Annotated in this window: 46 protein-coding genes, 1 tRNA gene and 1 riboswitch (1 of these 48 running past the window's edge); of the genes, 30 read left to right on the forward strand and 17 right to left on the reverse strand. The window is 43.6% G+C overall.

The features are described from left to right. Positions 1-472 precede the first annotated feature (472 nt). Genes AB5443_RS14055 through AB5443_RS14080 form a run of 6 tightly spaced genes read left to right on the forward strand, consistent with a single transcriptional unit; the run spans position 473 to position 7534 of the window. Positions 473-553, forward strand: coding sequence for a potassium-transporting ATPase subunit F (locus tag AB5443_RS14055; RefSeq protein ID WP_073343870.1), 81 nt, complete (start codon positions 473-475; stop codon positions 551-553). A 28-nt stretch (positions 554-581) separates the two neighbouring features. Beyond that, positions 582-2288: a potassium-transporting ATPase subunit KdpA gene (kdpA, locus tag AB5443_RS14060; RefSeq protein WP_022139934.1), complete on the forward strand. Its 1707-nt coding sequence runs from the start codon at positions 582-584 to the stop codon at positions 2286-2288. Positions 2289-2306: 18 nt separating this feature from the next. Beyond that, a complete protein-coding gene (gene kdpB, locus AB5443_RS14065) occupies positions 2307-4340 on the forward strand; it encodes a potassium-transporting ATPase subunit KdpB (protein WP_073343876.1) in 2034 nt (677 codons plus the stop codon). A gap of 16 nt (positions 4341-4356) precedes the next feature. Beyond that, on the forward strand, positions 4357-4929 hold the full coding sequence (locus AB5443_RS14070) for a K(+)-transporting ATPase subunit C (protein ID WP_022139936.1): 573 nt from the start codon (positions 4357-4359) through the stop codon (positions 4927-4929). 15 nt (positions 4930-4944) lie between these two features. After that, positions 4945-6075 carry a sensor protein KdpD gene (locus tag AB5443_RS14075; RefSeq protein ID WP_368113370.1) on the forward strand — a complete coding sequence of 377 codons (1131 nt, stop codon included), beginning with the start codon at positions 4945-4947 and terminating at the stop codon, positions 6073-6075. A gap of 19 nt (positions 6076-6094) precedes the next feature. Continuing rightward, entirely contained in the window at positions 6095-7534 is a 1440-nt protein-coding gene (locus AB5443_RS14080) for a PAS domain-containing sensor histidine kinase (RefSeq protein ID WP_368113369.1), read from the forward strand. 23 nt (positions 7535-7557) lie between these two features. On the opposite strand, the gene AB5443_RS14085 is transcribed toward AB5443_RS14080, so the two are convergent. Next, the gene (locus tag AB5443_RS14085) at positions 7558-8100 is read right to left on the reverse strand and encodes an RNA polymerase sigma factor (RefSeq protein WP_195407982.1); all 543 of its coding nucleotides are present in this window, start codon (positions 8098-8100) and stop codon (positions 7558-7560) included. A gap of 200 nt (positions 8101-8300) precedes the next feature. Here AB5443_RS14085 and AB5443_RS14090 point away from each other — a divergent pair, with 200 nt between their 5' ends. The 10 genes from AB5443_RS14090 (at position 8301) to guaA (ending at position 22953) form a co-directional block, all read left to right on the forward strand. Beyond that, a complete protein-coding gene (locus tag AB5443_RS14090) occupies positions 8301-9482 on the forward strand; it encodes a FecR domain-containing protein (protein ID WP_195407983.1) in 1182 nt (393 codons plus the stop codon). Positions 9483-9683: 201 nt separating this feature from the next. Continuing rightward, on the forward strand, positions 9684-13268 hold the full coding sequence (locus AB5443_RS14095; RefSeq protein ID WP_277134685.1) for a SusC/RagA family TonB-linked outer membrane protein: 3585 nt from the start codon (positions 9684-9686) through the stop codon (positions 13266-13268). An 11-nt stretch (positions 13269-13279) separates the two neighbouring features. Further along, on the forward strand, positions 13280-14776 hold the full coding sequence (locus AB5443_RS14100) for a RagB/SusD family nutrient uptake outer membrane protein (RefSeq protein WP_277134686.1): 1497 nt from the start codon (positions 13280-13282) through the stop codon (positions 14774-14776). Between the two features lie 7 nt (positions 14777-14783). Then, positions 14784-15725 (forward strand): substrate import-associated zinc metallohydrolase lipoprotein, encoded by a 942-nt coding sequence (locus tag AB5443_RS14105; RefSeq protein WP_277134687.1) that lies wholly within the window; start codon positions 14784-14786, stop codon positions 15723-15725. 13 nt (positions 15726-15738) lie between these two features. Beyond that, the gene (locus AB5443_RS14110) at positions 15739-17205 is read left to right on the forward strand and encodes a DUF4302 domain-containing protein (RefSeq protein WP_277134688.1); all 1467 of its coding nucleotides are present in this window, start codon (positions 15739-15741) and stop codon (positions 17203-17205) included. A 28-nt stretch (positions 17206-17233) separates the two neighbouring features. Next, positions 17234-18103, forward strand: coding sequence for a Calx-beta domain-containing protein (locus tag AB5443_RS14115; RefSeq protein WP_073343894.1), 870 nt, complete (start codon positions 17234-17236; stop codon positions 18101-18103). Between the two features lie 13 nt (positions 18104-18116). Then, complete coding sequence (locus AB5443_RS14120; RefSeq protein ID WP_277134689.1) at positions 18117-19655, forward strand: BACON domain-containing carbohydrate-binding protein; 1539 nt, start codon at positions 18117-18119, stop codon at positions 19653-19655. 167 nt (positions 19656-19822) lie between these two features. Further along, positions 19823-20911, forward strand: coding sequence for an ankyrin repeat domain-containing protein (locus AB5443_RS14125; protein ID WP_277134690.1), 1089 nt, complete (start codon positions 19823-19825; stop codon positions 20909-20911). Between the two features lie 7 nt (positions 20912-20918). Beyond that, entirely contained in the window at positions 20919-21512 is a 594-nt protein-coding gene (locus AB5443_RS14130; protein WP_277134691.1) for a hypothetical protein, read from the forward strand. A 133-nt stretch (positions 21513-21645) separates the two neighbouring features. Continuing rightward, positions 21646-22953 carry a glutamine-hydrolyzing GMP synthase gene (gene guaA, locus AB5443_RS14135; protein WP_277134692.1) on the forward strand — a complete coding sequence of 436 codons (1308 nt, stop codon included), beginning with the start codon at positions 21646-21648 and terminating at the stop codon, positions 22951-22953. 490 nt (positions 22954-23443) lie between these two features. On the opposite strand, the gene AB5443_RS14140 is transcribed toward guaA, so the two are convergent. From AB5443_RS14140 to AB5443_RS14155, 4 genes are all read right to left on the reverse strand, one after another. Beyond that, complete coding sequence (locus tag AB5443_RS14140; RefSeq protein ID WP_277134693.1) at positions 23444-24085, reverse strand: ankyrin repeat domain-containing protein; 642 nt, start codon at positions 24083-24085, stop codon at positions 23444-23446. Positions 24086-24284: 199 nt separating this feature from the next. Then, complete coding sequence (locus tag AB5443_RS14145) at positions 24285-24791, reverse strand: hypothetical protein (protein WP_277134694.1); 507 nt, start codon at positions 24789-24791, stop codon at positions 24285-24287. Between the two features lie 89 nt (positions 24792-24880). Beyond that, positions 24881-25534 carry a hypothetical protein gene (locus tag AB5443_RS14150; protein WP_277134695.1) on the reverse strand — a complete coding sequence of 218 codons (654 nt, stop codon included), beginning with the start codon at positions 25532-25534 and terminating at the stop codon, positions 24881-24883. A 74-nt stretch (positions 25535-25608) separates the two neighbouring features. Then, positions 25609-25682: transfer RNA gene (locus AB5443_RS14155), tRNA-Met, on the reverse strand. Positions 25683-25906: 224 nt separating this feature from the next. Here AB5443_RS14155 and AB5443_RS14160 point away from each other — a divergent pair. The 4 genes from AB5443_RS14160 to AB5443_RS14175 all read left to right on the forward strand — a co-directional run bounded on the left by AB5443_RS14160 (position 25907) and on the right by AB5443_RS14175 (position 30764). Beyond that, entirely contained in the window at positions 25907-26293 is a 387-nt protein-coding gene (locus AB5443_RS14160) for an START-like domain-containing protein (protein WP_073343905.1), read from the forward strand. 76 nt (positions 26294-26369) lie between these two features. Next, on the forward strand, positions 26370-28268 hold the full coding sequence (locus tag AB5443_RS14165) for an LptF/LptG family permease (protein WP_195661820.1): 1899 nt from the start codon (positions 26370-26372) through the stop codon (positions 28266-28268). A gap of 5 nt (positions 28269-28273) precedes the next feature. Continuing rightward, positions 28274-29488: a bifunctional 3,4-dihydroxy-2-butanone-4-phosphate synthase/GTP cyclohydrolase II gene (locus AB5443_RS14170; RefSeq protein ID WP_022139952.1), complete on the forward strand. Its 1215-nt coding sequence runs from the start codon at positions 28274-28276 to the stop codon at positions 29486-29488. A gap of 82 nt (positions 29489-29570) precedes the next feature. After that, positions 29571-30764 (forward strand): pyridoxal phosphate-dependent aminotransferase, encoded by a 1194-nt coding sequence (locus AB5443_RS14175; RefSeq protein WP_044653813.1) that lies wholly within the window; start codon positions 29571-29573, stop codon positions 30762-30764. A 134-nt stretch (positions 30765-30898) separates the two neighbouring features. On the opposite strand, the gene AB5443_RS14180 is transcribed toward AB5443_RS14175, so the two are convergent. Next, positions 30899-31069, reverse strand: coding sequence for a DUF362 domain-containing protein (locus AB5443_RS14180; protein WP_002559159.1), 171 nt, complete (start codon positions 31067-31069; stop codon positions 30899-30901). Positions 31070-31249: 180 nt separating this feature from the next. On the opposite strand from AB5443_RS14180, the gene metA reads away from it, so the two are divergent. From metA to AB5443_RS14200, 4 genes are read left to right on the forward strand one after another with little or no spacing between them, the layout of a single operon-like run. Further along, positions 31250-32167, forward strand: a complete 918-nt coding sequence (metA, locus tag AB5443_RS14185; RefSeq protein ID WP_195407989.1) for a homoserine O-succinyltransferase — start codon at positions 31250-31252, stop codon at positions 32165-32167. Beyond that, positions 32164-33993 (forward strand): U32 family peptidase, encoded by a 1830-nt coding sequence (locus tag AB5443_RS14190; protein WP_277134696.1) that lies wholly within the window; start codon positions 32164-32166, stop codon positions 33991-33993. Before metA ends, AB5443_RS14190 begins: the two co-directional genes overlap by 4 nt. Further along, positions 33990-35048, forward strand: coding sequence for a zinc ribbon domain-containing protein (locus AB5443_RS14195; protein WP_277134697.1), 1059 nt, complete (start codon positions 33990-33992; stop codon positions 35046-35048). Before AB5443_RS14190 ends, AB5443_RS14195 begins: the two co-directional genes overlap by 4 nt. Before the next feature lie 39 nt (positions 35049-35087). Beyond that, positions 35088-35579 carry an N-acetyltransferase family protein gene (locus AB5443_RS14200; protein WP_368113373.1) on the forward strand — a complete coding sequence of 164 codons (492 nt, stop codon included), beginning with the start codon at positions 35088-35090 and terminating at the stop codon, positions 35577-35579. A 573-nt stretch (positions 35580-36152) separates the two neighbouring features. On the opposite strand, the gene AB5443_RS14205 is transcribed toward AB5443_RS14200, so the two are convergent. The 6 genes from AB5443_RS14205 to AB5443_RS14230 form a co-directional block, all read right to left on the reverse strand. Next, positions 36153-38600, reverse strand: a complete 2448-nt coding sequence (locus AB5443_RS14205) for a TonB-dependent receptor (RefSeq protein WP_073343914.1) — start codon at positions 38598-38600, stop codon at positions 36153-36155. 90 nt (positions 38601-38690) lie between these two features. Then, on the reverse strand, positions 38691-39293 hold the full coding sequence (locus AB5443_RS14210; RefSeq protein WP_195661615.1) for a response regulator transcription factor: 603 nt from the start codon (positions 39291-39293) through the stop codon (positions 38691-38693). 17 nt (positions 39294-39310) lie between these two features. After that, entirely contained in the window at positions 39311-40963 is a 1653-nt protein-coding gene (locus AB5443_RS14215; protein ID WP_277134699.1) for an NAD(P)/FAD-dependent oxidoreductase, read from the reverse strand. Positions 40964-41005: 42 nt separating this feature from the next. Beyond that, positions 41006-41380, reverse strand: coding sequence for a GxxExxY protein (locus tag AB5443_RS14220; protein WP_195661819.1), 375 nt, complete (start codon positions 41378-41380; stop codon positions 41006-41008). A gap of 61 nt (positions 41381-41441) precedes the next feature. Beyond that, a complete protein-coding gene (gene radA, locus AB5443_RS14225) occupies positions 41442-42809 on the reverse strand; it encodes a DNA repair protein RadA (protein ID WP_277134700.1) in 1368 nt (455 codons plus the stop codon). Between the two features lie 350 nt (positions 42810-43159). Then, entirely contained in the window at positions 43160-44197 is a 1038-nt protein-coding gene (locus tag AB5443_RS14230) for an asparaginase (protein WP_368113367.1), read from the reverse strand. A 398-nt stretch (positions 44198-44595) separates the two neighbouring features. Between AB5443_RS14230 and thrA the strand changes: the two genes are divergently transcribed. The 3 genes from thrA to thrC are packed head-to-tail and all read left to right on the forward strand — an operon-like array spanning position 44596 to position 49560. Beyond that, entirely contained in the window at positions 44596-47031 is a 2436-nt protein-coding gene (thrA, locus tag AB5443_RS14235; protein ID WP_044653142.1) for a bifunctional aspartate kinase/homoserine dehydrogenase I, read from the forward strand. A 6-nt stretch (positions 47032-47037) separates the two neighbouring features. Next, a complete protein-coding gene (locus AB5443_RS14240) occupies positions 47038-48246 on the forward strand; it encodes a cofactor-independent phosphoglycerate mutase (RefSeq protein ID WP_022139964.1) in 1209 nt (402 codons plus the stop codon). Positions 48247-48258: 12 nt separating this feature from the next. Continuing rightward, positions 48259-49560 (forward strand): threonine synthase, encoded by a 1302-nt coding sequence (gene thrC, locus AB5443_RS14245; protein WP_277134702.1) that lies wholly within the window; start codon positions 48259-48261, stop codon positions 49558-49560. A gap of 177 nt (positions 49561-49737) precedes the next feature. Here thrC and AB5443_RS14250 read toward each other — a convergent pair whose 3' ends face one another. From AB5443_RS14250 to AB5443_RS14260, 3 genes are read right to left on the reverse strand one after another with little or no spacing between them, the layout of a single operon-like run. Next, a complete protein-coding gene (locus tag AB5443_RS14250) occupies positions 49738-50364 on the reverse strand; it encodes a thiamine diphosphokinase (protein WP_277134703.1) in 627 nt (208 codons plus the stop codon). Continuing rightward, complete coding sequence (pnuC, locus tag AB5443_RS14255; RefSeq protein WP_277134744.1) at positions 50361-50975, reverse strand: nicotinamide riboside transporter PnuC; 615 nt, start codon at positions 50973-50975, stop codon at positions 50361-50363. Before pnuC ends, AB5443_RS14250 begins: the two co-directional genes overlap by 4 nt. 13 nt (positions 50976-50988) lie before the next feature. Next, positions 50989-53271 (reverse strand): TonB-dependent receptor, encoded by a 2283-nt coding sequence (locus AB5443_RS14260; protein WP_277134704.1) that lies wholly within the window; start codon positions 53269-53271, stop codon positions 50989-50991. Continuing rightward, a riboswitch (TPP riboswitch) is annotated at positions 53272-53368 on the reverse strand. A 130-nt stretch (positions 53369-53498) separates the two neighbouring features. Here AB5443_RS14260 and AB5443_RS14265 point away from each other — a divergent pair. Beyond that, a complete protein-coding gene (locus AB5443_RS14265; RefSeq protein WP_022139977.1) occupies positions 53499-54404 on the forward strand; it encodes a mechanosensitive ion channel family protein in 906 nt (301 codons plus the stop codon). A gap of 118 nt (positions 54405-54522) precedes the next feature. Here the strand turns inward: AB5443_RS14265 and AB5443_RS14270 are convergent, their stop codons facing one another. Together AB5443_RS14270 and AB5443_RS14275 are read right to left on the reverse strand one after the other, a co-directional pair. Continuing rightward, complete coding sequence (locus tag AB5443_RS14270) at positions 54523-54762, reverse strand: hypothetical protein (protein ID WP_022139978.1); 240 nt, start codon at positions 54760-54762, stop codon at positions 54523-54525. Between the two features lie 74 nt (positions 54763-54836). After that, complete coding sequence (locus tag AB5443_RS14275) at positions 54837-56123, reverse strand: O-acetylhomoserine aminocarboxypropyltransferase/cysteine synthase family protein (RefSeq protein WP_277134705.1); 1287 nt, start codon at positions 56121-56123, stop codon at positions 54837-54839. A 178-nt stretch (positions 56124-56301) separates the two neighbouring features. Between AB5443_RS14275 and AB5443_RS14280 the strand changes: the two genes are divergently transcribed. Beyond that, positions 56302-56772: an Lrp/AsnC family transcriptional regulator gene (locus AB5443_RS14280; protein WP_022139980.1), complete on the forward strand. Its 471-nt coding sequence runs from the start codon at positions 56302-56304 to the stop codon at positions 56770-56772. A gap of 129 nt (positions 56773-56901) precedes the next feature. Further along, on the forward strand, positions 56902-57671 hold the 5' portion of the coding sequence (locus AB5443_RS14285; RefSeq protein WP_277134706.1) for an IclR family transcriptional regulator. 31 nt of this gene lie beyond the right edge of the window; only the first 770 of its 801 coding nucleotides appear in the window; its start codon is at positions 56902-56904; its stop codon lies beyond the right edge, outside the window.

The following is a 57671-nucleotide window of genomic DNA, read 5'->3' on the forward strand; positions in this document are numbered from 1 at the left end:
GTGGGAGAGTAGGTAGCCGCCGTTTTTAAGAAGCCCCTTGATTCAACGAAAGAATCAAGGGGCTTTCTGTTTTTATACATCTCATAGTTTGCTCTATATACCTCGTATTTTACTCTATATTTCCTTTTTTACTACTGTTCTCCACGTTCATCTCTCCACTGTATAACTTCTATATAACTTTTCAAAATAGTATAACCCTTTCAAAATGGTAGGGTATTTCTTTCCTTCTCATAACTATCTCTTCTTTTTATTGTGTTGTAAATCAAACATTTACATCTGTATTCCTTTTTCTGGCACACCTTTGGCATTATCTCCGGCAAATAATTAGAATTATTAATCCATTTAAAAAGGTAAAAACATGGGAATTACATTATCATTTATTTTCTGCCTGTTGAGCGGTTTCGTTTGTTTCTGGCTGTTTTGGAAATGCGTAGACTGGTTTGAGAATATTTAAAGAAAAGGAGAATTGATTATGTATACAGCATTATTTGTATTGGGGATTGCAATTTTCGGTTACTTGATGTATGTACTCGTCAAACCCGAAAAGTTTTAATTAACACACAGTTTAAGGTAAAAAGTATATGAATACAGAAATTTTAGGTGTGGTTGCGCAGATTGCCTTGATGGTGATTTTGGCTTATCCACTGGGTAAATACATTGCCAGAGTCTACAAGGGGGAGAAGACTTGGTCGGATTTCATGGCTCCTGTCGAAAGGGTCATTTATAAAGTTTGTGGAATTGATCCCAAGGAAGAGATGAACTGGAAGCAGTTCCTGAAAGCGTTGTTGATTCTGAATGCTTTCTGGTTCTTTTGGGGGATGGTGTTGTTGGTTTCACAAGGCTGGTTGCCGCTGAACCCTGATGGAAACGGGCCGCAGACACCGGATCAGGCTTTCAATACGTGTATTAGTTTTATGGTCAACTGTAACTTGCAGCATTATAGTGGTGAAAGCGGGCTGACTTATTTTACGCAGTTGTTTGTTATCATGCTTTTCCAGTTTATTACCGCGGCGACAGGTATGGCTGCCATGGCAGGTATCATGAAAAGTATTGCCGCAAAGACAACGAAGACAATCGGTAACTTCTGGCAGTTCCTTGTAGTAAGTTGTACGCGTATCTTACTGCCGCTTTCCTTGATTGTGGGCTTTATACTGATTGTCCAGGGAACGCCGATGGGATTTGACGGAAAGATGAAAGTGACTACACTCGAGGGACAGGAACAGATGGTTTCCCAAGGCCCTACGGCCGCAATTGTTCCTATCAAGCAACTGGGTACAAACGGTGGCGGTTATTTCGGTGTCAACTCTTCTCATCCGTTGGAAAACCCGACTTATCTTACCAATATGGCAGAATGCTGGTCTATCCTGATTATTCCGATGGCAATGGTGTTTGCGTTGGGCTTTTATACTCGCAGGAAGAAACTGGGGTACAGTATATTCGGAGTCATGCTCTTTGCTTATCTGGTAGGTGTCTGCATCAATGTGGATCAGGAAATGGGCGGTAACCCGCGTATCGACGAACTGGGTATCGCACAGGACAATGGAGCCATGGAAGGAAAGGAAGTCCGTCTGGGGTCTGCCGCGACAGCCCTTTGGAGTATCACGACTACGGTGACTTCCAACGGTTCTGTTAATGGTATGCATGATTCCACTATGCCTTTGTCCGGCATGATGGAGATGTTGAACATGCAGATCAACACTTGGTTCGGCGGTGTAGGCGTAGGATGGATGAACTATTATACGTTTATTATTATTACCGTGTTTATCAGTGGTCTGATGGTGGGGCGTACACCGGAATTCCTGGGTAAGAAAGTCGAAGCCCGCGAAATGAAAATCGCCACTATTGTCGCCCTGCTTCACCCGTTTGTAATTCTGGTGTTCACGGCAATCTCCAGTTACATTTATGCGCATTATCCCGAATTTGTGGAAAGTGAAGGCGGATGGTTGAATAATCCCGGATTCCACGGTTTGAGCGAGCAGCTTTATGAATATACTTCTTGTGCTGCCAACAACGGTTCCGGTTTCGAAGGTTTGGGGGATAATACTTATTTCTGGAACTGGACGTGCGGCATCGTTTTGATTCTCAGCCGTTTCATTCCTATTGTCGGACAGGTCGCCATAGCCGGTCTGCTGGCACAGAAGAAGTTTATTCCTGAAAGTGCCGGAACCTTGAAAACGGATACGCTGACTTTCGGAGTAATGACATTTGCTGTTATCTTCATTATTGCTGCCCTGTCATTCTTCCCGGTACATGCGTTGAGTACGATTGCTGAACATTTAAGTTTGTAATACTGAATTAGAGAAGATATGAAAGATAATAAATCAGCTTCTTTGTTTCCAAAGGAGCAAGTTATAGAAAGCTTGAAACAATCATTCGTGAAACTAGATCCGCGAATGATGATTAAGAATCCGATTATGTTTACGGTAGAAATTGCTACGGTGGTGATGCTGCTCGTTACACTCTACTCTATTGTAAATTCCTCACAGGGTTCGTTTGCTTACAACATTGCCGTATTTGTCATTCTGTTCATTACGTTGTTGTTTGCCAATTTTGCCGAAGCTATCGCCGAAGCGCGTGGCAAGGCGCAAGCCGACAGTTTGCGTAAGACACGTGAAGAGACTCCGGCGAAGAAAGTGGAAGGTGATAAAATCGTTACCGTAAGTTCTTCACAGTTGAAGAAAGGGGATGTGTTTGTTTGCGATGCCGGAGACGTGATTCCGTCGGACGGTGAGATTATTGAAGGGTTGGCTTCTATCGACGAAAGTGCCATCACCGGTGAGTCTGCTCCGGTAATCCGTGAGGCGGGCGGTGACAAGAGTTCTGTAACGGGTGGTACGAAAGTACTGTCCGACCATATAAAGGTGATGGTGACTACCCAGCCGGGAGAAAGTTTCCTTGACAAGATGATTGCGCTCGTAGAAGGCGCGTCACGTCAGAAAACCCCGAATGAGATAGCGTTGACTATTCTGTTGGCAGGTTTTACGCTTGTTTTCGTCATTGTGTGTGTCACTTTGAAGCCGTTTGCCGATTATAGTAATACGGTCATCACCATTGCTTCATTTATTTCCTTGTTCGTGTGTCTGATTCCGACAACTATCGGCGGACTTCTTTCTGCCATCGGTATTGCGGGTATGGATCGTGCGCTTCGTGCCAATGTGATTACAAAATCCGGTAAGGCGGTAGAAACTGCCGGTGATATTGATACGTTGCTGCTTGACAAGACCGGTACAATTACAATCGGTAACCGTAAAGCGACGCACTTCCATACGGCTCCGGGCGTTGACTTGCACGACTTTGTGGAAAACTGCCTGCTGGCTTCCCTGTCTGACGAGACTCCGGAAGGAAAGTCTATCGTGGAACTGGGACGTGAATCGGGTATCCGTATGCGTAGCCTGAATACGACAGGAGCGCACATGATTAAGTTTACCGCCGAAACCAAATGCTCCGGTGTCGATCTAGCGGACGGGACACAGATTCGTAAGGGGGCGTTTGATGCTATCCGTAAGATTGTGGAAAGTGCCGGAAACAAGTTCCCGAAAGAGGTGGAAGATGTGATTTCCGCTATCTCAAGCGACGGCGGTACTCCGTTGGTGGTGTGTGTCAACAAGGAAGTTGTGGGTGTCATCGAATTGCAGGATATTATCAAACCGGGCATTCAGGAACGTTTCGAACGTCTGCGCAAGATGGGGGTGAAGACGGTTATGGTGACCGGTGACAATCCGCTGACTGCAAAATATATTGCAGAAAAGGCCGGTGTGGATGACTTTATTGCCGAAGCCAAACCGGAAGACAAGATGGAATATATCAAGAAAGAACAGCAGGCGGGTAAGTTGGTGGCAATGATGGGTGACGGTACAAACGACGCTCCCGCACTGGCACAGGCAAACGTGGGTGTAGCGATGAACAGTGGTACGCAGGCTGCCAAGGAAGCCGGAAATATGGTGGACTTGGACAATGACCCGACGAAACTGATCGAGATTGTAGAAATCGGCAAGCAGTTGCTGATGACCCGTGGTACGCTGACTACGTTCTCTATCGCCAATGACGTGGCGAAGTATTTCGCTATCGTTCCGGCATTGTTTATGGTTGCCATTCCCGAACTGGCGGCGCTGAATATCATGAATCTGCATAGTCCTGAAAGCGCTATCCTTTCGGCGGTCATCTTCAACGCGATTATTATTCCGATTCTGATTCCGCTGGCTTTGCGTGGTGTGCAATACAAGCCGATTGGCGCAAGTGCCTTGCTTCGCCGTAATCTGCTGATTTACGGTGTGGGCGGTGTGATTGTTCCTTTTGTCGGAATCAAGTTGATTGATTTATTAGTAGGTTTATTCTTTTAATTAAATAGCAATAGCAATGAAAACTTTATTGAAGTCATTAAAAATAACACTTGTTTTTTGTGTATTTTTCTCTGTGTTCTATATCCTTGTCCTGTGGCTGTTTGCACAGGTGGCAGGCCCTAACAGGGGAAATGCCGAGGTGGTTACGCTGAACGGAAAGGTAGTGGGAGCGGCGAATGTCGGCCAGATGTTTACAAAGGATATTTATTTCTGGGGGCGTCCTTCCAGTGCCGGCGACGGATATGACGCTACAAGTTCTTCCGGTAGCAACAAAGGCCCTACGAATCAGGAATACTTGGATGAAGTGAAGGCACGTATCGACACCTTCCTGGTTCATCATCCTTACTTGAACCGCGCTGATGTGCCGGCTGAAATGGTAACGGCAAGCGGCTCCGGACTTGATCCGGATATCACTCCCCAGTGTGCTTATGTTCAAGTGAAGCGGGTGGCACAGGCACGCGGGCTGACAGAGCACCAGGTGAAAGAGATTGTTGACAAGAGTGTGGAAAAGCCATTTCTGGGTCTTTTCGGAACAGAGAAAGTGAATGTGCTGAAACTGAATATTGCACTTGAAGAAAATAATAAATAGTTGAGTCGTGAAAAAATGGATGATAGAGAACAAAGTGTACAGCATTTCCTGGATTTGATAAAAAGGTCGCACCGGGGGAAATTCAAGATTTACATCGGAATGATAGCTGGTGTGGGTAAGTCGTATCGTATGCTTCAGGAAGCGCATGAATTACTGGAGAATGGGGTGGATGTGCAGATTGGTTACATCGAAACGCACGGGCGTACCGGTACGGAAATGCTGTTGGAAGGCTTGCCTGTCATTCCGCGGCGCAAGATATTCTATAAGGGGAAAGAGTTGGAAGAAATGGACACGGACGCAATTATCCGTATTCATCCGGAGATTGTCATTGTGGACGAACTGGCACATACCAATGTGGAAGGCAGCCTGAATGAAAAGCGTTGGCAGGATGTAATGACTTTGCTGGATGAGGGAATCAATGTGATTTCGGCAATCAATATTCAGCACATCGAAAGCGTGAACGAAGAGGTGCAGGAGATTACGGGTATCGAAGTAAAAGAGCGGGTGCCCGACAGTGTTCTTCAGGAAGCGGATGAGGTGGTGAATATTGACTTGACGGCAGAAGAGCTGATTACCCGCCTGAAAGCGGGGAAGATATATCGCCCGGAAAAGATTCAGACAGCATTGGACAATTTTTTCCGGACTGAGAATATCCTGCAATTGCGCGAACTGGCACTGAAGGAAGTGGCGTTAAGGGTGGAGAAAAAGGTGGAGAATGAAGTGGTGATGGGAGTGGCTGTCGGGCTGCGGCATGAAAAGTTTATGGCTTGCATCAGTAGCCACGAGAAGACACCGCGGCAGATTATCAGAAGGGCGGCAAGGTTGGCGACCCGGTATAACACTACGTTTATCGCCTTGTATGTACAGACTCCCAAGGAAAGTATGGAAAGAATTGATCTGGCAAGCCAGCGTTATCTGCTGAATCATTTTAAACTGGTGGCAGAGCTTGGCGGAGAAGTGGTTCAGGTGCAGTCCAAGGATATTTTGGGGAGTATCGTAGAGGTCTGTAAGGAGAAGCAGATTTCGACCGTGTGTATGGGGACTCCCAACTTGAGACTGTCGTATGCAATCTGTTCTATACTGGGATACAGAAAGTTTTTGAATAATTTGTCGCAAGCTAATATAGATTTGATTATACTTGCATAATATTAATCGTATGAATGTTATGAATATTAAAACGAAACTGATTCTTGGCATCGGGATGCTGGCGGGAATGATTATTTTATTGGTAACGCTTTCAGTAGTGAATCTTCAAATCCTGACGGCTACTGAACCGGACAGCCCTGCCGCCATGCCCGGACTGGAACGTGCGTTGCTGTGGATTTCCATTACCGGCGGTATCTGTATCCTGACCGGACTGGTATTGCTTTATTGGCTTCCCCGAAGTATCAGCAAACCGATAAAGGAACTGAAAGAGGGAATCCTCGAAATAGCCGGTCATAATTATGAGAAGCGTCTGGATATGAGTGATAATGAGGAATTCCGTGAAGTTGCCGATAGTTTCAACCGGATGGCGGAACGTTTGACTGAATATCGTGCCAGTACTTTGTCGGACATCCTTTCGGCAAAGAAATTCATAGAAGCGATTGTGAACAGTATAGACGACCCCGTTATCGGTTTGAATATGGAGCGCGAAATCCTGTTTATCAACGAGGAAGCACTGAATGTACTGAATATGAAGCGTGAGAATGTAATCCGTAAATCGGCGGAAGAACTTGCCTTGAAGAACGATCTTCTCCGCCGTTTGATTCGTGAACTGGTGACGCCGGGCGAGCAAAAAGAACCTTTGAAGATATACGCTGACAATAAAGAGAGTTATTTCAAGGCATCTTATGTCCCCATCATCAATACAGAAGCCGAAAAGGACGAGCCGCGTAAATTGGGGGATGTGATCTTGCTGAAGAACATTACGGAATTCAAGGAACTGGACTCTGCCAAAACGACTTTTATCTCTACCATCTCCCACGAACTGAAAACCCCGATTGCCGCTATTATGATGAGCCTTCAACTATTGGAAGACAAGCGTGTCGGCGCATTGAATGATGAACAGGAACAACTCTCGAAGAGTATCAAGGAGAACAGCGAACGTTTGCTCAGTATTACCGGAGAGCTGCTGAACATGACTCAGGTGGAAGCGGGAAAATTGCAACTGATGCCTAAGATTACGAAACCGATTGAATTGATAGAGTATGCCATTAAAGCCAACCAGGTGCAAGCGGATAAATTCAATATCCAAATCGAAGTGGAATATCCTGAAGAGAAGATAGGAAAGCTCTTTGTGGATAGCGAAAAGATTGCCTGGGTGTTGACGAACTTATTAAGCAATGCCATCCGCTATTCCAAAGAAAACGGTCATGTGGTCATCGGTGCCAGACAAGAAGATAATATTATTGAATTGTATGTTCAGGACTTCGGCAAAGGTATTGACCCGCGCTACCATAAAAGTATTTTCGACCGTTATTTCCGTGTCCCCGGAACGAAAGTGCAGGGAAGCGGGCTAGGACTGTCTATTTCGAGGGATTTTGTGGAAGCGCATGGTGGTACGTTGACGGTGGAAAGCGAATTAGGGAGAGGAAGCCGGTTTGTGATACGGTTGAAAGCGTAAGGTACGACGTGTCGTTGGTGGCTTTATAGAAATAACAAGATAAAGGCTTTGTCTCCCAATTCTTTTTTAAGAATCTGCTTGGCTCTCCGTTTATAAGCCTTTATCGCATCTTCCGTGGTATCCATTGACAGGGCTATTTTAGCAATGGATTCTCCTTCCATGCTCTTGAGCATTACCTCTTTGTAATGGTCGGGCAGCAAGTCTATCGTTTGGTATAGCTGAGAGATAACCTCTTCATCAAGGATATACTCCTCATCCAATGCGGCAGATTGCTCGACTTTATACTTTTCGAACTGCTGATTGGTACGTATTACGTTCAGGCACTTATTTTGAACACTGGTATATAGATATGATTTCAAAGAAAGGATATTGTCAAAACTCTGTTTATTATTCCAAATGGTGAGAAAAGTGTCTTGCACGATATCCTCTGCAAATTCAACTCCTATCATTTTCTCCGCAATACGTAATAAGGGCTTATAATAAGTGATGAAAAGCGCCCGGAATCCTTCGGGGAAGTCGGTCGCTATTTGGGATATGATTACTTCATCGGGGTTAAGTCTTGCCATTTTTAAGTAAAAACCTTCTGTTATATCATACAGTGTTCATTCTCTTTTTGCAAAGGTATAAGTATTATCCAACTTTGGACAAAATACATAAAAAATATTTTGATTCTATTCAAAAAAAAAGAAGTTACCGTTTTTTTTTGAAATAATGCGCCACTTTTCTTTCTCTTATGTGTCTTTATTTATAGAAAGGAGACTAATTAATGAACAATCGTCATCTTATTTATATCGCTACATTAATCAGGAAAAGTATTTCGGGTGAAATAACTTTGGAAGAAAAGAGGCAGTTGGAAGACTGGCTGGATGAGTCGGCACGCCACCGTGAACTGTTTGATAAATATAATAATCCGGATTTCCTGGCATCGGTAGATATTGAAAAAGATATGGCAGAAGCTCAGGAAGCATATTCAAACTTTATGCAGCGCCTGAAACCTGCGAAACCGGTGCGTCGTATTGTTTGGAATAGATATGTTGCGGCAGCCGCATTGATAGCTTTTGTATGCGCGTCCGCCATATTTGTATATATGTATGACGGCGGAGAGCCGCATTCTCCTTCGGGACTGGCGGTTGTACCCGTTCAACAAATGGATACTGTTCCGGCGGATTCGACAGACATACTCCTTATAACTGCCAGTGGAGAGAAAATTCCGGTGCAGAGTTCTCAAAAGATGTTGTCCGTGTCATCCGGGACTATAAGAATAGACGAACAGCCAATTGAGGAATATGCACAAGTGAAGACCGCTCCTGCCGAAGTAGTATATAATACATTGAAGATATTGCGGGGAAAAAGATTCAAGATGCAGTTGAGTGACGGAACTCTCGTCTGGCTCAATGCAGATTCGGAAATCACCTTCCCAAGCAACTTTGACGGAAAAGAAAGAAAGGTATTGGCGAAAGGCGAACTCTTTTTTGATGTAACCGAAAACAAGTCGCAACCATTCATTGTGGAAACTCCTACCGGAAATATCCGTGTTTTAGGAACTGCTTTCAATATACATTGTTATGAGGATGAGGTGCCTATGACCACGTTGGTTCGCGGAAAGATAGCCTACTCTCTAGGGAAAGAATCAGTTATCCTGGCTCCCGGACAACAATGCAGGGTGGAAGATAATAAATTGTCTGTAAGAGAAGTGGACACCTACGAATATGTATCATGGATAGACGAAGTCCTTGTCTTTAAAGATAAGGAACTTGACGAAATACTGAGTACATTGAGCCGTTTGTATGATGTCGATATTTATTACGAAAATCCGGAACTGAAACGATTGCCGTTCACCGGTTCTTTCAAACAATATGAGCACTTGGATAAAATAATCCGAATGATAGAGGATTGTGGGCTCATACGTATAAAACAGGATGGAAAGACGCTGACAATCAGCAAATAAACAGATAAGCAATCTTTTTACCATGCGATAAAACATCGTGTGGCGGGGACTAATATTCACTAAAAATAATACATTATGAAAATTTACTATCGAAACACCAACAAATGCAGGGACAACACCCAGGTTGAAATCTCTATGAAATTTACCAATTTCTTGTGCGATAAACACTATGAACTCACTATCATAAAACTGTAAATGAATATGAGCAATAAAATATCTTATGGTTTGAAATATCTGATAATAACCTTATTATTGTTCTGCAATGCTCCTTGGACAGCGGCGCAGCAACCTGCCCGGAAAGTGACCTTGAATTTGGAGAACGTATCTTTTGAAAATTGCCTGAAGGCAATAGAGAGACAAACACATTATACTTTCCTGTATAGGAAGGACTTGATAAATTTGTCAAAACCGGTCAGTTTCTCATGTAAGGATGAAGCTTTGACTGCCGTACTGGACAGTTTGCTTCCTTCGCAGAATATTGCTTACCGGATTCAGGATCTTACTATCGTACTGACTCCCAAACAGGTAAGAAGCAAAAAGACCCCGACTCTTATACAGGGAAATATTGTCGATGAGAATAAAGAGCCGGTAATAGGTGCTTCTATCAAAATAAAAGGAACTACGCAGGGGACTATTACTGATATTGACGGAAACTTCAGCTTTGAAGCCTCTCTGGATGATAAGGTGATAATCTCTTATGTCGGATTGGAAACAATCGAGCGGAAGATTGGCACGAAGGTCATGAATATCGTAATGAAGGATGATGCCGTGAGTCTTGGCGACGTGGTAGTCACAGGTTATCAGAAGATAAACCGCAAAATGTTCACCGGTTCTGCTTCAAAAGTCAATGCGGACGAGACTGTCCTGAAGGGAAATCCCGATGTAACCAACTCCCTGCAAGGAAAAGTGGCAGGTGTGCAAATCACTAATGTTTCGAGCACTTTCGGTGCAAGCCCCGTGCTTACTATCCGTGGTAACTCTTCTATCAACGGAACTAATAAGCCCCTGTGGGTAGTGGACGGCGTGATTCTGGAAGACTTGATGAGCGTAAGCGCTGAAGAACTGACATCCGGTAATCTTTCTACGTTATTGAGTTCGGGCGTGGCAGGTCTGAATCCCGAAGATATTGAAAGTTTCGAAATCCTGAAAGACGTATCCGCCACTTCTCTGTATGGTGCGCAAGCTATGAATGGAGTGATTGTCATCACTACCAAACAAGGCAAGAAAGACCGGTTGACTATCAACTATACCGGTAGTATCGCCTTGAAAGAGAAACCCGATTACCGTAATTTCAACATTATGAACTCCGATGATGAAATGTCAATCTATAAGGAGTTGGAACGTAAGGGTTGGATTGATATTACTACGGTGGCCCGCAGCGAAAACTTCGGTGCTATGGGGAAAATGTTTGATGAAATAACAAGGAAGAATATCAATTGGGGGCCGAATGGTTCTTTGAACGAAGATTTTCTGTCGGCTTATGCCAACAGTAATACAGACTGGTTCAATACCTTGTTTCATAATTCGCTGGTCAATCAGCATTCACTGAGCATATCCGGTGGTGGTGACAAGACTACTTTCTATGCTTCCCTAAGTTACTATACCGACAATGGAATGGCAGTCTCCTCTGATAAGGTGAACCGCTATACCGCTTCATTGCGCGGTACTTTCGCTGTATCTCCCAAACTGAATATAGGCTTGAAATTGTCTGCCAATATCCGTGACCAGAGAGTACCGGGAACGAAAGACCGTAACTTTGACACCTCTACGGGAGAATTCACCCGCGACTTTGACATCAACCCTTTCAACTATGCGCTCAACACCAGTCGTAGCATGCGTGCGTATGATTCAAACGGGAATCTTGAGTTCTTTCGCCGGAGCTTTGCCGATTTTAATATCTTGCATGAACTTCGTCACAACTTTGTTGACCTCACAGTGAAAGATATATCCACACAAATGGATTTGGAATACAAACCTCTGAAAGTACTGACCCTGAAAGGCTCTTTCCAATACCGTTCGGCAAATACATTGAGAGAACATAAAATCCATGAGTTCTCCAACCAGGCCGAGGCTTACAGGGCTGACTACTCACAAGCCATCATTGACAACAATCGTTTCCTGTTCCAAAATCCTTCTTTGCCTACCGCCAATCCGTATAGCATCCTGCCCGAAGGCGGATTCTACAATACCAATGAAGCGGATTTACGACATACTTACTTCAGAGCAACGGCGGACTACTCGCCGAAGTTAGGCTTGGATCATGTCGTGAATTTCTTTGCCGGATTTGAAATCAATAAGGTGGACAGAAAAATGAGGCTGAACGAAGGTTGGGGATACCTATGGGATAAGGGCGGTGTCGTTGTGACTCATCCCGACCTGACTTATTATCTGAAAGAACAGGGGGAAGTCTATTATGATTATGCCGAAGGACGGGACAGAAGAATCTCTTCATTCATCAATTCCGCTTATTCTTTCAAAGGCAAATATATTGTAAACGCCGGATTCCGCTATGACGGCTCGAACCAGTTGGGTAGTTCGAGAGAAGCCCGTTACCTGCCTTCGTGGAATGTCAGCGCGGCATGGAATATGCACGATGAAGCCTTTATGAAAGGAATTTCGGAAGTGGTGAATACCCTGAAACCTAAAATCTCTTATGGTTATAACGGTATCATGGGGCCTTCTACCAGTGCGGAACTGGCTATTTATGCCAAACAGACGTTGCGCCCCTCCGACAATGAAGTGTACAACGTCATAGAAGGTCTTAAAAACAAAGACCTCACTTGGGAGAAGATGTACGAACTGAACCTTGGTTTCGAGGCTGGACTTTTCAACAATAGGATTATGATGGACTTTGCACACTATCGTCGTAAATCCATCGACTTGATTGATTATGTCAATACGGCCGGAATCGGCGGACAGTCCATCAAACTCGGAAATATCGGCAACATGAAATCTTACGGTTTTGAATTTGCCATCAATTCAGTTAACGTAAGTACGAAAGACTTTGACTGGAAAACGAGCCTGAACATCAACTTCCATAAGAGTAAGATTACCAAATTAAACAATTTCTCAAGAATGTCCACTGCCATTGCAAATACCGGTACGGCTATGTTGGGTTATCCTCAAAGAGGATTATTCTCCGTTCGCTTTGCGGGGCTCGATGGTGAAGGTATCCCTACTTTCTACGGGGCAAACAATGAAATCGTTTATGATATGAATCTTCAGTCGCGCAACGATGTCGATAAAATACTGAAGTATGAAGGCCCGTTGGAACCTAAAGGTTATGGTGGCCTGACCAACACATTCCGTTATAAAGACTGGACATTATCCTTCGGATTCGTTTATAAGTACGGTAATGTCATCCGTCTGGACGATGAGTTTTATCCGTACTACGATGACTTCTCCTCTTTCCCGAAAGAGCTGAAGAACCGCTGGATTATGTCGGGCGACGAGAACCGGACTTCCGTTCCCGCCATTTTGGATAAACGGACTTACGACCGTATCGAAGGAAAATATACGTATCAAATGTATAACAAGAGCACCGAAAGAGTGGCGAAAGGTGATTTTATCCGTCTCAAAGACCTGAGCATCGGTTACCGATTCCCGAAAGAATGGCTCACAGGCACTTGCATACACAATGTGAACCTGTCGTTCCAGGCAACCAATCTGTGGCTTCTATACTCTGACAGCAAACTGAACGGCATCGACCCCGAATTTTATCTTTCGGGCGGAGTATCTTCACCGGTATCGCGGATGTATACTTTTACAGTAAACTTAACCTTTTAAATAATAAACTCATGAAGTATTTATATATAAAAATAGCGGTCGTACTATCTGCTGTGGTGGCTCTTTCTTCGTGTGACTCCTTTCTGGATGAAACTCCCGATAACCGATTGCGCCTGAACAGCTACGAGACAATAGCGGAACTCGTCACCAATGCTTATCCCGAAGGAAGCGGCGTTTTCATGGAATGGATGAGCGACAATGTAGGGGCCGACCCTAAAAATATACAGCGTTCTGAAATGACACAGGCATACAACTGGCAGGACGTGGAACAGGAAGGGCAGGATACTCCTTCGTTCTACTGGAGCGGCAACTATAAAGCGATAGCACATGCCAATCAAGCCCTGGAAGCTTTGGAAGAAGTGAAAGAAAACAATCCCGGCTATAAGGACGCCATTCGTGGGGAAGCTTTGGCCTGTCGTGCTTTCGCGCATTTTATGTTGGTCAGTACCTTTGCAAAGAGCTACGACCCTGCAACAGCCGCGTCTGACAAAGGGATTGTCATAATGACGAAACCGGAAGAAAACCTGTTGGCTACCTACGAACGCAGTTCCGTGCAGGAAGTTTACGACTTTGTAGAGAAAGACCTGCTCGAAGCCATCGAACTCGTATCCGACCAGTATTATAAGAACTCCGGAAAGTACCACTTTAACCGTGCGGCATTGATGGCTTTCGCTTCGCGTTTTTTCCTTTTCAAGAAAGACTATGAAAAGGTCGAAAAGTATGCGACCGAACTTTTGGGTAACGACTATAATCCGCAGATGATACGTGATTACACGCAAGTCTATACCGGCACAACTTCCGAAATGATGGGACGAAAGTTTACGGCAGCTACTTTGCCGTCCAATTTGTTACTGATTCGTAAAGACGTCCTCTATGGCTATAAGGGGTATGCGGGCTACCGCTTCAATCAGGATGTGTATAACAGTCTGGTGTTGTCGCAGAGAGATTTGCGTTTCTCCGTATCTTACAGCTATGGCGGAACTTCTTCATTTCTTCCCAAGTTCCAAAGGGATCTGATACGCAAGACTTCCCTGACGTCCTCTTCGGGTTATCCTTACGTCATCGAAGTTGCTTTCAGGAGTGAAGAAGTCTTTTTCAACCGTCTCGAAGCCTGGGCAATGATGGGAACAACCAAGTTGTCGCAATTTGAAAGCCAGTTCAGCAGATATTTGAAGGCCGTTTATGCCGGAACAGTGGATTATCCTATTCTATATCAGAATTACCAGCGATTCTATCCGGGAGTACCCGCAAACGAACTGCGTCTTAAAATGGTACTCGACGAGAAGCGCCGTGAGTTTGTGGAAGAAGGACTCAGGTGGTTTGATATTTGTCGTCATAAGTTGAGCGTCACGCATACTGACATAGCGGGTGTCACCCGTATTTTGCAACCCGATGATTCGAGGAAGGTTATTCAGATTCCCGAATCGGCGATTATCTATGGCGACTTGCAGCCTAATGAAAGAAAAAATATTTCCGAATCGGAAGCTCATTTAGTAATTCGTAATTAACATGCATATGAAAAGAAGTATATTATATATTTGTTGTTTGTCGCTCTGCTGTTTTATGTCGTGTTCCGATGACGAAAGTACGAACTATGTCCCCGAATCGAAAGAATTATCGGCAGATGAAATCGATGTTTATTTTCAGGAGAACTTTCAGGAGAAATATGGCTCTACCGTTCGCTGGCAGTGGATTGATAAATATGTCGATATTAATTATATCGTCGCGCCGGCTATGCGCAAAGTGCTTATCCCGACAGGAGAAATGATTCGTCGTTTCTGGATAGAACCGTTTATTCTTGAATCGAAGGCGAGTGGCGAGTTTATCCGCAAGCATTTTCCGCCGGAGATTGTGTGCGTGGGCTCGGAACTGCGAAATGCCGACGGCACACGTACACTGGGTTATGCCGATGCCGGAGTACGCATTACTCTTACGGAACTGAATTATTTCGACCTGACAAACAGGGAATGGGTGATTCAGCAGTTGCATACCATGCATCATGAATTTTCGCACATCATCCATCAGACCTACAAGATGCCTAACGGTTTCAATAAAATCACCGAGGATACTTATACCGGACAGGCATGGAAAGATATAAATACAAATGCGCAGGCCGAACTGATAGAAAAGGGCATCAGTTCTCCTACCACCCATGAGATAGATTCCGTAGCCCAAAATATGGCGATTCAGAGAGGAATGCTCACACCTTACGGAACTTCCTCGGAATTTGAGGATTTTGCGGAGTTCGTGTCGCTTTATTTATTGACGGAACCTGCCGTATTTGAGGAAACGTATATCGCATCAGACCCCAAACGGACTTTTCTGGACGAAGGCAAAGCCAATATCGACAAGAAACTGGCTTTGGTGAAAGAGTATTACGTGAGTAACTTCTCGATAGACCTTACTCACTTGAGAGAAATCATCTTACAAAGGTTGAACGAAATAAACATGAAGTAAAATGAAGAATACAATGAAAAATATAATAGGTATTTTGTTACTTGCCGCAGGCTGTTACTCCTGTTCGGACAACGAGGTGGACAACGTGTTCGACAAGACTCCCGAAGAAAGAATCGCGGCTGTGAAAGCAGAATACAAAAATATATTGGTTGAAGCGCCTCACGGTTGGAAAACCTATTTCGGAACCAGTGACAAACTGGGGCGCTGGCTGATTCTCATGGATTTTGATGCCGATGGCAAGGTCACGATGAAATGTGATCCGGTCGACTATTATTATATAGGTGGGGTCAGTATTGAAGATCCTGTGACGTATCGGGTCGATTACTCGCAGTTTCCCGAACTCGTATTCGAGTCTTTTTCGCAGTTCTCGGCTTGGAATGAGTTTTATGTAGATAGTGACGGTGACGGGTATTTCGATAAATACGCCAGTCCCGAAACCCAGTTTATATTTGATGCCTATCGGGATGGAAAGCTCTATATGAAAGGAAAGACGAATATGGGAGTAGGAAAGAAACCGGAAGAGATAATGACTTTTGTTTTTGAACCGGCTTCGGAAGCGGACTGGACTCTCAATGGCATAGCCGATGTGAAGAAAGCGATAAACTACAACGAAAGTAAAGGTAAATATCAACGTTTGGAGTACAAAGGGGAGTTGTTGGAAAGCCTGTTCCTTATCGACGCGGAATCGAGAGTAGTACTCTATATGTCAACGGAAATTGCGGGCAGCCAAATGCAGATTCTTCCTTTTTATATCACTCCGACCGGCTTTACACTCGTTTCACCATTGAAGATAAAAGGCGTGGGGAATATACGGCAATTTGACGTGAGTCAGGATGGAACTGCTGTCACAGAGTCTACCCACCAGCAACTCCGCGTGGTATATACAGACAAAGTGCCGGCCGTGCAGCGGACTCCTTTCAGCATATTCGACAAACTTTATCTCGGTATTGAAGTCTACCACTCTACCGGTGACCCGATAGGACGCAACCTCAAAAAGTACTTCGATGACTTGCGACCGCCATATGCACCGATGGAACAGCACCTCAATGTGATTTACTTCGCTATAAATATTGATAAGGATATGGGTAAGATTCCATTCAAATATGCGGAAGAGTTGACTATCATCTATGCCGACTCCGATCCAAGTTACTCGAGCAAGGACTTGTATGGCGACAATCCTACCTTTGTGCGCATCCCTGTTTCATTTGAAACATCTGCTGACAGAATGTGGATTATTTCATTGAAAGGCTCTGTTGAACAAGCGTTCCTGGATGCTTACCCCGATGATGCCGGATATGCCAGAGACAAAGCGAAAGCAGCTCTGCCTATGCTGTACAGATTGCTGAACGAGCGGGGATGGGGATTGTATGCGCAAGGTCTGGATACTAACAATCCAACCGTGAAAGTCGTTGACGAGGAAGATGTAGTGGGAAGTTTCTTCACCCTCTATCCGTATACGCAGACAGATGTAGATAGATAATGTGCCACGTCAGTAAAAAAGATAAAATATGAAGTATATAATATATAATTTGTGGATATTGATGTTCCTGTTTGCCTGTAGCGAATCGGAACAGGTGGAGTATTCAAAGCTCAGTGTCGGTTTTCAGAAGAGCAAGATTGATGTGGGCGAAAATACCGGCATACTTGAGATTCCCGTAGTCTTGTCGGGCGCTAATATGGATATGCCCTTGCAAGTATCGGTTCAGGTGTCGGCAACCGACGGGGATGCCGTAGCGGGTGTTGACTATGAACTGATTGATACTCAATTAGCTTTTGAAGTATGTGGGCAGACTACGTTGAAAGTCAGAATCATGGATAACGAAGAGATAACAGATGTCGTCAAAACCTTTACTGTTAACCTGAAAGCTGAAACCCCGGAAGTAAAATCTGGTATTTCCAGTATAAAAGTTTATATCATTAGTGATGATGTGGAGAAGGTTACCATGGCAGGGCATTACACACTTACAGCACAGGATTTTGTAGAGGGAACTAAATTGTCTTCTACTCCGGGTGGAGTAGAAATAGTGCAGGACTTGGATGATAGCAATAAGTATTACATGAGAAATATGGTTTTGGTCAATGGAGATAAAGTGTTACCTCTTACGATGGGAGGTGATTTGTATTTCACTGTTGACAATAGTGGAAACATGGCGATTCCCAGCCAATTGAAAATCGGCAATTACGGTGATGGAGAAGCGTTCGCTGTCGGCTTGACAACTGAAGGTTATTTCACTGAAGATCCTATAAAGATAGAAAAGAAGGATAACCGGTTACTTATTATGGGCGGAGGACTTGCAGGTATTTTTATAGATGATAAGGATGACCTGAGTATTTATTATGCCTTGAAAAATATAATTCTCGAGAAAGTAAACCACTAACGAATTCAGAAATATGAGATATAAGATTCTAAGATTGGCATCAGCGGCTTTCGCTATTCTATTGGTAGCGTGCCATGAACAAAGTGAATATCTTTTTGGAGCGGACGCCCCTTTGGTAGAGATAAGTGCCGACGCTGAAAATGAGGGAAACTTTACCCCGGAAGCTCAAACCGGTTATGCCCTGCTTCGTTCCAACGCGCGTTGGAAAGCGGAGAGTCTGTCCGAATGGTTGACGTGCAACACGACCGCCGGAGAATATAATGATACGATTTATTTTTCCATGCTTGAGAATAAGGGGGATACACGTATTGGTAAGATTGTAGTTCGTAATACGATTGGCGAGGAGAGATTGGATACATTGACCGTCAGACAACAATGTGCTGTCAGCTTTATCCCCGAAGGCTATAAAATAAAGATTGAATCGGATGACCTGAAAGCACCTTTGTCCGGTGAATCTTTTGCCGAAGTAAAGTTTGAAGTGAACAGTCCTACCGCTTGGCGTGCATTTACCAAGGTAGCAGACGGATGGAGTACGGTAATGACGAAGAAAGGTGAAACATCGGGAAGCGGCTCGTTGATTGTGACTGAGAATGAAACAGTTGTTCCCCGGTCGATGTATATCTATGTCCAGTCAGTTGAGTTCCCGACACTGAAAGACAGTATTCTGCTTACACAATCCGCTCGTCCGTTGAAGTTGGAGATAATATCGCCTACAAATAAGAAAATCATGCTTGATGGTGCGGAATCGCAATTCATATTCTCTGTCAACGGAGACGGAAAGTGGAAGATTGAAGACGCGCCGGGATGGGTTGAGCTGGAAAAAACAGAATATGAGGGTAATGCAAATGTATTTGTGAAAGTATCTGCCACTGGTACGGAACGCACGGCTCTGTTGACTGTAAGGTCACTTGTACAAACCGATAAAACAGATGTACTGACCATAGAGCAGAAGAATATTCCTGATGGACGACTGAAAGACAGCTTGGCATTAGTTGCTATTTATCAGGCTACCAAAGGAGAAAACTGGAAATATACCTGGAAACCGGAACTGCCATTGTCTGATTCGAATTGGCCGGGAGTCTTTTTTGATACGGTTGACGGTGAACTTCGTGTGGTGGATTTGAGTTTGTTGGATTATAATATGGAAGGAAGTCTGCCTAATGAAATCGGTTGGCTGACGGAAATCATCAAAATCAAGTTGCAACGGAATAAACTTTCAGGGCCGCTTCCTGCCAGCATCAACCGTCTGACAAACTTGACGCATCTTTATATCACTTCAAATCAGTTCAGCGGAGAGTTCCCGGATATTCCGAATCTGCAAAAGTTGACTTGGATAGAAATGGAATTTAATCGTTTCACGGGAGAATTTCCACCTGTATTCTCTTTATTACCCAAATTGTCGACTTTGAAGATGAAGTATAACAATTTCGATCCGAACACTTGTGTTCCCGTCCGCTTCGGTGGTTGGAAGCTATCACTGTATATCAATCCGCAACGTGCTGTATATGGTGACACAAAGACCGATTATAATTTGGTCGATTGTCCTAACTAGAAAATAGCATTGCTATTTTGTATTGTGGAATAGGCTTACACCGTTTTTTGTTTAAAAGATAGGTGTAAGCCTATTTCATAGTATAAGGCATTCTTAATTTATGTAAGTAGAATTAAGTTATATATGCAGGAAAAGTAGTAACTTTGACACCTTATAAATGAAACACAATGAAAACAAAAACACTCTTGTTTATAATGACTATCCTGTTATTTTTCTATTGTTCGTTTTTTACTGCTTGTAAGAACAACACGGGGGGCGGGACTGTTACCGAGCAAACGAATAGTTACGAATTGATGCAAAAGGTTATCCGTGACAATGATATAAAAACATTTGATAGCCTGATGAAACATATTCCTGTCATTGATTCATTGATGTCGATAGAAGGTGAGAATTTTGCTTACACACTTCTTGGATATGTCATCAAGAACAATAATTATGAGTTTACAGAGAAGCTGATTGATGCGGAAGCCGATCTTGGCAAAGCATATGAAACGTTTTATTTTCTTAGGGATGCGCTCTATCTTGCCATCGAATGTAAATCCGATTCTATCGTACAGTTATTATTGGAGAAAGGGGCCGATCCGAATGAGAGATATGATGAGAGCGGTACGACGGCTCTTCTGATGAGTTGTAGTGATATGGAATGTAACCGTATCTCCGAGTTGTTGATAACTTATGGAGCATATGTCAACGGAGTAGCGGAAAAAGATAGTAGCTGGGTGAATATCCCCTATGCCTATCCACTCTTTGTTGCTATCAAAAGTTGTAATCTCGAAATGGTGGAATATCTGATAGGGAAAGGATGTCGTCTCTCTTTGGGAGAAGTATCTGCCTTTGAACTTGCAGAAAACGAATGTGAGGGTGAGCTTCTCGGTTTCATCAATCAATATATGCTGGATAACTACCGTTTGGAAGTGGATGAAAGTTGGTATGGTGAATATGGATATACAAGCGGTGCTGAGGGAGAGGACTGGCGGAATCAACATGCTTTTACGATAACCATTCGTCCCGATACCTGCCTTTTTGAAGGGGAAGGTTATCAACTCTATTTTCAGGATTTATGTACTGTAAAGAATGAACGGCAGGATACCATCGAACTCTACTATTATTATACGTTGGATGGTTCGAGAAGAAACAGCAGCGAGCCATATATCGGAATGTTGTTTCGTAAGGATGGCAAGTATTATCTCAATAGTTCAGCATTGGGCGACGAAGCGGTTAACAATACGGATGTGGAAATAGAAAAGGAAGGCTAGGAAAGATATGAGAGAAATTATAGCTTTACTGATAGCGGTAGGTATGGTCTTTCTTTACCATTGGGCTATGGCAAGATGGTTTGACCTCAAAGCTGTTCGTTGGGGACATTACTTGATGGAGTATGGCAAAGATAAGGAAGTGATGAGTTTCCCTATCATGTCATTTGAGAAGGATTATTACTTTTCATGCATTGATTGGCAGGCAGATCATTTGGCACATATGCATTCATGGGGAAAACGCTCGGTGGCAGAGCCTGATAAATATAATCTCCGTTTTGTCGATTCAAGTGGAAAAATGTTCAGAATAAAAGAAATAACTGTATTGGGATGGATGCAGCCCGGACTAAGGAAGAAGAACCGGATCATGTGTGTAGACTATAAATATGAAGATGCTACGGAAATCTCATTAGAAGATTTCAAAAATGAAATACGTGAGGTAGCTCACAATCAGAAAACCTATATTTGTGATATATTGGAACTGGATAATATCAGCCAACTGGATGAGCGGTTGGATGAGTGTTGTACGCACCATGATATTATCAAATTTATTGCAGCTGCTAGTATTCGGAATAATGATGTCGGGTTTGATGCTAAGGGATAAAAAACTTAGTATTAAATTAAAAGTGAAACTTTGGACTGGCCGGACATTGTAGCTTCTTTAAAAATATTTATATTTGCGGACAAGTTGGAACTAAAGCCGAACTATTGACAATAACATAATTAAAAAGAATCAGATGAAACAGGACATGATTGTTATCCTTGACTTGGGTAGTCATGAGAATACGGTATTGGCTCGCGCCATCCGTGCGTTAGGAGTGTATAGTGAGATTTATCCTCACGACATCACAGTGGAAGAACTGAAAGCATTGCCCAACGTAAAGGGTATTATTATCAATGGCGGACCGAACAATGTGATTGACGGTGTATCTATTGATGTAAATCCGGGTATTTATACAATGGGTATCCCTGTCATGGCAGCCGGTCACGATAAAGCGACTTGTGCAGTAAAACTGGCAGAATTTACAGACGATATTGAAGCTATTAAGAATGCTGTGAAATCTTTCGTCTTCGATACTTGCAAAGCTGAAGCCAACTGGAACATGACGAACTTTGTGAACGACCAGATAGAACTGGTTAAGCGTCAGGTAGGTGATAAGAAAGTGCTGTTGGCTCTGTCCGGTGGAGTGGATAGCTCTGTGGTAGCTGCTTTGCTTTTGAAGGCAATCGGTGACAATTTAGTATGTGTACACGTAAATCATGGCTTGATGCGTAAAGGGGAGTCTGAAGATGTGGTTGAAGTGTTCAAAAATCAGTTGAAGGCAAATCTTATTTATGTAGACGTCACCGACCGTTTCCTGAATAAACTGGCAGGCGTGGAAGATCCCGAACAAAAACGTAAAATCATCGGTGGTGAATTTATCCGTGTATTTGAAGAAGAAGCACGCAAACTGGATGGTATCGACTTCTTGGCTCAGGGTACTATTTATCCGGATATTGTAGAAAGTGGAACAAAGACTGCCAAAATGGTGAAATCCCATCATAATGTAGGCGGTCTGCCCGAAGACCTTAAATTCGAACTTGTAGAACCTTTACGTCAACTGTTCAAGGATGAAGTCCGTGCCTGTGGTTTGGAGTTGGGCTTGCCTTATGAGATGGTTTACCGTCAGCCTTTCCCCGGTCCCGGTTTAGGTGTGCGTTGCCTGGGTGCTATCACACGCGACCGTTTGGAAGCTGTACGTGAATCAGACGCTATCCTGCGTGAAGAATTTCAGATTGCCGGATTGGATAAGAAGGTATGGCAGTACTTCACGGTAGTACCAGATTTCAAATCTGTTGGTGTACGTGATAATGCCCGCTCTTTTGACTGGCCTGTTATTATTCGTGCCGTCAATACGGTAGATGCCATGACAGCTACCATTGAACCGATTGATTGGCCGATTCTGATGAAAATCACAGACCGTATTCTGAAAGAAGTGAAGAATGTAAATCGTGTTTGCTATGATATGTCGCCGAAACCCAATGCGACTATAGAATGGGAATAAAAGAACTTTTTAAATGATATTTCGATAGCCTCAATTTTTTGTAAGTTGAGGCTATTTTTATTGTTCAACATTGGCTTCTGGCAGAAATGTAATTGAGGATTTCACTATGATTTCGCGAAGAAGTAAAAAAGAAAAAGGCACCCAAGAGTGGAAGCCTCTCAAATGCCTTATTCTTATCAAGCGGGACCCGGGATGAATCGGGGGCTCATGATTAAAAATCTGCGTCTTCCAAAGGCTGACGCCTTTGAAAGCTACCGATAGATCTACTCCTTTTTGTTGATAATCAGTGATACATATGAATTTATGAAATATTGAGGTTTGATAGAAAAAAGATTTATTGTGAGGAAAATGATAAAATAGCGTTACCTTAGACGTTATTTCATAATGGATATAGCAACCGAATTGTAACATAGAATATCTATGTGTCTTCACCATCGCTGCTCCAATGTTGGAATGGGGATAGCAGAGACTCCTTTAAATCGCACCGTTTTTAGGGGGTAACTTTACCCAGAAGAGTGACTAATGAGTCATAATTATTACTCTTTGCTATTTGTAAAGGTGTTGAGCCGTCTTGGTCAGTTACATTGCGGTCTACGTTGTGTTTCAACAATGCTTTTACGGTCTGGATATCATTCCTTTGTGTCGCTTCAATTATAGGGTAGAAAGTATAATCTCCACCGCAATTTCCAGCACCATTCGGATTCGCTCCTACGTCTAACAACAACGAGGCTGTCTCCGAGTTTGAGTTTATACAAGCCAGCGACAGGGCTGTCAATCCATTTTCGTTATACACTTTATTTACATCCTCTTTTTGTGTAATCAAAAACTTTAATATATCGACTTTATTGAAGTAAACTGCCGCATAAACGATGTCGTACTCATAGATGTCGTCCGAGAGACATTGCTCTTTGTCCGCTCCATCATTTAGCAACTTTATAACCCCTGCTAAATCACCTTTGCCACAAGCTTCACCCAGTCGTGTTGCCTTGTAGTTACCTATCTCGACAACATATCCATCGATTTTCGTCGTATCTTGAGTGATGATTGCTGGATATGTGCTACCTGATTTTGATTGACCGATAGAACAACCACAGAATAATAAGCACAAAATTAAAGTCAGGATATTTTTCATTATATATAATATATTAATTTATAATTTCAATGTGAGTAGCAGCTTTCTTACTATCAAATTTAACATTACTTGAGTTGGCTATTCCCGCGAAAGGATGTATGATCTTCTTGGCAGAACTTTCTTTCGATAGCTCTATAATAAATTATACATGCTTTCAGAGATACAATATAGTCTGTTTCGTCAATTTTATATTTTGCATTTACTTCTTCTTTTTTTGATACAGCAATATGTTGAATTTATCATAAGTGAGACATAAAAAATCATCTGAAACTATTAGCGTTTGCCAAAGAGAGTAAGAATCGAATGAAAATTTATCATCGGTTTCATAATCAGAATCGAAATAGTCCACAAACCGTATATATGAGACCGAATCTGAAATATCACATCCATACTGTTTCAATAAATTAATATGATCTTCACCAATATGATACCTATCAGTGCCAAAATAGTGTTCAGTTTCATCTTTTTCGTACACAAACCGTGCTCGGTATCTATGCTTTACAGTAATGATTATAGTATCATGGCTAAATTGCACGGTCGTATTAAGTAGTACATTTCTTAGGGAGTCACTAGGTGGATCGTATTGATATTCATGCAATCGCATCAAATCCCACTCTGTGACGTAGTCTGGAATTACTCTTTTTGTTTGAGCATCGCACGAAAAAAGCATAAAGAGAACACCTACTATTGTAATTATCAGTTTCATTATTTATGATTTTTATAAACGTTATTTTCTTCATTACATATAATCTCAAACTATCAATATTTTATTTTTCTCTGAGTTTCAATGAAGGACTATTGCTTTTTAGTGGCTGTTTTCTTAACGATAACAGTAGTCAAACTATCCAGATCCCACTCTTGCCATGGTTGAGACTCCAATACAATTAATTCTCGCAAGAGAATGTCTTCCCCAGGGGTGTCCCTTATGCTAAACTCTTTAAGATTTGGACAGCCTGTTAAATCTAGTGTCTCAAGCAGGTTTTCCTCCAAATAAAGGTCTTCGAGAGATGGGCAATTCTCAATATTTACAAATGTTAACTGGTTATGGTAAGCAAGAACACGTTCCAATTTCGGACAGTTTTTTATAACCAAAGAGTCTATAAAGCCAAATGAGGTATTCATCTGCGATAGAAACTTGAAGTTGTTAACACTAAAACATCCACTTGTGTTTCGTGGATACCCCTTTGGGTCAAAAAAGGTTATACTGCTAAGTTTATACACCCCGTCTCTTTTTAATGCGATAAATCCCCAAAACAAAGGCCACTTAGGATTATAGCCTAACACCTCTCCATTAGTTTTCGACTCGATATTTGACTGTTGTGATAGAAAGGAGTTTATCTGTGCCACCTCATATGGATCATAGGCTCTATTCTCGTAAAGCAATATTATATATGTTGTGATTGCAAGAACAACAAGAGTCGCTAAGCCAATTATATGCTTTTTTTTCATAATTCCGTCACTTGCTAAAAAAAGAAAAAGGCACCCAAGAGTGGAAGCCTCCCAAATGCCTTATTCTTATCAAGTAGCGGGACCCGGGATTGAACCGGGGACCTCATGATTATGAATCATGCGCTCTAACCAGCTGAGCTATCCCGCCATCGTTTCTCGATTGCGGGTGCAAAGATAGATGTTTTTTCATAATCTCCAAAACAATTCTGTATTTTTTTTGTTTTTTTCTTTAGGAAAGGTTTCCATTTTCCCTATAAATAGGGAGTTTGAGGACCAATAGTGAAAGAATAATTAAATAAAGTGTCTGATTTATACCGTGTATTCAGAAAAAAGTATTTATCTTGGCACACGTAAAAACAATTCGAAATTGCTATGAAAAAGGAAAAGATTCATTTGGAATATTTATTGAACGCAACCTCTAAAAATATTCTTTGGGGAGCTATTAGTACACCTACCGGGTTGGAGGACTGGTTTGCTGACAAAGTGATATCCGATGATAAGATAGTAGAATTCCATTGGGGGAAAACTGAACAGAGGGTAGCTGAGATTATAGCCATCCGTGCTTTCTCTTTCATCCGTTTCCGTTGGCAGGATGATGAAAACGAACGCGATTACTTCGAAATCAAAATGACGTATAATGAGTTGACAAGTGACTATGTATTAGAAATTACCGATTTCGCAGAGCCGGATGAAGTGGCTGATATGAAAGAATTATGGGAGTCACAGGTAACTAAATTAAGAAGAACTTGCGGTTTTTAGTTAACTTTCAACTAAAAATTTTCGATGCTCCTTTTTTTGTGCTAATTTTGCGTCTTAAATGCACGAACCTATTAAGATGCTACGCATAAAGAAATTAGATATATTCATTGTAAAGAGCTTTTTCATGCTCTTTATAGGCACATTCTTCATTTGTCTGTTCATCTTTATGATGCAGTTCTTGTGGAGATATGTAGACGAATTGGTCGGAAAAGGATTGGAGATGAGCGTAATGGCTCAATTCTTCTTTTATTCCGCATTGACATTAGTGCCAGTATCGTTGCCGTTGGCAGTGCTACTGGCTTCTTTGATTACTTTCGGTAACTTCGGTGAGCGTTACGAACTGCTTGCGATGAAGGCTGCGGGTATCTCCCTGCTCAAAATCATGCGTCCGCTTGCGTTCTTTGTATGCGGGCTGGTCGGCGTTTCATTCTATTTCCAAAACGTAGTTGGCCCTATTGCCCAGGCTAAACTGGGAACCCTGATTCTTTCGATGAAACAGAAATCTCCGGAACTGGATATTCCCGAAGGCGTATTCTATTCCGAGATAAAGGATTATAATCTGAAAGTTGCCAGGAAAAACCGGAAAACAGGTATGCTCTATGATGTCCTGATTTATAATATGAAGGACGGATTCGAAAATGCGCATATCATCTATGCAGACTCCGGCCGTATGGAAATGACGGCTGACAAACAGCATCTTTGGCTGCATCTGTATAGCGGCGACTTGTTTGAGAATCTGAAAGCACAGAGTATGAAATCGCAGAATGTACCCTATCGGCGTGAATCATTCAGGGAGAAACATACATTGATTGAATTTGACTCCGACTTTAATATGGCGGACGAAAGTATCATGAGCAATCAGTCCAGTGCCAAGAATATGACGATGTTGCAGGCTTCCATCGACTCGATGAAAGTGTTGGGAGACAGCATCGGAAGGCAGTATTACCGGGAAGTGGCCGAAGGGAATTTCCGCCCTTCTTATGGATTGAGCAAAGAAGATACGGTCAAAATTGAGAATGCGAATATACAGGAGTATAATGTGGACAGTCTTTATGCCGCCGCATCGCTGACGCAGAAGCAGAAGGTGTTATCTTCTGCCACGAGTCGTGCCGAAAATGTGTCCAGTGACCTTAGTTTCAAGAAATTCACAATGGAGAATAATGATTATGCCATCCGGAAGCATAAGACGGAATGGCATAAGAAGATTACCATTTCCCTTTCTTGTCTGCTATTCTTCTTTATCGGAGCACCCTTAGGCGGTATTATCCGCAAAGGTGGTCTGGGTATGCCGGTAATCGTATCGGTACTGGTGTTTATCATTTATTATATCATTGATAACACGGGTTATAAGATGGCGCGTGACGGTAAATGGATTGTGTGGATGGGAATGTGGACAAGTAGTGCGGTTCTCGCTCCGTTGGGCATCTTCCTTACTTACAAATCGAACAAGGACTCTGTGGTGCTGAATGCCGATGCGTATATTAACTGGTTTAAGAAGGTTGCCGGAATCCGTAGCGTGCGTCATTTGTTCAAGAAAGAGGTTATCATTCATGACCCGGACTACGGACGCATACCGGGAGAATTGGAACAGCTTACGGCGGAATGTCAGGCATATGTTACCCGCAATCAGTTGATGAAAGCGCCCAATTACTTCAAGTTATGGATGGCAGGTGAGAAGGATGATGAAGTAATGGCTATCAATGACAGGCTGGAAGCATTGGTGGAAGAAATGTCCAATACCAAGTCGGCTACTTTGATAGGAGCATTAAACAATTATCCTGTCATTCCCGTTTCTGCTCATATACGACCGTTCCATATTTATTGGCTGAATCTGGTAGCCGGGGTGATTTTCCCCGTGGGATTGTTTTTCTATTTCCGCATTTGGGCGTTCCGTATTCGTCTGGCGAAAGACATGGAACGGATTATAAAGAATAACGAACAAGTTCAATTCATCATACAGAAAATTAATAAATAATTGATATGGAAGAGATTAAAATGGATAGAATAGAAGACGCGATTGCCGACTTCAAGGAAGGTAAGTTTGTCATAGTAGTAGATGATGAAGACCGCGAAAATGAAGGTGACCTGATTATTGCCGCTGAAAAGATAACTCCCGAGAATGTAAACTTCATGTTGAAACACGCACGTGGAGTGCTTTGCGCACCTATCACAGTGTCCCGTTGCAAGGAGCTGGATTTGCCGCATCAGGTGAGTGATAATACTTCCGTACTGGGAACTCCTTTTACGGTTACTATCGATAAACTGGAAGGCTGCTCCACCGGAGTATCTGCTTCCGACCGTGCCGCTACAATTCGGGCATTGGCCGATCCTACTTCCACGCCGGCTACTTTCGGACGTCCGGGACACGTCAATCCGTTGTATGCACAGGAAAAGGGAGTGCTTCGCCGTGCGGGACATACGGAAGCTGCTGTTGATATGGCACGTTTGGCAGGACTTTACCCGGCTGGCGCTTTGATGGAAATCATGAGCGACGACGGTACGATGGCACGTCTTCCCGAACTTCGCAAAATGGCAGATGAATATGACTTGAAGTTGATTTCTATTCACGACCTGATCGCTTACCGCTTGGAACAGGAATCAATCGTAGAGAAAGGGGTAGAGGTAAATATGCCTACCGAACATGGGATGTTCCGCTTGATTCCTTTCCGTCAGAAGTCGAACGGACTGGAGCACATGGCTATATTTAAAGGTACGTGGAGTGCGGACGAACCGATTTTGGTGCGTGTTCATTCATCTTGCGCTACCGGAGACATTCTCGGTTCACAGCGTTGTGACTGTGGCGAACAGTTGCATAAAGCCATGGAAATGATTGAAAAAGAAGGAAAAGGCGTAGTCGTTTACCTGAATCAGGAAGGTCGGGGCATCGGTCTGATGGAAAAGATGAAAGCCTATAAACTTCAGGAAGACGGAATGGATACTGTTGACGCTAACATTTGCCTGGGACACCTCGCCGACGAACGTGACTATGGTGTAGGTGCACAGATTCTTCGCGAACTGGGAGTGCACAAGATGAGACTTTTGACAAATAATCCGGTGAAACGTGTCGGTCTTGAAGCCTATGGATTGGAAATAGTAGAAAATGTACCTGTTGAAACCGTTCCTAATCCGTACAATGAACGCTACCTGCTAACAAAGAAAGAAAGAATGGGGCATACTTTACATTTTAATAAGTAAATTGCCGATTTGTTTTCATATATCAAATATTATCGCTTATTTTGCAACGATTTTCACTCAACAACAATAAAATAGATACAAAATGAATCAATTATCAGATCGTTTGAACAGCTTGTCGCCGTCGGCGACGCTTGCCATGTCGCAGAAGAGCAACGAGCTTAAGGCACAAGGCGTTGATGTTATTAACTTAAGTGTAGGAGAACCGGATTTCAATACTCCTGACCACATCAAAGAAGCTGCAAAAAAAGCCATAGATGATAACTTCTCCCGTTACTCTCCGGTACCGGGCTATCCGGCTTTGCGCAACGCTATTGTTGAGAAACTGAAAAAAGAAAACGGTCTGGAATATACAGCAGCCCAGATTTCTTGTGCAAACGGTGCAAAACAGTCTGTTTGTAATACAATCCTCGTATTGGTAAATCCGGGTGACGAAGTTATCGTTCCGGCTCCTTACTGGGTAAGCTACCCGGAAATGGTGAAAATGGCGGAAGGTACTCCCGTTATCGTTTCGGCAGGTATCGAACAGGATTTCAAGATTACTCCCGAACAGTTGGAAGCTGCCATTACCCCGAAGACTAAAGCGTTGATTCTTTGCTCTCCGTCCAATCCGACAGGTTCTGTATATACAAAAGAAGAATTGGCCGGCTTGTCTGCCGTACTGGCTAAGTATCCGCAGGTAATCGTGATTGCTGACGAAATCTACGAACATATCAATTATATCGGCGCGCACCAAAGCATTGCACAGTTCCCCGAAATGAAGGAACGTACAGTGATTGTAAACGGTGTGTCAAAGGCTTACGCTATGACCGGATGGAGAATCGGTTTCATCGCCGGACCGGAATGGATTGTAAAGGCTTGCAACAAATTGCAGGGTCAATACACTTCAGGCCCTTGCTCCGTATCTCAGAAGGCTGCTGAGGCTGCATATGTAGGTACTCAGGAACCGGTAAAGGAAATGCAGAAAGCATTCGAACGTCGTCGCGACCTGATTGTGAAACTGGCAAAGGAAGTTCCGGGATTTGAAGTAAACGTTCCGCAAGGCGCTTTCTATTTGTTCCCGAAATGTGACGCTTTCTTCGGAAAGAGCAACGGTGACCGTAAGATTGCAGACTCGGACGACTTGGCAATGTACCTGCTCGAAGAAGCTCATGTAGCTTGTGTAGGCGGTGCTTCTTTCGGTGCTCCTGAATGTATCCGTATGAGTTATGCTACAAGCGATGAGAATATCGTGGAAGCTATCCGTCGTATCAAGGAAGCATTGGCTAAATTGAAATAAGCGGTTCTTATATAGAATAAAAAGGCAGTGGGCGGTTTCCTTGGAAATCGCCCACTGTTTTTTTATTGTTGAGAAGAGATAATAAAAAAGGCTGCCTTCCGTGGAAAGCAGCCTATACTTTTTTGTAGATTGTATTATTCAGCCGGGTGAATAGCTTCAGACGGACAAACGTCTGCGCAAGTTCCACAGTCAGTACATACATCCGGGTTGATAGAATAGATATCACCTTCAGAGATAGCTTCTACCGGACACTCGTCGATACAAGTTCCGCAAGCAATACAATCGTCACTAATTACGTAAGCCATTTTTCTAAGATTTAAATTATTAGTACTAATTTCTTCCGCAAAAATAAGGCTTTTATTGATTGGTTGTTATGCTTCTATGATTAAATTGACTTAATTTGTACGTCTTCTAAATAAGCAACGTCCCTATTATGTGCTATATTTTTCGTATTTTTGTGCTCAAATTACTAATATATAGCGATTATGCCTTTAAATTTACCCGATAAACTACCTGCGATAGAGCTATTGAAGGAAGAGAATATTTTCGTTATCGACACTTCCCGCGCTACGCAGCAGGACATTCGTCCGCTACGGATTGTGATTCTGAACCTGATGCCGTTGAAGATTACGACGGAAACGGACTTGGTGCGCTTACTTTCAAATACTCCGCTTCAGGTGGAGATTTCTTTTATGAAGATCAAGAGCCATACGTCCAAGAATACGCCGATAGAACATATGAAAACGTTCTATACGGATTTCGACCAGATGCGTCACGAGAAGTACGACGGTATGATTATCACCGGAGCTCCTGTGGAACAGATGGACTTCGAGGAAGTGACTTATTGGGATGAGATTACGGAAATCTTTGACTGGGCACGTACGCATGTGACTTCTACCTTATATATATGCTGGGCTGCGCAAGCCGGATTGTATCATCATTACGGGATTCCCAAGTATCCGCTGGAAAAGAAGATGTTCGGTATCTTCGAGCATCGGGTATTGGAACCTTACCACTCTATTTTCCGTGGTTTTGATGATTGTTTCTATGTACCCCACAGCCGCCACACGGAAGTGCGGCGGGAAGATATACTGAAAGTTCCGGAGTTGACGTTGCTCTCCGAGTCGGAAGAGGCGGGAGTATATATGGCGATGGCACGCGGTGGGCGTGAATTCTTCGTGACCGGACACTCGGAATATTCTCCTTTGACATTGGATACGGAATATCGTCGTGACCTGGATAAAGGCTTGCCGATAGAGATTCCCCGTAATTATTACGTGGATGATGATCCTGATAAAGGCCCGTTGGTACGTTGGCGTGCCCATGCCAATCTGTTGTTCTCCAACTGGCTGAACTACTTCGTTTATCAGGAAACTCCCTACAATATTAATGATATTAAATGATAAAGCAGCGTAAAATAGAACTTCTCGCTCCGGCGAAAAATCTGGAATGTGGTATTGAAGCTATCAATCATGGTGCGGATGCCGTATATATCGGTGCTCCGAAGTTCGGTGCACGTGCGGCGGCTGTGAATTCTTTGGAAGATATCGAGGCATTGGTGCAGCATGCCCATTTGTATAATGCACGTATCTATGTCACTGTCAATACCATTCTGAAAGAAGAGGAACTGCAAGAGACGGAAGAGATGATTCATGCCCTGTACCGGATTGGTGTGGATGCGCTGATTGTACAGGACATGGGGATTACCAAACTGAATCTTCCGCCGATACCGCTTCATGCCAGTACGCAGATGGACAACCGTACGCCTGAGAAGGTGAAATTCCTTTGGGAAACAGGCTTTCGCCAGGTTGTGCTGGCGCGGGAATTATCGTTGCGTGAGATAAAGAAGATACATGATACTTGCCCCGAAGTGCCTTTGGAAGTATTTGTACATGGAGCGCTTTGTGTCAGTTATAGCGGGCAGTGCTATGTCAGTCAGGCTTGTTTCGGACGTAGCGCGAACCGGGGAGAATGTGCGCAGTTCTGCCGTTTGCCTTTTAGTCTGGTCGATTCGGACGGAAAAGTAATTGTTAAGGATAAACATTTGCTTTCTCTGAAAGATATGAATCAGAGTGATGAATTGGAGCAGTTACTGGATGCCGGAGCTTCTTCGTTCAAGATAGAGGGGCGGCTGAAAGATGTGTCTTATGTAAAGAATGTGACGGCTGCTTATCGCCGGAAGCTGGATGCTATCTTTGCCCGTCGGCAGGAATATGTAAGAGCGTCTTCGGGAACTTGCCGTTATGAGTTCAAACCGCAGTTGGATAAGAGTTTCAGCCGTGGATTTACTCATTATTTCCTGCATGGGCGTGATAAGGAAATCTCCTCTTTCGATACTCCCAAGTCATTGGGAGAGGAAATGGGAACGATGAAGGAAGCCCGTGGCAATTATCTGACAGTTGCCGGACTGAAATCCTTTAATAATGGAGACGGCGTTTGCTATATCGACGAGCAGGGACGTTTGCAGGGATTTCGTATCAACCGGGTGGATAGCAATAAACTGTATCCACAGGAGATGCCCCGTATCAAACCCCGTACGACACTGTATCGTAATTTCGACCAGGAATTTGAACGTGTACTTTCACGGAAGTCGGCCGAAAGGAAGATTGCAGTCAATATATTGCTCGCTGATAATGAGTTCGGCTTCTCGCTGACGTTGACCGATGAGGATGATAACAGCGTCACGCTGAGTCTTTCCCGCGAAAAGGAATTGGCACGTACACCGCAGACGGAGAACCTGAAAACGCAGCTTGCAAAATTGGGAAATACGCCTTTCGAAGCGAAAGAGATAGAAGTCTCATTTGTGGAAAACTGGTTTCTGCCCGCTTCGGCATTGGCTGATTTTCGTCGGCAGGCAATAGATAAGTTAATGGCTGCCCGCCGGATAAACTATCGTCAGGAATTGGCTGTATGGAAACAGACGAATCATGCTTTCCCGCAAACGGCATTGACCTACTTGGGAAATGTGATGAACAGCCGTGCGGCTTCTTTCTATGAAGAGCATGGGGTGCAGCGTGTTGCTATGGCTTACGAGAAAGAAGCGGTGGAAGATGCGGTATTGATGTTCTGCAAACATTGTTTGCGTTATAGCATGGGATGGTGTCCCATTCATCAGCGGGTGCGCTCACCTTATAAAGAACCTTATTATTTGGTATCGAATGATGGCAAACGTTTCCGTCTGGAATTTGATTGCAAGAATTGTCAAATGAAAGTAAAAGCGGAGCAATGAGAATAATTCACCACAGAGGACGCGGAGGACACAGCGTATCAGGGCATTTTCCCGAAACCGGCTTTTTGAATGGTTGGTGGGAGAATCTGTTTTCCTTTGTCTTTTTCGTACCCTTTGTGGTGGTTCTGCTGTTTTTCTTCTCGTCTTGTCATTATACTCGTCCCAATCTTTCCTCTGAAGAGATGTCGCAGAAAACGAAGGACTCTCTGAATTACCTTTATGAACGGCATTATACCTGGAACACGAACCTGGAATTAACGGCGGATTCCGTCTCGTTGGAGTGCCTGCCTATCAAGGATACGTATATTGACCTCTACCGGGGCGACCGCGTGGTGGTAGCCGAATTTGCCGTGCACCCTGCCGATAGTGTGGATAGTATTTGGGTGAAACTGGCACATACACAGGATGAACAGGGGTGGATACGTGAGGTGGAACTGAAGCGGTCTTTTGTTCCTACGGATAGTATTTCTCAGGCCATCCATTTGTTTAGTGATACGCACGCTTCCTATTTTGTGGTTATATTCGCGTTGTTTGTCGGTGTTTGGCTGCTTCGTGCTTTCCGTCGGAAACAGTTGCAGATGGTGTATTTCAATGATATTGACAGTGTTTATCCGTTGTTCCTCTGTCTGTTGATGGCTTTCAGTGCAACGATTTATGAGTCCATGCAGGTTTTTACACCGGAAACATGGGAACATTTCTATTTCAATCCTACCTTGTCGCCTTTTAAAGTTCCTTTCATTCTTTCAGTCTTTTTGCTGAGTATCTGGTTATTTTTAATTGTCGCATTGGCGGTGCTTGATGACTTGTTCCGCCAGTTGACTCCGGCGGCGGCAATCTTTTATTTGTTGGGGTTGATGTCCTGTTGTATTTTCTGCTATTTCTTCTTTATTTTGATGGTTCATGTATATGTAGGTTATTTATTCCTCGCTCTTTTCATTCTTGTTTTTGCGAAGAAAGTGCATCAGAATAGTGGCTATAAATATCGTTGCGGACATTGTGGGGAGAAATTGAAAGAGAAGGGTGTGTGCCCGCATTGCGGGGCAATCAATGAATAATTCTATTGTTTATTTCATTTCCGAATAACTTTTTAGATGATGAATATCAGGTCTACCAAATTAAAAGAGCTTCCTTTAGTAATGGAGATTTATGACTGTGCCCGTGCTTTTATGCGGGCGACCGGAAACACTACCCAGTGGGTCAACGGTTATCCGTCCGAAGCATTTATCCGTCAGGAGATTGAAGAGGGGCATAGCTTTGTCTGTGCGGATGAACAAGGGGTGATATCAGGTACTTTTTGTTTTATATTGGGTGATGACCCTACTTATCAGCATATTTATGAGGGAGCATGGTTGAATGACGAACCTTATGGGGTAGTGCACCGGTTGGCAACGAACGGCATAAGGAAAGGGGTGGCGGCAGCTTGTCTGGACTGGTGCTTTCAACGGATGCCGAATGTCCGGGTGGATACACATCGGGATAATAAGGTCATGCAGCATATCTTGGAGAAGCATGGGTTTCAGCGTTGCGGTATCATCTATGTAAAGGATGGTACGGAGCGTATTGCTTATCAGAAGATACTTGTTTGATAAACTCGGTCTTATTCTTTTGGCTGAGTTTAGTCCATTTTTGCACGGATATGAGCCAAGTATTTAGCTTCATCAAGATTTAAAATGATATAATTATCTTGCACACCTACACTCTTTGCATCTATTCGATTGATACATAGAAATATAAGTGCGTGCAAGATACCGTTGCAGATGTGTGCAAGATAAAAGTATCTTGCACGCTGTCTGCTGTGATTACTTGGCTATTCATTCCTGTTAACGGTAGTTCCCATTTGTTTCAAGCACTTGAAACAAAGTGTTCATAGGCTTGGAACAAAGTGTTTACTTACTTGAAACAAAGTGTTTCTCTATAGCAAACACTTTGTTTCATTACTTTGAACAAGTCATTTGATGCCTTGATTCTATAAATGACTGCATAGTTTTTGGGAATTATCAGGAACTTTTTGAAAAAGACAAAGCGTGCAAGATACTTTTATCTTGCACACATCTGCAACGGTATCTTGCACACACTTATATTTCTATGTATCAATTTGATAGATGCAAAGAGTGCAGGTGTGCAAGATAATTATATCATTTTAAACTCTATACGAAATTTTAGAACCGGCAGCGAAGATCTATCCCGAACTGTACCGGACGCCCTTTCTGCATGAATCCTTTATTCATGGTTTCAAAATAGAAAGCTGCATAGCTTTTATTCAAGAAATTGCGTGCCCAAAAACTAATCATGGCATCTCCGATTTCGAGATTCGTTCTCCAGTTCAATGTCCCGTAGAAAGATTGGCTTACGTCATTCCGTTCCGTCCAGTAGATACGCCCGGCAGCATTATAATTCGCTTGGAATACTACACGGTCGAATATGGAGCGCGGACTACAAGTGATGGCATATTCTCCACCGATATTCAGGGTATGTTTGGGAACGAAGGGGACATATTTGCCGTTATAGTCATCTTTTACAGTGAGGTTTCCCTCTTTATCCTTTTCATATTCAACGTAGTCTGTAAAGGTAGCATAAGTATATCCGTAGCTTACGTTCAGGCTTAGTTCATTAGTCAAACTGGCACGGAGAGAGGCTTCCGCACCGTAGCTACGGCTTTTTCCGGCATTGAGAGTCGTACGTCCTAATCCACTTGCTGCGAACTGGGAAATCTGTTGGTCATGCATATCCATGTAGAAAGCGGAAAGGTCAGCCCAAAGTTTACCTTCCCAAAGAGTCAGATGGCTTCCTACTTCATAGTTCCATGAATATTCAGGTTTATAGCGAGTAGCTTCTTTTACTTCGGGAACTTCATCTTTCTTTGCATATTGGTCAATGATAGCAGCAAATTTGGAGAACTCATCGCTTTCCTTTATGGCATCTATCATTGAGTTTTTTAAATCTCCACTGATTAGGTCAGAGAACATTTGTACGTTGTAGCCACCGGAACGATAACCTTTTGATACGGTTGCATATACATTGTTTCCTTTTCCCCATTCGTATTGTAATGCGAACTTGGGGAGAAGCTGGACATAATCGTCTGATATTTTTCCGTCATAACCGGCATTTGCGAGCAGATTTTTAGCTTCTAATGACATAGATGGCATTGGGGGAGGAGCCATCATTTTCATGCTGAAGTTGAAATCAGTAGGGTCGCTCACAGAAGTATACTTCATGCTCATCTTTTCGTAATCCAAACGTAAGCCGATAGTAAAGGATAATCCTTTTACAAAGAGGTCATTCAATGTCGATTGATGGAAAACTGCCGCATTCCAAATAGGAGTACTGAAGTCTCCACCTACCAATAATGTAGGGTTATTAACAGTCAAATGTAATTTGGGAGCCGAAGGCTTCATGCCATCAAAAATGTTGTTTACATTTCCTTCAATAACATTTTTAACCCCGTCTTCCCAAAATGTCACAGGGCCTTTGGTATTCAATGTTTGGTATAAACCGAAAACTCCTGTTGCCCATTGCCATCTTTTATTCGCTTTTGATTTGAATACAATCTCTTCAGAAACAGTATTAGACTTCTGTTTCTGTTCTAGTGTATAGATTGCCTTTTCTGTAAAATCCTGGTCTAGGAACATACGGTCATTCAGGTTTTGATAACCTGTGACAGCACTAAGAATGAAGTTCCGTGCCTGGTATTCCAAATTGACTCCGGCATTCGTTAATCCGCGGCGATAACTGCTACGTTCGTTATATGAAATCTTTCCGATGTAGTCGGCACGGTCTTCAGTAAGCTCTTTCCCTTTTCTTTTAGCTTCTGCTATACCGTTTTGGGTAATCCCGGTATAATAATAAGGATAACCACCCTGATCGCTATATTCATAACTAAGCGCCATATCTATTTTCAGATTCGATGTCGGCATATAAATACCACGGAAACGCCCGCCGCCGGCATTGCTTTTATCCACCTTTTCATTATTTCGTGCCGAATTTTCAAAGAAACCGCCCGTATGCTCATAAAAACCTCCGGTGGAGAAAGCGAAACGGTCGGATATACGGTGATAATGAGTCAGTGAAACATTGTAGTTGTTGTAGGTCGCTGCTCCCATTCGTATATCGGTTCCTTGATAAGTGAAAGGCGATTTGGTATGCACTTTGATAAGCCCGCCCATCGTGTTACGACCGTACAATGTTCCTTGTGGGCCGCGAAGTACGTCGATACGTTCGATGTCACAATAATTAAAATCGAATGCGGATTTATCAATATAAGGGATATTGTCTACATAAAGTCCGACGGACGGAGTATTGATACGTGAACCGATTCCACGGATATAAATAGAGGTTGTCAGTTTGGAACCATAATCCGGGATAAATAAGTTGGGGACAATACCCGTCAGGTTTTTTACAGAGTTAACCTGGTTGGCACGCATGTTCTCTTGCGATAGAACGGTGGCGGCTACGGGTAAATCACGCAGTTTGCGGTTCTCTTTCGGAGTGGCGATTACTACCACTTCTTCTATGTCCACTACTTTTAGTGAGTCTTTCGGAAAATCTTCAGCCCATGCAGTCCCTGTCGTTAGGAGAGTGAGGGCAAGCATCATATTCTTTGTCTTCATTCGCGGTTAATTTGTCTGGTGCAAAGAAACGGCAAATATAGTTAACTGGCAATCCTCATTTATTAGGATTGTGATTTATTTTTTAAGGAATCAGATTCGGTCTGCTTCAATATACCCGTTCATTACAGCATAAATAGTCAGGCCGGATACCGATTTGATACCTAATTTCTCCGTGATATTCTTCCGGTGGGTGATGACGGTGGTCAGACTGATATTTAGTTTGTCTGCTATTTCTTTGTTGATTAATCCTTTGGTTACCAACACAAGCACTTCAATTTCACGAGCGGATAAAATTTCCTGATGCGGCTCTATCGGAGTCATGGGCGGCATATCTTTCACCGGATAACCGTTGTGGTGGGCATGTTGATGAAGTTTCAATATACTTTTCACCAATTCTTCTTCAGATTCATGAATATTGAGTACAGGGACGCCGGATAGTTGGAATTGCGGGCTGTCGCTTGCCAGTACGATGGTTTTCCGTTTCCGGGGAAGGAAGAAAGCGTTGTGCTCTACATAAATTTGTGCGGAAATAAAATAATGGGCATACATATCCGGGGTGTCATCCATCAGTTCGTTGAAATGATGGAAAGTACGTATGGTTGCCATAGGAATCATTTCCTCTAAAATACCTTTCAGTCCAAGGCAAGTAAGGGTGTTTGATTCAACAATTGCTATTTCGGGTTGGGGCTTCATCGGCTTATGTGTTTGGGTTAATGATTCAAATAGTTGGCTACCGCTTCCGCACATCGTTCTCCGTCTACTCCGGCAGAAACAATTCCACCGGCATAGCCTGCACCCTCTCCGCAAGGGAATAGTCCACGAACGGTTACATGTTGCAATGTCTCTTTGTCGCGTATGATGCGGACAGGGGAAGAGGTACGTGTCTCTACTCCAATCATCACTGCCTCATTCGTGAGGAAGCCATGACTGCTGCGTCCGAATTGCTGGAAACCGAGAGATAACCTTTTGCTGATAAACTCCGGCATCCAAAAGTGAAGCGGGGAAGAAATCAATCCCGGTGCATATGAAGATTCGGGCAGGTCATAACTTAATTTCTTACGGGTGAAATCCGACATACGTTGTGCCGGAGCCGTCTGCCGTCTGCCACCTTGCAACCAACACTGGCGTTCCAATTCTTCCTGAAAGTGAAGGACGGGGAGAAGTTGGGAGTTGAGAGTTGAGAGTCGGGAGTTGCTCAGAGATGGATTAAGAGCTAATAACTGCTCATTTTGTTGCGCAGCCAACTCTCCGTTCTCCATTCTCCACTCTCCACTTATTAAATCTTCCGGTTGTATTTCTACCACCATTCCCGAGTTGCTCCAACGTGAGCCGCGGTTGGAAGGAGACATGCCGTTTACTACGACTTGCTCCGGGCCACTGGCGGCAGGAACGATGAATCCACCGGGACACATACAGAAACTGTACACCCCTCTGCCTTCTGCTTGGGTTACGAAACTATATTCGGCAGCGGGCAGGTATTTTCCTCTTCCGTTCTTGTTGTGATATTGTATTTGGTCAATCAACATTGCCGGATGCTCCAGACGGACACCGACAGCGATTCCCTTTGCTTCAATCGTGACATCGTTTGCGGCTAGCCAACGGTAAACATCTCTCGCTGAATGTCCCGTAGCCAGTATCACAGGGCCGAGAAATGTTTTTCCCGTATTCGTCTCGATACCTTTTATTTCGTTGTTTTCAATAATCAGCGCATCCATCCGAGTCTCGAAATGGACTTCGCCGCCACATTCGATGATTGTATTCCGCATATTTTCAATGACACGCGGCAGTTTATCTGTTCCGATATGCGGATGCGCGTCTGCCAATATCGCCGTAGACGCTCCATGTTGGCAAAATACATTCAATATTTTGTCTACATTTCCTCTTTTCTTGCTGCGGGTATAGAGCTTTCCGTCCGAATAGGCTCCTGCTCCCCCTTCGCCAAAACTGTAATTTGATTCCGGATTTATCGTATGTTCCCTGCTGATTTGAGCTAAATCCTTTTTACGTTCGCGCACGTCTTTTCCGCGCTCTACGATAACCGGGCGTAAACCAAGTTCGATAAGCCGTAAGGCGGCAAATAGCCCGCCGGGGCCTGCCCCCACTACAATCACTTGTGGCTTTCCTTCTACCTTATTATATATAGTATGTTCGTACTCGTCGTCTTTGGGCATTTCATTGATGTAAACCTGTACCTTCAGATTGACAAATATAGTTCGTTGGCGTGCATCGATGCTCCGTTTCAGAATCCGGGTAGCATTGATGTTGCGTGGATTTATCCCTTTTTCCTCAGAAAGATATTCTTTCAGCCGTTGTTCGTTTGCTGCGATTTCGGGAAGGACACGGAGTTGGTATTCTTGTATCATATTTTTTCACCACAGAGGACACAGAGGTCACAGAGTTTAATTTTATAGAATGAAACGTTTAATTCCTTGTTTTAAATGGGCTACATTGAAATTTAGTAATAATCCATATTTCAGGTTACTAAGTTTCATATACGTTAGTAATTGGGCAGAATGTACAGGCTGTAGTGTTTCAACACTTTTCAGTTCTATAATGAGCTGATTGTCTATTAACAAATCTATTCTGTAATCTGTATCTAATTGAAACCCTTTATAGATTATAGGTAGTTTCTTTTGTCTTTCCACACTTATATTATTTTCTTTTAATTCGTAAAATAAACAGCTCTCATACGTACTTTCAAGTAAACCTGCTCCCAATTGGGTATGTACTTCAAAAGCCAATCCTAAAACCTTATTTGTTAAGACATTAATGTCCTGTATCATTACTAATTATTATTTAGTTTATTATTCCTCTGTGTCCTCCGTGTCCTCTGTGGTGAATCTAACCGAATAAAGCTCTGAAAGCCTCTTCTACCTTTCTGACAGGCACTAGCTCTATCTTCAATTTCTGTGTATCTATTCCTTGCAGATTATATTTCGGCAACAGGAAACGTTTGAAACCTAACTTTTCAGCTTCTCCGATACGCTGTTCTATCCTGTTCACGGGACGGATTTCTCCCGACAGCCCGATTTCTCCCGCCATGCAGACTTCCGGTTCGATAGCTGCGTCCATATTGGAAGAAAGAATAGCACTGATAACGGGCAAGTCGATAGCCGGGTCATTCACTTTCAGTCCCCCTGCAATATTCAGGAATACGTCTTTTTGTGCAAGCTTGAAGCCGACACGTTTTTCGAGAACAGCCAGCAGCATATTCATTCTTCTCAGATCGAAACCGGTTGCCGAACGTTGCGGATTTCCGTAAACAGCAGAACTTACCAAAGCCTGTGTCTCAATTAGGAACGGGCGAATCCCCTCAATGGCAGAAGCGATGGCAACCCCGCTCATTCCCTCATGGTCTTGACTTAGCAATAATTCAGAAGGGTTGCTCACTTGCCGCAATCCGTCCTGCCGCATTTCATAAATACCTAGTTCTGCCGTACTACCGAAACGGTTCTTGATGCTGCGCAGAATGCGGTACATATAGTGTTGGTCACCTTCAAATTGAAGGACAGTATCTACAATATGCTCCAATACTTTAGGGCCTGCAATGCTTCCTTCCTTATTAATATGTCCGATAAGCAATACCGGCGTATGTGTTTCTTTGGCAAAACGGAGAATGGATGCGGAACACTCCCTGACTTGCGCGATACTTCCGGGAGACGATTCTATATTTTCAGTAGAAATAGTCTGTATAGAGTCGATGATAACCAAATCGGGATTCGTGTTCTTAATATGCACATAAATCTGTTCGAGCGAAGTCTCGCAGACGATAAGGCAATCACAGGAAACACCGGAAAGGCGGTCGGCACGAAGTTTCAGTTGACGTGCACTCTCTTCGCCGGATACATAGAGAATCTTCTTCTCCGGCATATGCAGTACAGTCTGCATGACAAGCGTTGATTTGCCGATTCCCGGCTCGCCGCCTATCAGGACAAGAGAACCCTGTACAAGTCCGCCACCCAACACACGGTTCAATTCATCATCGTGCATATCAATGCGTGGTTCATCATCCGCTTCTATTTCACTGAGGACAACAGGTTTGGGCTTCTGCGTCTCAATGCCCGACACTGGTCGGCGGTTGGCCGGTTCTTTCCGTACGATTTCTTCTACATACGTATTCCATTCTCCACACGACGGACATTTGCCCACCCATTTCGGTGAGTCTTGTCCGCAGTTACTGCATACATATACGGTTTTCTCTTTTGCCATTTGTCTCTTATTCTAGTCAAAATTGTACTATAAACCTGCTTTCGGAGCAAAAGTAAGTATAAATAGCCCAAAGCACAAAACAAATCTCATCGATTTTAATTCAATTATGTAAAGCAAATCACAATAATAACTATTCTTGTTGTGATAATCCACAAAATACCGTTCAATATGAATAGTTTGCATATAAAGAGGATTTGGATTTGGTATTGGAACAGAATATTGAAATCTGATAAAACAGCAAAATGACCTTTGTTTTCTTAATGTATACATTATATATAAGGCATAATTTGTTCAACGCGCAAAACAAATTCATGGAAAATCTGTTCAATGCATAAAACAAATAGGGGGGCTTACAGAGTAATCTCTCCCGCCATCGACCGGTTCATCCGGTCGCGTACCTCATCCGGCGTATATCCGTGCCCCAACAGGAACATTAATTTTGTGACAGCCGACTCGGTCGTACTGTCGTAACCGGAGACAACACCTGCCTGCAATAACTGGTATCCCGTCTCGTAACGCTCCATCTCCACCATTCCTGCACTGCATTGTGTCACATTGACAATCACGATTCCACGTTCACTGGCCTGGCAAAGCCGGCGGATAAACCATTCTTTGCGGGGAGCGTTCCCCGAACCGTACGTTTCGAGTATAATCCCTTTCAACCCTTTTATATCTAAAATGGTAGCTACCACATTCTCCTGAATCCCCGGAAACAACTTCAATACCACTACATTCGTATCCAATAAATAATGCGGCTTCAATTCCCGCTCCTCTCCGTTCACATGAATCTGTACATTATTATATTTAATATGAATCCCCGCTTCCGCCAATACCGGATAATTGAACGACCGGAACGCATTGAAATTCTCCGCATTGATTTTCGTTGTCCGGTTGCCCCGCATCAAATGATTCTCAAAGAAGATGCAGACTTCCGGAACAAGCGCCTTTCCCTCTTTATTCTGTGCGATGGCAATCTCGATGCTCGTCATCAGATTTTCTTTCCCGTCCGTGCGAAGTACTCCGATGGGAAGTTGGGAACCGGTCAGGATAACAGGCTTGTTCAGTCCTTCCAACATAAAGCTGAGTGCGGAAGCAGTATAAGCCATCGTATCCGTGCCGTGCAGAATGACAAAACCCTGATAACGGTCATAGTTCTCGTGAATAATGGAAACTAGTTTCCGCCACATATCCGGTTCCATGTCCGAAGAATCCATCGGCGGGTCGAACTGATACGTATCAATCGGGAAGTTGAATTTCTGTAAATCGGGGACATGCTTTTGGAGCTGTTCAAAATTGAAGTTCTCCAATGCGCCTGTCACGGTGTTCTCAATCATTCCAATTGTTCCACCGGTGTATATTAACAATACGGAAGTATTTAGCGGGTTCATAAGCTGATTTGTACGTTCGTTTTCGCAAATATAATAATATAAATGGAATATTAATAGCAAAATGTCATAAATATGAAGAGGAATTACAAGACGGAAAGAAGCCGGAATATTCTTTTTATCAGAAAAAAACCGGAAAAAGTGATAGATTGAACGTTTTTATTATTACTTTTGCGACACTTATCAAAAACAAGAGTAGAAACAGGACTATGATGAAGTACTATCCACATACAGTCACATCGATGTGTACCATGACCCTTAGGGGTTAATGGATAGTTTTGTGTATCTACGTGATTCACGCCTGTATAAACAGGCAAAATTCAAATTCAATTTTATTCGTAAACAACCAATCGTTCTGTAATAAGCTATACACAGGACATTGCATTTAAATAAGTATCTTCATGAAAGTAATGAAATTCGGCGGAACGTCCGTAGGTTCCGTGAACAGCATTTTAAGCGTAAAGAGAATCGTAGAGTCGGCTAAAGAGCCGGTAATTGTAGTTGTTTCCGCATTGGGGGGCATCACTGACAAATTGATAAACACATCGAAGATGGCGGCAGCGGGAGATTCGGCCTATGAAGGCGAGTTCCGCGAAATCGTTTACCGCCACGTGGAAATGATTAAGGAAGTGATTCCTGCCGGAGAAAAACAAACATCGTTGCAACGTCAGATTGGCGAACTACTGAACGAGTTGAAAGACATTTTCCAGGGAATCTACCTGATTAAAGACCTTTCCCCGAAGACATCGGATACTATCGTCAGCTATGGAGAACGCCTTTCGTCCATTATCGTTGCCGAACTGATCGAAGGGGCACAATGGTTTGATTCACGCACTTTTATCAAGACGGAAAAGAAACATAATAAACATACACTGGATGCGGAATTGACCCATAAGTTAGTGAAAGAGGCTTTCAAATCCGTTCCGAAAGTGGCGTTAGTGCCCGGATTCATCTCTTCTGATAAAATCTCAGGTGATGTGACTAACCTTGGTCGTGGTGGTTCGGACTATACGGCATCCATTATTGCTGCGGCGCTCGATGCCAACAGCCTGGAAATATGGACGGACGTGGACGGCTTCATGACGGCTGACCCGCGTGTCATCTCAACGGCTTATACGATTGCCGAACTGACTTACGTAGAAGCAACCGAACTTTGTAACTTCGGTGCGAAAGTAGTCTATCCGCCGACTATTTATCCGGTATGCCACAAGAATATACCTATTATAATAAAGAATACATTCAATCCGGACGGAGTAGGAACTATCATCAAACAGGAAGTTTCCAATCCGCATTGCAAAGCCATTAAAGGTATTTCTTCCATCAACGATACGAGCCTGATAACTGTTCAGGGACTCGGTATGGTAGGTGTAATCGGTGTCAACTACCGTATCTTCAAGGCACTGGCAAAGAACGGAATCAGTGTATTCCTCGTATCCCAGGCTTCATCAGAAAACAGTACTTCCATCGGTGTACGTAATGCCGATGCCGACCTAGCTTGCGAAGTGCTGAACGAAGAATTTGCCAAAGAAATCGAGATGGGAGAGATTTCTCCGATTCTCGCGGAAAGAAACCTGGCTACGGTGGCTATCGTTGGTGAGAATATGAAACATACGCCGGGTATCGCAGGTAAACTCTTCGGTACGCTGGGACGTAACGGTATCAACGTAATCGCTTGTGCACAGGGTGCTTCGGAAACTAACATCTCTTTTGTAGTCGATTCCAAATCCTTACGCAAGTCACTGAACGTCATCCATGACTCTTTCTTCTTGTCCGAATACCAGGTATTGAACCTCTTTATCTGCGGTATCGGTACGGTAGGTGGCAGCTTGGTAGAGCAGATTCGTTGCCAACAGCAAAAACTGATGATGGAGAACGGGCTGAAACTGCATGTGGTAGGTATCATTGATGCAGCTAAGGCGATGTTCAGCCGTGAAGGTTTTGACCTTGCCAACTTCCGCGAAGAACTGAAAGAGAAAGGTAAGGACAGCAACCTGCAGACTATCCGTGACGAAATAGTCGGAATGAACATCTTCAACTCCGTATTTGTAGACTGTACGGCAAGCCCCGACATCGCATCGCTTTACAAAGATTTGCTGGAGCACAATATTTCCGTAGTAGCTGCCAATAAGATTGCCGCTTCTTCGGCTTACGAGAACTACCGCGACCTGAAAACGATTGCCCGTCAACGTGGCGTGAAGTACCTGTTCGAAACAAACGTAGGTGCGGGACTTCCGATTATCAATACAATCAACGACCTGATTCATAGTGGTGACAAGATATTGAAGATTGAAGCTGTACTCTCGGGTACATTGAACTATATCTTTAATAAAATCAGCGCTGATATTCCTTTCAGCCGCACTATCAAGATGGCGCAGGAAGAGCGTTACTCCGAACCCGACCCGCGTATCGACCTTAGTGGTAAAGACGTAATCCGCAAACTGGTTATCCTGGCACGTGAAGCCGGATACCGCATCGAACAGGAAGACGTAGAAAAGAACCTCTTTGTTCCGAACGATTTCTTCGAAGGTTCTTTGGATGACTTCTGGAAGCGCGTACCGAGCTTGGACGCTGACTTTGAAGCCCGTCGCCAAGTACTCGAAAAAGAAAATAAACACTGGCGTTTTGTTGCCAAACTGGAGAATGGAAAAGCCTCTGTCGGCTTGCAGGAAGTAGGAGCCAACCATCCGTTCTACGGTCTGGAAGGCAGTAACAACATCATCCTGTTGACTACGGAACGTTATAAGGAATATCCGATGATGATTCAGGGATACGGTGCCGGTGCGGGTGTGACTGCTGCCGGAGTTTTTGCCGATATTATGAGCATCGCAAACGTTTAACGCCTTATGAAACATATTATCATATTGGGAGACGGCATGGCCGACTGGCCGGTGAAGTCATTAGGGGACAAGACGCTCCTGCAATATGCAAAGACGCCTTACATGGATAAATTAGCCCGCATGGGACGTGTCGGACGGTTGAATACCGTAGCCGAAGGCTTCCATCCGGGCAGTGAGGTCGCCAATATGTCCGTTTTGGGATATAATCTTCCGAAGGTGTACGAAGGTCGCGGGCCGTTAGAAGCAGCCAGTATCGGCGTAGACCTGCAACCGGGAGAGATGGCGATGCGTTGCAACCTGATTTGTGTGGAAGGGGAGATTCTAAAAAATCACTCTTCGGGACATATCTCTACGGAAGAAGCGGACGTATTGATTCAATACCTGCAAGAGAAACTGGGAAATGACCGCGTGCGTTTCCATACGGGAGTCCAGTACCGCCACCTGTTGGTTATCAAAGGGGGAAACAAAGAACTGGATTGTACCCCGCCGCACGATGTGCCTTTGAAGCCTTTCCGTCCATTGATGGTGAAACCATTAGTGCCGGAAGCCCAGGAGACGGCAGACCTGATTAATGACCTGATTCTGAAATCACAGGAACTGCTGAAAGATCATCCGCTGAACCTGAAACGTATGGCAGAAGGCAAAGACCCTGCAAACAGCATTTGGCCTTGGAGCCCCGGTTACCGTCCGCAGATGCCTACTTTCTCCGAAACATTCCCGCAAGTGAAGAAAGGAGCGGTAATCTCGGCTGTCGACCTGATAAACGGAATCGGTTATTACGCAGGCTTGCGCCGTATCGCAGTAGAAGGAGCTACCGGACTTTACAATACGAATTATGAAAATAAAGTAGCTGCTGCCCTGGAAGCCCTGAAGACGGACGATTTTGTCTATCTGCATATCGAAGCCAGCGATGAGGCGGGACACGAAGGAGACATCGATCTGAAACTCCTGACAATCGAGAATCTCGACAAGCGCGCCGTAGGCCCTATCTATGAAGCAGTGAAAGACTGGGACGAACCGGTAGCAATAGCCGTATTGCCCGACCATCCCACTCCCTGCGAACTTCGCACGCATACTGCCGACCCTATCCCGTTCCTTATCTGGTATCCGGGCATCGAACCGGACGAAGTACAGACGTATGATGAGGTATCGGCTTGTAGCGGTAGTTACGGTCTGCTGAAAGAAGACGAGTTTATAAAAGAGTTCATGAAATAACGCATCCGAATTATGATTTATTATAGTACCAATAAACAAGCACCTGACGCTTCCCTGCAAGAAGCGGTGGTGAAAGGTCTTGCTTCCGACAAAGGGCTGTTTATGCCTATGTCCATCAAGCCGCTTCCACAAGATTTTTACGATACGATTGACAGCTTATCTTTTCAGGAAATAGCTTATCGTGTGGCCGATGCCTTCTTCGGCGAAGACGTTCCGGCAGATATACTGAAACAGATTGTATATGATACGTTGAGTTTCGATGTACCTTTGGTAAAGGTCTCGGAAAATATCTATTCACTCGAACTTTTCCACGGCCCTACATTGGCTTTCAAAGATGTGGGCGGTCGTTTTATGGCACGCCTGCTCGGTTACTTCATCAAGAAAGAAGGGCAGAAAAATGTCAATGTACTGGTTGCTACTTCCGGTGATACGGGAAGTGCGGTGGCTAACGGATTCTTAGGAGTAGAAGGTATCCATGTATATGTACTGTATCCGAAAGGAAAAGTCAGCGAAATACAGGAAAAGCAATTCACCACACTGGGACAAAATATTACCGCCCTCGAAGTAGACGGAACATTCGATGATTGCCAGGCATTAGTGAAATCGGCTTTCATGGATAAGGAACTGAACGAACATCTTTCTCTGACTTCCGCCAATTCTATCAACGTTGCCCGCTTTCTGCCGCAAGCATTCTATTATTTCTATGCTTACGCCCAGTTGAAGCGTGCCGGAAAAGCTGACAATGCAGTAATCTGCGTGCCTAGCGGAAACTTCGGAAATATCACTGCCGGTCTGTTCGGTAAGAAAATGGGATTACCCGTGAAACGTTTCATTGCAGCCAACAACCGTAACGATATATTCTACCAATATCTGCAAACAGGCGAATACAACCCGCGTCCATCTATCGCAACCATCGCTAACGCCATGGACGTAGGCGACCCGAGCAACTTTGCCCGTGTACTTGATTTGTATAAAGGTTCTCATGCCGCTATCTCTGCCGAGATTTCGGGAACTACCTATACCGACGAGCAAATCCGGGAAACTGTGAAAGAGACTTGGAAAGAACATCATTATCTGCTCGACCCTCATGGTGCATGCGGCTATCGCGCATTAGTAGAAGGCTTACAACCGGGCGAAACGGGTGTATTCCTTGAAACAGCCCATCCTGCCAAGTTCTTGGAAACTGTAGAAAGTATCATTGGTGAAGCGGTAGAAATACCTGCCAAATTGCAGGAATTTATGAAAGGCGAGAAGAAGAGCCTTCAAATGTCAAAAGACTTTGCGGACTTCAAGAAGTATCTGCTTTCGCTCTGATTCTACCATTTGATTAAGTCTTCCTGTAAACGCCTTAGGACATACTCCTGAGGCGCTTCAATGAATGGTTTGTGCCACTCCTATGGCACGGTTGTGCCAATGCTGTGTCACTGCCGTGCCATAAGGGTGGCACAGTTGTGCCAAGGCGGTTGCACAAGCTTGGCACAACGATATGACTTATAAAGAAGTGAGGAATATCAAATATTCTCCCGTACAATGAATAGTAAACTCATCGGCTGTTGCTTCATTCAGCGTACCCTGCCACCAATTAGTGAAGTCACTAAGCGGATAAACCAAGCCTTCTCCCTGTAATCCTTTCGCTCCGAAATTGATAATGGAAATCTGCTGTCCGGGCTGAGATTTGAAAGTCTGTGTACCGTTTGCAGGCATAAATACACCATAATCAGTGACAGTCCGCACTTCTATGCCTTCTCTCATATAATCCATGAGCAGGCTGATATTTCCCAATGTATGGTCTTCCCGTTTACCGGTAGCTCCTACGATAGCAATCTTTTGGAATCCTTTCTCTTGCAGAAAGTGAACGGCTTTAGTTTGGTCGTTCGTTTCCTGGTCGGATATCTGATGTATAATAGGGGAGAAAAGTTCTTTATATTCGGGGGAAAGGGAGTCGCCGTCGCCGATAATCACGTCCGGTGTATGTCCACGGGAGATATATTCATTGGCTGCGCCGTCACAACAAGCTACGAATTTAGCTTCTTTCAACAGTTGCAGGGGAAAGGGATGAGTAGGATATTCACCATTTGCCAATATTACGGCTTCGGGAGTGTAGTGTTCGCTTATCATTGTTGTATGCTCATTAATTTTTTCCATTTAAAGTAGCCAAAGATAGCTATAATGGAGTAAAGTCCATATAAAGCAGAGGTAAAATAAAGGTCTTTATAGATATACAGTCCGCAACAAACGATGTCTACGAGAATCCAGGCAAACCATTGCTCGATATATTTGCGTGCCAGCATCCATATACCGACGATACTCAATGCTGTGGTGAAGCTATCCAGCCAGGGCACATTGCTATCTGTATATTCAATCAATATCCAGGCAATGCCGAAAAATGCAACGACAAATACCAGTAAAAGCGGAAGATAGCATTTCCACGGTGTATGTACGATAGGGAGTGCTTTCGGTTTATCACTCCCTGTATGGTCAACGATAGACTGATTTCGCTTTCCTTTCCGTTGTCCCCACATCCAAAAGAACCAACCGTAAATAGCTGCTATCAGATAGTAGATATTGATACCGAAATCTGCATATAATCCTGCTTTGTAATAGACGAAGATATAGATGGCGGGCATGATAATCCCCGCTATCCAAAGATAGATACTTGCCCGGTATTCCAACCACAGGTAGACTAAACCGACAATTGTACCGAATATTTCAAGGAAATTCATTTCCATCATTCAAATCTGTTTAGAAACGGAACGTGATATGTGCCAGTATATTGGTACCTGCCATCGGATAGAAACGCGGGTCGTGCTTTATCACATACGGCTTTGTCTTGTCTCCGTTTTCGTAAAGGGCAACGCTTTGTGAGTATCCGTTCGTTTCATATTTCGTGTTGAATAGGTTATAAACGGTAGCTCCTATTGTAATTCCCTTTGTGTAGCGGGTTTGGAAAGAATACGATGCGCTAAGATGATTAACAAAATAGGCGTCGAGTGAATTCTCCTTTGTACCGAAGTTGTCGAGATACTGGCGGCTGACATACTGTGACTGGAAAGAAATTTCCAACCCGTTGCTGCCGAGAGTAATCAAACTGTTTCCAATAAAAGAAGGGGAGAAAGCGATAGGACTATTGCCACCTTCAATCGCTGTTTGTGTCCATAAATCATCGGTTACTCCATTCACCAAACTTTGGTCATACACATAACCCACATAGTTCTTGATACGGTTTTTGCTCCATGTTCCGTTGATATCCCAACGCAGCCAGTCATTGAACTTAGCGCCCAATGCCAGTTCGATTCCCATGCGGTAGCTGTTTTTTACGTTTTCTGCCATGGCTTCACCTATATCATTGGTCTTTCCGTTCAATACTAATTGGTCGGTATAATCCATATAATACAAGTTGACACCTGCCGTAAACCATTCGTTGCGATAGGTGTATCCTAGTTCATAGTCCAGTAATTTTTCCGCTGTGGGATGTTCTTCAAACATACCATCCGTGTAGTTGTTGCGGGTAGGCTCTTTCTGTGCTACCGAAAAGGATGCATAGGCGCTATGATTCGGATTGATTTGCCAGAAAAGTCCGGCTTTGGGATTGAAGAAGCTGAAATTCTCTCTCACGTCTAATCGCTGTAGGTGCGGGGGAGTGGCAGTGAAATCCCATTTGTCGTTATCTCCGTCAATCGTGTAGTGAATATAGCGATATTGAAGGTCGGCGTAAGCACTTAATTCGCCGGTCAACTGATAATTAGCTTTCAAATAGACATTACCGTCTGTTTTTCCACCGTTGTTGCGATAATATTCATGGTCAGGGGCAAGCTGTTCGGTGTAGTTTTTCACCCACAGTACTTTTCCATAATGGTCGTTGCTGTATCGGTTCAAAGCACCGCCGAAAGAAGCGTTTAGTTTCTCGTTCTGATAATTCAATGAGAAGATACCGCCACCGAAGTCACTATCCACTAACTTTTGACGGACAAGATTTGTTTTCTCCTGCGGCTCGCTATTGCCTGGTAGATAGAAAGGCTTCAATCCGTATTCTTCCAGGCTGCGTCCGTTCTTATACTCCTGATAATAACCGAAACCATTGGTATAATGAAAAGCGATATTCAAATTCCATGCCGGAGAGAAAATATGATTGAACAGGAGTTGATAATGAGTTTGACGGTAATTATCCATTTGGTCGTCATAGAAACCGATGGGATTTCCTTTTCCTTTGTTATCGTCGAGAATCACTCCATTCGGATTGTATGTCCGGTCATTTTCCAACTGTTCTTTACTGATACCATCCCAAGCATGATAAGTTTTTTCCTTTCCGCCGAAGGTGATAAACTTAATCGTCGTGTTTTCACCGAAATATCCGCCTTGTACAAAATATGATTTCAAATCAGATGATGCACGGTCACGATAGCCGTCACTCTGAATATTTGAAAGGCGTGCATCGAACGCCCAGTATTTATTAATCAGTCCTGTTCCTACCTTTACCGTTTCCTTATGCGTATTGAATGAACCGTAAGAACCGGAAACTTCCGCGTAAGGTTTGGAAGAAATACTCTGTGTACGCATATTGATACTGGCACCGAATGCTCCCGAACCATTGGTGGACGTTCCGGCACCACGCTGAATCTGCATATCTTCCAGAGAAGAAGCGAAGTCGGGAGTATTCACCCAAAAGATGGCGTGGCTTTCGGAATCGTTCATCGGAATACCGTTGGCGGTGACATTGATGCGGGTAGCATCTGTACCACGTACACGGATGGCGGTATATCCTACGCCTGTTCCTGCATCCGAAGTAGTCAGTACGGATGGAGTGGTAGATAAAAGGAACGGAATATCCTGTCCGAAGTTCTGTTTACTAATCTGTTCTTTTTTAACGTTGGTAAATGCCACCGGAGTTTTTGCCGTGGCACGGGTGGATACTACCTGCACCTCTTGCAGGTTTACAACTTTCATACTGTCCTTTGCACTCGTCTGCGCATGGACAGTAACGCCTGCGCCCAATAAGGCGACGGCCATCAATCCAATTTTTTTCATCTTGCTTATTAATTAGTTCTCTACGCCGGCATTACCCGGTTCAGATTCTATGGGTATGTTCTCAGCCCGTCATGTTAAGGCACCCCTACCAGTGAATCGGTTGCAAAAATACGGCTTTTGCAGGAGTAAAACAAAAAAAACTTTTAGATTTGCTAAAAACAATATAACTTTGTAATTTGTTGAAATAGAGAAACAACGATTTATTCATTTTAATACATTTCTAAATTATGCTACTATTACTTCAGGCAACACAGGCGGCGGATTCCGTGCAAGTGGCCGCAGATAAATTGATGGAACAAGCCATAGCCAATGCTGAAGGCTTGGACAAACTTTCGTTAATAACCCAACAATTAGTCGACTTCGGTATCCGTGCCGGAGAACGTATCTTGATAGCGGTAATCGTCTTTATCGTAGGACGTTTCCTTATTTCAATGCTTAACAAATTTATCAGACGTCTTCTGGACAGGCGGAAAGTCGATATAAGTATTAAGACCTTTGTCAAAAGTCTTGTAAATATAACATTGACTATTCTGTTAATCATTTCAGTAGTCGGTGCGCTGGGTGTCGAAACTACTTCCTTCGCGGCTCTGTTGGCATCTGCCGGTGTGGCTGTCGGTATGGCGCTGTCCGGTAACTTGCAGAATTTTGCCGGTGGACTGATCGTGCTGCTGTTCAAACCTTACAAAGTTGGTGACTGGATTGAAAGCCAGGGCGTTTCGGGGACAGTGAAGGAAATTCAGATCTTCCATACTATCCTGGCTACGGGAGACAATAAGGTGATTTATATTCCAAATGGCGCAATGAGCAGCGGAGTAGTGACCAACTATAACACGCAGACTACCCGTCGTGTGGAATGGATTGTCGGTATCGACTACGGGGAAGATTATAATAAGGTGCAGCAAATTGTCCGTGACATACTGGCTGCCGATTCACGTATCCTGAACGATCCCGCTCCGTTTATCGCCCTTCATGCGTTGGATGCCAGCAGTGTGAATGTCATAGCCCGTGTATGGGTGAACAGTGGCGACTATTGGGGAGTATATTTTGATATTAACAAGGCTATCTACGAAACCTTTAATGAAAAAGGAATCAATTTCCCGTTCCCGCAGCTTACCGTACATCAAGGGAACTGATTATTGTAAAATATATAATAAAATAGTCTATAATAAAAAGGAGAGAGCTTCATTGAAAATGGGGCTCTTTCCTTATTTATTATAGAAAACTTGTCTGGTGTGATGAATGAAATTTCTCTTATTTGATGCCGAAGTCTTCGACCAGTTCGTATCTATCCTCTTTGATTCCCAGTACGTGGTTAATTTTCCTTCTCTTCTCAAGGTCTTTAAAGTAGTCTTCTACAACCTGATAGAGGTCGAAATTGGTAGTAGAACCTGCGGCTAAATCGAGTGACTCCACCATCTTTTCCACGGCCTGATGGATTTTCTCTGCGTCTATCAGATGCAGTTCGTTGCTGTGTATTAAATATTTTTCCATAACTGCAATGTTTTAATGTTATATTGTTATAACGTTCCACAGTGACGGAAAGTTCATACATAAACCGCTGTGTCTTAGATTTTGGCAAGTGCCTGTTCCAGGTCGGCAATCAAATCATCAATATGCTCCGTTCCGATGGACAGGCGGACTGTGCCCGGATAGATTTCCTGTTCGACAAGTTCCTGTGCGTTAAGTTGTGAGTGGGTAGTGCTTGCAGGATGAATTACGAGCGATTTTACATCGGCAACATTGGCAAGCAGTGAGAATATCTCTAGACTGTCGATAAAACGATGTGCCTCTTCCTGTCCGCCTTTTACTTCGAAAGTAAAGATGGAGCTTGCGCCATTCGGGAAATAACGCTGATACAAGGCATGGTCGGGGTGACTGGGCAATGACGGATGATTCACTTTCTTCACCTTCGGATGATTGTTTAAGAAATTCACAACTTTCAATGCGTTTTCCACATGGCGTTCTACACGTAATGAAAGAGTTTCAAGTCCTTGCAACAGGATGAAAGCGTTGAACGGACTGATAGTTGCTCCGGTATCACGCAACAGAATAGCACGGATACGGATAGCGTAAGCGGCTGTACCGGCAGCGTCTACAAAACGTACTCCATGATAGGAAGGGTCTGGTTCGGTAAGTTGTGGAAACTTGCCGGAAGCTACCCAGTCGAACTTGCCGGAATCAACAATCACTCCACCCAGTGACGACCCGTGCCCACCAATGAATTTAGTTGCTGAATGTACCACGATATCTGCTCCATGTTCAATGGGACGGATTAAATAAGGAGTACCGAATGTATTGTCGATAATCAAAGGAATCTTGTGACGGTGGGCAATTTCGGCTACGGCTTCTATATCTATGATATTGGAATTCGGATTACCCAGTGTCTCAATAAATACCGCTTTTGTATTCTCCTGAATCGCTTTCTCGAAGTTGGATAAATCGCTTGGGTCAACGAAAGTAGTTGTGATACCATAACTGGGCAGCGTATGTGCCAGCAGATTATAACTTCCGCCATAGATGGTTTTGGCTGCTACGATATGGTCGCCTGCACGGGTGATATTCTCGAAAGCATAAGTGATGGCGGCAGCACCCGAAGCAACTGCCAGTCCGGCTACTCCACCTTCAAGGGCGGCTACGCGTTGTTCAAAAACTCCCTGTGTAGAGTTAGTCAGACGACCGTAGATATTTCCAGGGTCTTGCAGGCCGAAACGTGCGGCAGCGTGAGCTGAATTGTGGAATACATAAGAAGTAGTCTGATAGATAGGTACTGCACGGGCATCTGTTGCCGGGTCTGCCTGTTCTTGTCCTACATGTACTTGTAAAGTCTCGAAGTGTAAATTCTTTGTTGCCATAATCGTATGTTTTTTGAGGTTTAATATTCTTTCTTTATTTTCTTGCAAAGTTAGAGTGTGTGGAGTTATCGAACAATATATGATGAAAATATAGAAAATAATGCTATTTTTGTGCTTCTATATAGAATGGATGATTTGCTTCATTCTTTAAATTCACCTTTTAGAAGAATATTATTCTATGAGTACATTAGAGAAACTGGATAAAGTGGATTTGCAAATACTCCGTACTTTGCAAGAGAATGCCCGCCTGACTACCAAAGAGCTGGCTGCGCGGGTGAGTTTGTCATCAACCCCTGTATTCGAACGGCTCAAACGGCTTGAGAGTGGCGGTTATATAAAGAAGTATATCGCCGTACTCGATGCGGAAAAACTGAATCAGGGATTTGTGGTGTTTTGTAGTGTGAAGCTCAGACGGCTGAATCGGGATATTGCTGCTGAATTTACCCGAATCATACAGGATATTCCTGAAGTGACCGAATGCTATAACATATCGGGCAGCTATGATTACCTGCTGAAAATTCATGCTCCTAATATGAAATATTATCAGGAGTTTATTCTGAATGTGTTAGGCACGATTGATAGTTTGGGGTCGTTGGAAAGTACCTTTGTGATGGCCGAAGTGAAGCATCAATATGGGATACATATTTAGTCTCTTAAATATGTTATGCAGCATACTTAACTTCTTTTTGCACATCTGTAGTTCCATTTAAGAGCAACATCCCTATTTTTAATCAAAAGCTGGAATGATATTTCAAATGTGGAAAACATGTTGCCAAATATGGAAAATACAGAGCAAAGTCTGGAAAAAGCAGACGATAATTATAAAGTGCCTAATTTGGAAAAAGGCATTGCAGTGATTGAATATCTTTCTTCACGGTCGGAAGGGGAGACATTGCAGGAAATCAAGCAGGCGCTTGATATATCGCAGACTACCGCCTACCGCATCCTGAATACATTGGTACGTCTGGATTATCTTTCTTTTAGTGAAGATACCAAGCGTTATAAGTTAACCCGGAAATTACTGACATTGGGTTTCCGTGCGCTGAATGAACACAATCTGTTGGAAACAGTCCTGCCGCATCTGCGTGATTTGAGGGACAGGGCGAAAGAGACAGCCTGTTTCGGTGTATTGGGAGACGAAAAAGGCATTTTTATCGAACAGGCACGGGGACATCATGCGTTCTGCTTTGTATTGTCGCCGGGCAAACCTTTTGAGTTGCACTGCTCCGCACCGGGAAAAGCCATTATGGCTTATTTGCCTGTAACCGTCCGCAACCGTTATCTTTCCTATATGACTTTCCCCCGTTATAATTCCCGTACGATTACTTCACGGGAAGCTTACTTAGAAGAACTGGAAAAAGTTTATCAGCAGGGATATGCTTTGGATAACGAAGAGGAATTGAGCGGAGTGATTTGCGTGGGTGCACCTGTCCTGAATTATACGGGATACCCCTGTGGCTCTATTTGGATTTCAGGCCCCAAAGACCGTCTGACGGAAGAACAGTTGCGAAGCACCGTGCAGACTGTCAAGGAGATAGCCGGGCAGAT

Origin of the sequence: Bacteroides sp. RTP21281st1_H5_RTP21281_210402 (genome assembly GCF_040918965.1) — a bacterium.
GTDB lineage: Bacteria > Bacteroidota > Bacteroidia > Bacteroidales > Bacteroidaceae > Bacteroides > Bacteroides congonensis.

Bases quoted from the DNA above. Each gene is read 5' to 3' on its own strand.
- AB5443_RS14150 (WP_277134695.1), bottom strand. From the start codon at position 25,534: ATGAAAAAAAAGCATATAATTGGCTTAGCGACTCTTGTTGTTCTTGCA.
- AB5443_RS14265 (WP_022139977.1), top strand. From the start codon at position 53,499: ATGCTACTATTACTTCAGGCAACACAGGCGGCGGATTCCGTGCAAGTG.
- AB5443_RS14120 (WP_277134689.1), top strand. From the start codon at position 18,117: ATGAGATATAAGATTCTAAGATTGGCATCAGCGGCTTTCGCTATTCTA.
- AB5443_RS14180 (WP_002559159.1), bottom strand. From the start codon at position 31,069: ATGGCTTACGTAATTAGTGACGATTGTATTGCTTGCGGAACTTGTATC.
- AB5443_RS14215 (WP_277134699.1), bottom strand. From the start codon at position 40,963: ATGATACAAGAATACCAACTCCGTGTCCTTCCCGAAATCGCAGCAAAC.
- AB5443_RS14160 (WP_073343905.1), top strand. From the start codon at position 25,907: ATGAAAAAGGAAAAGATTCATTTGGAATATTTATTGAACGCAACCTCT.
- AB5443_RS14240 (WP_022139964.1), top strand. From the start codon at position 47,038: ATGAAACATATTATCATATTGGGAGACGGCATGGCCGACTGGCCGGTG.
- thrC (WP_277134702.1), top strand. From the start codon at position 48,259: ATGATTTATTATAGTACCAATAAACAAGCACCTGACGCTTCCCTGCAA.
- AB5443_RS14270 (WP_022139978.1), bottom strand. From the start codon at position 54,762: ATGGAAAAATATTTAATACACAGCAACGAACTGCATCTGATAGACGCA.
- AB5443_RS14100 (WP_277134686.1), top strand. From the start codon at position 13,280: ATGAAGTATTTATATATAAAAATAGCGGTCGTACTATCTGCTGTGGTG.
- AB5443_RS14170 (WP_022139952.1), top strand. From the start codon at position 28,274: ATGGAAGAGATTAAAATGGATAGAATAGAAGACGCGATTGCCGACTTC.
- AB5443_RS14080 (WP_368113369.1), top strand. From the start codon at position 6,095: ATGAATATTAAAACGAAACTGATTCTTGGCATCGGGATGCTGGCGGGA.
- AB5443_RS14055 (WP_073343870.1), top strand. From the start codon at position 473: ATGTATACAGCATTATTTGTATTGGGGATTGCAATTTTCGGTTACTTG.
- AB5443_RS14165 (WP_195661820.1), top strand. From the start codon at position 26,370: ATGCTACGCATAAAGAAATTAGATATATTCATTGTAAAGAGCTTTTTC.
- AB5443_RS14260 (WP_277134704.1), bottom strand. From the start codon at position 53,271: ATGAAAAAAATTGGATTGATGGCCGTCGCCTTATTGGGCGCAGGCGTT.
- AB5443_RS14210 (WP_195661615.1), bottom strand. From the start codon at position 39,293: ATGAAGCCCCAACCCGAAATAGCAATTGTTGAATCAAACACCCTTACT.
- AB5443_RS14280 (WP_022139980.1), top strand. From the start codon at position 56,302: ATGAGTACATTAGAGAAACTGGATAAAGTGGATTTGCAAATACTCCGT.
- AB5443_RS14105 (WP_277134687.1), top strand. From the start codon at position 14,784: ATGAAAAGAAGTATATTATATATTTGTTGTTTGTCGCTCTGCTGTTTT.
- guaA (WP_277134692.1), top strand. From the start codon at position 21,646: ATGAAACAGGACATGATTGTTATCCTTGACTTGGGTAGTCATGAGAAT.
- thrA (WP_044653142.1), top strand. From the start codon at position 44,596: ATGAAAGTAATGAAATTCGGCGGAACGTCCGTAGGTTCCGTGAACAGC.
- AB5443_RS14075 (WP_368113370.1), top strand. From the start codon at position 4,945: ATGGATGATAGAGAACAAAGTGTACAGCATTTCCTGGATTTGATAAAA.
- AB5443_RS14130 (WP_277134691.1), top strand. From the start codon at position 20,919: ATGAGAGAAATTATAGCTTTACTGATAGCGGTAGGTATGGTCTTTCTT.
- AB5443_RS14195 (WP_277134697.1), top strand. From the start codon at position 33,990: ATGAGAATAATTCACCACAGAGGACGCGGAGGACACAGCGTATCAGGG.
- radA (WP_277134700.1), bottom strand. From the start codon at position 42,809: ATGGCAAAAGAGAAAACCGTATATGTATGCAGTAACTGCGGACAAGAC.
- AB5443_RS14140 (WP_277134693.1), bottom strand. From the start codon at position 24,085: ATGAAAAATATCCTGACTTTAATTTTGTGCTTATTATTCTGTGGTTGT.
- AB5443_RS14095 (WP_277134685.1), top strand. From the start codon at position 9,684: ATGAGCAATAAAATATCTTATGGTTTGAAATATCTGATAATAACCTTA.
- pnuC (WP_277134744.1), bottom strand. From the start codon at position 50,975: ATGGAAATGAATTTCCTTGAAATATTCGGTACAATTGTCGGTTTAGTC.
- AB5443_RS14090 (WP_195407983.1), top strand. From the start codon at position 8,301: ATGAACAATCGTCATCTTATTTATATCGCTACATTAATCAGGAAAAGT.
- AB5443_RS14250 (WP_277134703.1), bottom strand. From the start codon at position 50,364: ATGATAAGCGAACACTACACTCCCGAAGCCGTAATATTGGCAAATGGT.
- kdpA (WP_022139934.1), top strand. From the start codon at position 582: ATGAATACAGAAATTTTAGGTGTGGTTGCGCAGATTGCCTTGATGGTG.
- AB5443_RS14125 (WP_277134690.1), top strand. From the start codon at position 19,823: ATGAAAACAAAAACACTCTTGTTTATAATGACTATCCTGTTATTTTTC.
- AB5443_RS14115 (WP_073343894.1), top strand. From the start codon at position 17,234: ATGAAGTATATAATATATAATTTGTGGATATTGATGTTCCTGTTTGCC.
- AB5443_RS14085 (WP_195407982.1), bottom strand. From the start codon at position 8,100: ATGGCAAGACTTAACCCCGATGAAGTAATCATATCCCAAATAGCGACC.
- AB5443_RS14275 (WP_277134705.1), bottom strand. From the start codon at position 56,123: ATGGCAACAAAGAATTTACACTTCGAGACTTTACAAGTACATGTAGGA.
- AB5443_RS14205 (WP_073343914.1), bottom strand. From the start codon at position 38,600: ATGAAGACAAAGAATATGATGCTTGCCCTCACTCTCCTAACGACAGGG.
- kdpB (WP_073343876.1), top strand. From the start codon at position 2,307: ATGAAAGATAATAAATCAGCTTCTTTGTTTCCAAAGGAGCAAGTTATA.
- AB5443_RS14175 (WP_044653813.1), top strand. From the start codon at position 29,571: ATGAATCAATTATCAGATCGTTTGAACAGCTTGTCGCCGTCGGCGACG.
- AB5443_RS14190 (WP_277134696.1), top strand. From the start codon at position 32,164: ATGATAAAGCAGCGTAAAATAGAACTTCTCGCTCCGGCGAAAAATCTG.
- metA (WP_195407989.1), top strand. From the start codon at position 31,250: ATGCCTTTAAATTTACCCGATAAACTACCTGCGATAGAGCTATTGAAG.
- AB5443_RS14070 (WP_022139936.1), top strand. From the start codon at position 4,357: ATGAAAACTTTATTGAAGTCATTAAAAATAACACTTGTTTTTTGTGTA.
- AB5443_RS14110 (WP_277134688.1), top strand. From the start codon at position 15,739: ATGAAAAATATAATAGGTATTTTGTTACTTGCCGCAGGCTGTTACTCC.
- AB5443_RS14200 (WP_368113373.1), top strand. From the start codon at position 35,088: ATGAATATCAGGTCTACCAAATTAAAAGAGCTTCCTTTAGTAATGGAG.
- AB5443_RS14145 (WP_277134694.1), bottom strand. From the start codon at position 24,791: ATGAAACTGATAATTACAATAGTAGGTGTTCTCTTTATGCTTTTTTCG.
- AB5443_RS14230 (WP_368113367.1), bottom strand. From the start codon at position 44,197: ATGAACCCGCTAAATACTTCCGTATTGTTAATATACACCGGTGGAACA.